Here is a 53,029-nt window from a genome sequence, read left to right as displayed (position 1 = left end):
CGCCCCGTTGCACGCGCCTTCGCAGGTGCAGCCTTCTTTGCCCCCGCAGCCGCTTTCTTGCTCGGCTCCGGGGGCATCGGGTTTCCCGTGTCACCGACGCCTTGGTGCCAGGCGATCTGCGCGATGGTGGCCCCCATGCCGAAGTGCATGAGCGCGGTGCGCCCGACGTGCCAGATCTCGGCCCAGCTCACGCCGTCAGCGCGCATCTCGCCGTACACACCTCCCGACCACAACCCGGTCTTGTCGTCGCGCGTTGCGCCGAGCAGACCGAAGACCAGCGAGAGTTCCTGTGCGTCGTCGATCATCGCGTTCTTGTCGGCGAACACCTGATGAATCCGCAGACCCTCGTCGGCGCTCGGCGAGGCAATCCGGTACGTCTTGTCTCCGACGGGTAGCAGAAGGTCCGGGTCGAAGAACTCCCGAAGGTTGTCGTAGGCCATTGGTTATGCGGCCTGCCCGTTGATCAGGGTGGTGACCTCGCCGCCCTGGCCGGTGCCGGTGAGCGCCGTCGTGTCGAGACCGATCAGCGGCACGTCGAGGCCAGCGAGCGTGCCCTGGAACGCGACGTCCCACGCGTTGAGCCCTGCGACTGCGGTGACGGCAACGTTGTTCGCACCGATGGTCGACAGACCGGTGAGCGCGGTCTGCACCTGCGCAGCCGTGGCGGTCGGCGCGAGACCTGCCGTGGACTGGCCGAGGAACTTCGCGATGAACGTGCCACCGAGGCCGGTGCCGATGAGGCGGATCCGCTGCACCTCGTTGACCGGGGTCGTCTGCGGGCGAGCGATCCGAGTGGGCTTGCCGCGGCCGGACAGCGTGGCCTGGTAGTTCTGCAGATCCTCGTTGCCACCACCGACGTCGGTGTACTCGACCGCGAAGTAGCTGCGGTACCCCTCGTCGATGTCGTCGGTTCGCCAGTACCGGATGTCGGCGACGTTGTCGTAGCCGACCTGGGTGCCGAGTGCTCGCAGGAACGTGGTGCCCGGATCGGGGACGACCGACGACAGCGACCGCTCGCCCTTGACCTTGCCCTCGATCGCGATGTCGAGCTTCTGCTTGGTCACGAGCTCGGAGCCGTAGCCGTCCGAGTCGTTGTCGGAGTCGTCCTGCTTGGTGGCCGTGGTCTTCGGCTCGATCTTCGACGTACCACGCAGCCACGCCCACACGGGCGATGCGTAGGTGCCGGTGTTGATCTGCATGGCCCACGCCGCAGCGCGGAAGGTGAACAGCAGACCGGAATTCGGGGGCTTGAGTACAGGCATAGTCAATCTCCTGGGTTGAGGGTGATGCGATAGGTGTCAGCCCGCATGTAGCGGCCCGTGGTGTCCGGGGTGGACTCCGTGCTCACCGTTCGGAAACAGGTGAGGACGTTCACGCCTCCGGGCCATCGCTGGCGATCGGCGGTGGGCTCGAAGGTGTGAAGGTGGTTGAACACCGCGTCCGCCGGGTCGTCGACGGCACGGACGGATCGGCCGGCACCGCGGAATCGGAGCCGGACGTAGAGGTCGGGATTGTGGGCGTCCCGATCGCGCCTGTCATCGATGACGGAGATGGTCACCGCGGTGTCCGGGGTGTCCGGCATGACCGCGCGGAGAAACACCGCAGGCTTGGCCGGATCGTTGGTGGTGCCGTATTGCTCGGACTCGTCGTAGCGAGCCAGTCCGGCCGCGGCGAGGTGAAGCGCCAGGGCTGTTCGGAGCTGGCTCCGGGTGGTTTGGCTCATCCGCCGAGCACCCGCGACATTGCCTCGGCGACATGCTGTTCGAGTTGCGGGCCGAACTTGCTCGTCGGCTCCGAGAGGAACTTCGCCTGACCACGTCTGTGCTCGAAGTCCTCGCGCTCGTGCTGCTTCTTTCCGTAGACCTTGGTGAATCCGACGGAGGCCTGCAGACCCTTCGCCTTGGCCATTCCGCTCGCTGACAGTGCGCCGGACTTCACCGGGATGTACACCGAGCGGACCTCGTCGAGCAGTGCTTCGGCCGCAGCCGCTACGCCCGCCTCGGCTGCCTGCTCGGCCTGTTGAGCCTTGGACCAATCGATGGGCACGAATCGACCTCCTAGACGATTTCGAGCGCCTGGTACGCGACGGTGACGTTGTCGCGCTTGTAGACCAGGCGGGACGTCTCGACGATGCAGACGCGGTTCTGCTCGCCCTCGGGCAGAGTCAGCCGAGATCCGGCCGGAATGACCGCCTCTTTCGCCGGAAACAGCACGAGGGTGTCCGAAACGACCTCCGAGCTGTCGGAGGTCGTTTCGGTGCGGGAGCGGCCCGTACGCCGCCCGCGCAGAGTCACCTTCGGCGCGAACTCGCTCTCTTGCGCGTTCTCGCCGATGAACCGCTCGACGCCGATGGGCGTCCGAAACGCGCTGTCGCGCATCAGCCCGACAGGGATACGACGTACGCGCCGGCCGACCCGGCGACCGGAGCGTTGGGAGTGGCCACCGGGTGGAGCTTGGCGACCTGCCCCGCGGTGAGGTAGATGAACTCCTCCGCCGCGGCCGCGAACCGAGTCGTCACGTCCGGGAACGTCTCCTCGGTGACGCGCCAGCCGATGCGCATGTCCTCGATCGCCCGGGTGACGACGTCGACGCCGACACCGCACACCAGCACGGGATCGACCGAATTGGCGGTGAGGTGCGCGTTGAGCGCAGGTGCGACTCGGAGCATCTCCGAGCGAGCACGAGCAACGAACACCTCCACCTGAGTCCGGACAGGCTCGACGAATTCCTCGCCGAGCTGAGCCTGTACGGCGTCGACCGTGACGAGCGCTTCGAGTGGCGTGTCAGCCATCGAGTCGCTGGCCTCCGATTGCTCCGGCCTCGGTTCCCAGGACCACCGATTCACCGGTCTCGAGGTTGCGGCGAACCCAGACCTTGGTGCCGTTCGGCGCGAACGTCTGGTACTGCTCGAACCGGTCCTTCGACTCGTCGCGCGGCGGCTTGAGCGGACGCTGCGACGGCACGACGGCATTGACGGTTCCGGTCGCCAGCGCTTCGGCACCGGGGATCGGCGTCACGCTCTGGGCATGCTCGAGCGGATCGGTCGTGTCGGCCGGACCGTCGCCCGGGGCGGTCACCGAGGGCTTGGTGAAGTCCGTGTCGAGGGTGGTGCTCGCGGTGGACGTCGACGGAGCAATACCGAGGTCCGCGGCGACTTCCTCGACGACGGGCGGTGCCTCGGTGACGGTCTCGGAGGTTGCTTCCGGAGCGGCCTCGGTGATCGACGACTCGTTGTCGGCGTCGAACTTGGAAACGGCGGCGCGCTTGTCGTCGGCGTTGCCTTCACTGGGGAGCCCGCGCGCGGCGAGTGCCTCTTCCAGCGCGAATCCGGTGAGCTTTTCGGCCATGGTGCTTCCTTTCGATCGAAAATCAGGGGTCGTGCTCGGTCGAGCACTTATGACGGAACTCAGGCGGCGAGGACGCCGGTCATGCGAGCTGCGGCCTTGCCGCCGAACGTCGCGAGGCCGGTGTAGAACTCGATGCGCGTGCGGTAGGCGGGGTTCGACTGGAGCAGGCCGAGGTCGTCCACCATGACTCCACCGTTGGTCAGGCCGGTCACGGCCTGGTCGCCCTCGTCCTGGCCGAATCGCACTGCGTAGATCGAGGACGTGATGCCCGATGCCGTGCCCTGCGTTTCGGTCTGCGGGAGAACGGCGGTACCCGTGAGCCCGTCGCCGGGATCGAGGATCGGGATCCCGTTGTAGGTCAGGACGCGCTTGCCGGTCAGGTCTTCCTTGACCATCTCGGTGCCGCCGATGCGACGGCCTGCCGAGCGGAACTTCGCCTGGATCGACGAGTTCATGTAGATCGCGCCGTTCGCACCGTTGATCTTCGGCACCTTGCCGAGCAGGGTGTCGAGTGCGTCGAAGAAACTGTGCGTATCGCTGCCACCGTTGCCGAGCACCGGAAGTCCGTTGGTGCCGGCCGCGAAGACCTGGTTTCCGGTCAGTCGCTTCTTGAGTCCGTCGAAGCCCTTGGGGTCGACCGCGACGTCGCCGTTGAAGAAATGATCCTGGAACTTGTACGACGCGGCCTTGACCTTCATCCCGGTCTGAATGGCGCGCTGGTCGTTGACGTTGCCGCGAGTCTGGACGATGAAGCGGTCCACGTCGGCGTCACCACCGAGGATCACGAGCGACTCGGTCGCCTGCACGATGGTGCCGGTCGACTCGGTGTAACCCTCGTTGACCGCACGGAATGCGACGCCCGGGAGAGTCGCTTCCTTGTTGTAGGCGTACGCATTTCCCTCGATGGTCATGAAGGGGATGCGGTCGAGCACCGAGCTCTCGATGACGAACGTCTCGAGTACGCCCTTCTGGAGATCGTTCTGCGAGGCGACTGCTGCCTGCGCAAGTGTTACGGCCATAGCTGACCTGCCTTTCTGGTGTCGTCCCGTCGGCTATGGCCGCGCGGGTCTAGCTACTTTTTGTCGTTGGCGGCGTAGGCATTTCGCATGCGGTCGACGCCGGGAGCGGAGTCGTTCTTGACGTCCGAGCCACGTGCGCCCGCGCCGGGGGTGTAGTCGCCCTCTCCGGAACCGCGCAGACTCGCCTTGATCTTCTTGGCGTCGGCCAGCATTTCCTCGTCCGTTTCCCCGCGGACGCGGTCTGCCCAGTCGACGGGAAGTCCTTCGGTGAGAGCTGCACGCAGACGGCCGTTTTCGAGCGTGAGCTTGCCGTTGTCGGCTTCGAGCTGGCCCACCTTGGTCTTCGACTCCTCGGCATCGCGCTGGAGCTTCTGATCGGCGGTGAGCTTCCCGTCCTCGAATTCCTTGAGCTTCGCTTTCAGATCGGCGTTCTCGGTCTCGGCCGACTTGCGAGCGGTGCGTTCGGATTCGAGAGCCTTCTTGCCGCCCTCGCCGAGCTTGTCGTCGTCACCGTCCGGATCGCCCGAACCGGCACCGGCACCGCTGTTGTTGTCGCCGCCTGCCCCGCCCTCGGGTTCGTTGAAGAACCGAAGTCGGGGGTACCGCTCCTCGAATGCCGTTGCCGCCGTGCATCGCACACGAGCGGGACCGGTGAATTGAGGGAGCTTGTTGACCTGCATTTTTCCTCCATCGCGGAGTCGCCCGCCTCGGATCGCCCTCGGCGGTGGAACATCCCAGCCGTCGCGGCGGGGAAGAATGGGCGCACGAAAAAGGCCCCGGAGCGAATTGCTCACGGGGCCTTGCTGTCGTGCGGGTTGGTCTAGCTGGTGGATACCTCGGTCGAGTGGACCGGCGTCATCTGGCGGACCTGGTTGCGGCATTCGAGGAACTGCTCGAATGTGACGACTCCGCTCGACTTCTCGACCAGGATCACCGGCACGTCCATCGCGGGCATGCCGGCCGGATCGAGGGCCGGCGTCTCACTGAGTACTCGGTACGACCGAGCATCCTCGCTGCCCTCGGTGGCTGCGACGAACGGCTCGATCGATGGGAAGAACCCGGCATATTCGCTGCGCGGGTACTCCAGCTCGGCGCGGTGTCGCGCGTCGTCGAATGTGATCATCGCGGCACCTCCTCGAATGGTTTGATGAACCCGGCTGATGTGACGAGTGTACGCGTGCTGTCCACAGGCAGGGTCTTGTCGACTCGGAACATCAGTGCACCTCTCCGAGGTCCGTGGAAGTCGATATCCGTGAGGTATCCGGAGGCGTCCGTCTTACCCGGCTGTGCGTCGTAGAACCGCACTCGACCGTTCTTCATGACCTCGAAGTTGAAGATGTGCGCACCGCCGCCCTTCCACTCGTTGACGATCCACCCGCGAGTGCCCGGTCCCCAAGCTTGGGCAACTGACATGATCTGAGCTGTCGATGTCGTTCTGATGAAGTCGTTTCCCGACGACGGAGCGGTACCGGTGTCGGTCCATCTGCCGAAAATTTCCTGCTCGGGCATTGCTTTGTCGACGCCCTTGATGTTCGGGTTGGCCGTCACGTCGTACCCACGGGTGCGGAGCTCGTATGCCTGTGCGACTCGCTGGCAGTTGACTCGATATTCGGGACCGTCGAAGTACTTCGGGTTCGTCGCTGGCACGTCTCGTTCGATCGAGGTGCGGTGTCGATCGAGTGCACCCTTGCGCTTGAGGCCCGGTATCGGCCAGTCGGCAGTCGGTGCGACCTTGATTTCGCCGGCCAGGTGTAACGCGTCCTGTAGGTTGCGTCGCCATTCGGCGCGGTACTCGGTCGCCCACGTCGGCCCGATCTCTCTGCTCAGGTGCGGGAGGTCGAAGTCCGGATCGTTGAGCTCGTCTTCGACCTTGAGCAGCTTGCGTGCGACCTTCTCGACGTCGTCGATCTTGGCGCGCTTGCCGTCCCGGAGGTCTCTCAGGTTCGCTCGATCGACGATCGCCCGGGCATGCAACGGCATGACGTCGATCGCGGTCTTGTCGGCCACGGCATCGAGCGCGGCCGCGGACTTGGTGACCTTGTTCTGCGCGGTCTTGATCTTCGCCGCCGCCCGCGCTGCCTTCTTTTCCTCGGCCGTGAGCTCGGGCTTTTTCGGCGCCGGTTTCGCATCGAGGTCGATCGACGGTTTCGGCTGTGGGCGGGGCTTCGGCGGTGGTGGAGTCTTGCCGGTGAGCGAGCCACGGTTGCCAGACTTGCTGCGGTCGAAGGCGTAGCCGTTGAGTTCGAGTAGTCGCAGGTATTCCTCGCGTGACTCGGCGATCTCGGCGATCGCTTCGGGCATGAGCCTCGGCGACGTCGCGGGTGTTTGCCCGCGTGAGCGAATCAGCTTGCCTGCGAATCCGCGCTTGGTGGTGCCCTCGGTCGAGATGAACAGGTCCTGGCCGTAGACGTTCGTGCGCGTGATCCGTCCGGCACCGGTGGAAAGGCCGGCGTTTCCGCGTCGGACGTTGACGACCTGGCCGATGTCGGCCCCGGCGCGGATCGCGTCGGCACCGTTGCGGGTGTAGATCTTGTTCTGCTGCTCCTCGGACAGCGCGTCGAAGGCCTCGCGCGGATCCGTGATCAGCTCGGGCGAGGCCGTCTCGGTCGTCGGTATGTGGCGGCACATGCAGCGTGGGTGCCGCAGGAATCCGTCGGACCATCGGTAGAACCGGCCTGCGAGGACCGAGCAGCGCGAGCAGCCTCCGACGCGGACGAGCCGGGTGTATCCGATGCCCGGACGGACCGTGAGCTCCAGCATGGTCGACGAGCGGCCCGCGTCGGCCACCTGCGTGAGTACTCGTTCCTCGAGCGCGGTCCGGCCCTTCTTCCAGGCCTCGCGCACGACGGCGTCGTTGACCTCGTCGGCCTGTGCGATCGCCGACTTCGCGGTGATCACCGCGCCGTAGAGCAGCGAGTCCAGTGGCCGGCCATCGGAGGCGACACCGACCAGCCTCGACGGGTCGATCGAGGCCTCCGGAGCGCGGTTCACACCGATCTCGCTCAGTGCGCTCTCGACGTAGTCGCCGCCGCCACTGACTGCTCGCGTCTGTGCAGCAGCGAGGACTCCGACGAGTAGGTCGGCATTCGCCTCGAACCATCCGTCGAAGTCGTCGGGCGGAGTGCTGCCCCAGAGGTCGCCCGACGCGAGAATCGCTGCGGCGGTGACCTTCTGCTGGTCTCGGTAGTGGTCAGCCGCCGTCGTTGGCTGCGTTGCCATCGTCCGTCGGCCCCGGAGCGGGTGTCAGTGCCGCCATGGCTGCCATGGCGACCTCGTTCTGCTGCTCGCGCTCCTGATCCACGAGCTCCATCCAGCCGTCGACCTTCGGTGGTGTGGCATCGGGCAGCATCTCGAACGCTGCGCGCTTCGGGAATCCCTGTCCGATGAGCTTCACGACGCCGTCGATGATCTGGGCGAAGCTCTTGGCCTCGGTATCACCCCAGATGACCTCGATCGAGTAGTCGTCCTTACCCACCTTGCCGCGGGCGACGTTCGCGAGGCGGACGACCGATTCGAGCGCCTCGCCTGCGGAGCGCTTCATCTCTGCGACAAGCGATTTCAGCGTGGATTCGGCACCGGTGAGAGCGTCTCCGGACAGGTTCGCCATGCGAGTGAGCAGGTACTGCGGCGGCACCTGGCCGGTGGCGAACAGGCTGGACAGGAAGTCGTCGTAGACGCTGATGTAGTTCTGCAGGTTCGATTCGTCCAGGTCGTAGACCTTGGTGTCGACGCCAGGAAAGACCAGTGCTCGATCGACGCCGATCTTGCCGGGTGAGCGCAGCATCGGCTGCTCGAACCCGTTGCCGTCGAGAATCGGTACACCGTTGCTGTCGCGCTTGATCATCGCGTTGCCTTGCGAGTCGCGGACAACGGGGTCGTAGCCGGAGAACACTCGCTGTCGGAATGCCGAGAACTGCATCGCCAGAAGGGTGTTGAAGCGGATCGTGTTCACCGCGTCCTGCTGCGGCATCAGTGGCTCGATCGCCGAGTGCGGAATGCCGTCGGCGTCGACGTTCATGTCCGATGCGATGAACGGCAGCTCACCGAGGCCGTGATCGCCCCCGCGGACGATCGTCCAGTCGCCGGTCACGCCGCGGCGCTCGAACCGCCGCCAGTTCGTGTCGTCGTAGACATACGCGACCCACAGTGTGCCGGCCGTCTCCGAGACCGACGCCGGGAGGATCAGCGAGCTCGTCGTCGTCGGGTTGAGCTCCTCCGAGAACGTCTTGACTGCGAACAGGCCGGTGAACGGGTCGGCAGGGTCGGGTTCGATCCAGACGCGCTTGCTGTTCTCGACGGCGATCTTCGGCCGGTCCCGGTTGGCCGGATTCTTCGACACCGACCAGATGCCGCGGCCGTGGATCTGGCCCTGCAGGAACACGATCTGCTGTCGAGCATCGATGTGGTTCGGCTGGATGACGTTGCGCCACACCTCGAGGTCGACCTTGCCGTCACCGCCCATGATGCCGTCGGCGCGCATGCGCTGAACCGGAGCCTTCATCGCGATACCGAGCCAGTTCGCGATGGACTGCTTCTGCAGCGAGGCGTACTCGGCGTTCACGCCTTCCGGAGCGAACGGATCGTCCTGAATACCCTCGTAGTATCGCTGGCGGCGTTCCCACTGCGGGAGCTGCTTTTTCAGCCGCTCCAATCCGATATCGAGGTATCGGCGCGCTGTGCGGTCGTCCACGCCACCTCCTGGTGCTCTCAGTTGAATCCGTACATGACGTCGGAGGTCTTGTTGGCGTTCGGGTTCGGCCATCCGGCCGCGCGGGCGTCCGACGCGGCCTCGTGGGCAACGACAGTCGCTTGAGCGCAGTCGATCTTCTGATGGTTGGTCGGCTTACCGAGCACGAACCTGTCGCCGGGTTTGGCGACCTTGCGGGCGTTGGCGAAGTGAATCTTGGTGTGCGGGCAGCCGTCGTGGGTGATTCGGCCGGCCTTCAAGTCGGTCTGGAAGCGCACCAGCGCGGCGTGCATGCGGGTGATCTTGTCGTTCGGCCACTCCGAGACGACGTCCTCGCCGTACTTGAGTGCCCACGCGCCGATCTCGGTGTACCAGCCCGACGGGTCGGGGTAGAACCGCGAGACGCGCCACGTTCGGAAGATCTCGTCGACCGCGGCTTCGACCTCACCACGCGGGATCTCCCCGCCCCATTCGGCCGGATTCCAGATCGCCGGCCGCCGGTCGGGACCGTACCGCGGGGTGAACAGGAACCCGCTGCGGGTCTCCATCCGGATCGCAGTCCAGTCGTCGTTCTCCGAACCGTCGAACGCGCCCGCGACCTGTGTGCCCTTGGGCGGGTTAGGAAGCCAGGGTTGCGGTTTGGGCATAATGCTCGTCCCACAATCCATCTCGGAGCCACACGCCCGACCCGTACGTGTTCCGGTTGCCGAAGAACCGCTCCGCCTGATCCGGATCGGTCTCGTTCAACTCCGCCGCCTCCGCCTCGATCGAGTCGAGATTCACCCAGTCCGAGCCCTGGTAGACGAATTGGAGGATCTTGCGGCGTTCGAGCTTGTTCTTCCAGGACAACTGCGTCGGCGGCTTGCGGTAGAACTTGAACACGTCCTCGGCCACCGACTCGAACGTGCGCTGCGCCGTCGAGTTCTGCGAGGTGTCGAAGCAGTTTGTCCACTCCGACGAACGGCCACCCATGCCAGCGGCGTTGCGTCGCTGCGTCTCCGCGATGCCGACCATCTTGTTCTGCTTCGTGTACAGCCCCGCTTCGTCCTGGCCAGCGAACGAAATCGGGTTACCGACTCGACCCGACGCCGACGACGTCACGGCGTCGATCCGGTCGAAGTCCTCGCCGCCGACATCGCCCGCGATGCGGATGAAGTTGTCGCGGATGAACAGCAGATCCGAGAGCGGACCCAACCGAATCATCGCCGTCAGCGGCTTCCAGACGTTGCCGACCTGATCCTGGTTGACCGCGGTGAGCTGAATGACCGGCGACGGGTGGCGCATGCCCATCGGCTCGCCCGGGAGATACGGATACTCCCAACCGCAGCCGCAACCCCAGTCCGAGCAGGCCCACCCGTCGTCCTTACCCGCCCAACCGAGGAACTCGCTCGGTCCGCAACCCTGAACGCACGTCATCGCCGCCAGCTTCGGACCCTTGCCGGTCTTCTGCGGCGCGATCACCTGCATACGGCGGTACCGGAAGGCCTGATTGAGCAGGAGCTCACCGTCCGGAAGCGGTTCGACGTCGGGCCGGATCTCGTAGAACTTCGCATCGAGCCAGAACTGCCAATCCGACTGCACCAGCGGCTCGCCGCGATGGATCTTGTCCGGAATGCGGCAGTGCTGCGTCGTCCACGCGTCGACGAGGTGTCCGAGCGTGGGGAAGTCGTCAGGCTCCGCCATCGATCATCGTCAGCGGACGTCGTGGCTGCACCTGAGCCGGTTCCTTCGCCGTCTCGTCGACGACCACCGACGGGACCGACGACACCGCGGCGATCTTCCACCCGTTGAACGCGAGGCCGGCCGGAGTGAGGCCGAGCTGATCGGCGAGACGGTTCACCTGAGTCAGGATCGACGCCGAGCAATCACCGGACTCGGCACGTACCGACCATCGGACGAACAAGGCGATCGGGCGTAGCCGCCACAGCTTCTCTTTCGACCACTGCTCGGCCTGCGGGGTCTTCCACACCTCGCGCCAGACCACCCTTTCGCGTTCGCTCGGACCGTCCAGCGGCCACTTCGGCGCGCGGCCTTTGTGGCCGGCGGGCGGCAGATTGATGAACTTGATTCCCTGAGATTCGGACTTCGCCGAGTTCGGATCTTTCGTTGGGCCGCTTCGGTTTCGATGGCCACCGTGAGATGACATTGGAGCTCCTTCAACGGCATCGCGCCGCCTCGGATTCAGTGAGCATCGCGCTCACCGACGTTTCTTGAACCCTCTGCGCGGTCTAGCGCCCTCCCCCGCGGTTCGTCCCCCCAGGCTCGAAGGGGGTACCCCCCCACCCCCTGAGCGCGTCAGAGAGAGCGGATCAACACGACCCAGCCCTGCCATAGCAGGCGGGCGAACTCGGTGCGGGAGTATCGAACTCGGAAGGTCTGTTCGTAGGCCGTTGCGAAGAACAGATCGACACGACCGTCGGCCGCGTCGATGATCAGCTCCGCATCGTCACTCGTCTGCTCGTGCTTGGTCATGGTTGATACCAACCTGATTGCTGCGCAGGCAGTGAAGCGAGCGTGTAATCCGACGGGTTGGCAGTGCCGAACATGATCTCGATCCTCGCTCGCTCGACGGCCGCGTGCTGTTCAGCGAGATCCTGTGAACCGAAGATCGGGTTGGGCCACGTCATCACCTTGGCAAGGAAGTCGACTACGTCTGTCATCGTCGTCCCGTCGTTGCTCGATTGCAGGCCTCATGCTCGGGCCCATTCCACTTGGTTCGGTCGTGGTCGTCGTGTCCGAGATCCCATGGCTCGCTCGCTGCGATGAGCTTCGAGCAGCGAGAGCAGCGCACGTTGCCGGTTGCGACTCGTGGCTTCCACTGCGCGCGCAGGCGGTCGTGCTCGACTCCGTATCCGCGTTGCTGCCTGGTACCCCTGCCCCGCTCACGAGCTTGCCGGTGAGCGGGGCAGAGACTCTCGGGCTGCATCCGTGGGCAGCCGGGGATGGAGCAGACGCGGTTACGTGCGCGAGGCATCGATAGCCGTAGCGAGAGCGGGTGCGTGTGACGAGCAGGGTCGATCGCTGGTGCAGGTGTCGCATCCCAGAACGTAGAACGTGCGCCACCCTGGATCGTGGAGCTCGTCGCCGGGGACTGGCCACGAGTAGCGGTACGCATCGGCGTCCACTTCGGTGGTGCAGTCTCGGTTACAGGCGCGAGGCGTCGGAGCAGGCAATGGGTTCGCCACCGTCGGTCGGATACGCCCACACGAGCGCCTCGTACTTGTGCGCCTGGGCCTTTGCGTCGGCTGCTGCCTGATCGACAAAGACGCCCAGGATCTCGCTCTCACGTGTGGCGGAGTTGTACTCGGTCACGATGTAGACCACGTCGATTTCGTCCATGCTGGATGCTCTCACTTCGGTGGTGCGAACACGACGGCGGGATCGTGGCCACGCTCGCGCAGGCCTTGCTCCACTAGGGTGAGTGCGGACTCGGGGCTCACCGCGAGCTCACCGCGGGGCTTCCACTCTGCGCCCATGATCTCGCGGAGGACGGTCTTCGCTCCGTCGATCGACTTGGTAGCGCGCATGGCCACGAGCTGCGGCACGAGCTTGCGCTGCATCTCTTCGAGCTGCTCGGGCGTGGCTTCCTGCCGTGCGGCCGCGACGGTGGCCACGAATGCCACGATCTCGCCTATCTGGCCGGTGGCGCTCATCGGGGCTGCTCGTACGTGCTGGTGAGTACGGGGCCGATCTGGGTGCGCCGGCCGTTGACCCGGTCGGGTCGCCAGTCGTCGACGTCGCCGGAGCTGGCCTGCGATCCCACGATGAGCAGCAGTGCGTCGAAGGCCTCGTCCGCGGTCTTGCCCGCGGCGTAGAAGGTCTCGATCAGCTCGACCATGGGTGCGGGGTCGATGCCGTTCTGCGGGATGAAGCCCAACGCACCGGCATCGGTCACCCACAGCATGCCGACTGCGGGGCGTAGAACAGGCGTCCAGCGACCGTGGCCGGCGCGCTCGCTCGGGTAGGTCATGCTCGTGTAGGCCAAGCCCAGGTGTGAGGCCCTTCGCCTTCGTACACGCTGGTGGCCCAGTAGGTGTCGGTTCCGTCGAGCTGCACCTGAAGATTCACGCACGTCGGCCAGACGCGGACGACCGTCGCCGGGAAGACGTCACCGGCGTGCACCGTGTTGCCTTGGTGTCCGGATGTGGCGCGACGCTTGTTGATCGCGTCGGCGGAACCCTCGGACGCGGTGTAGTGAACGACGCGGCCGATCGTAGGTGTAGCGGACATGGTGAATCTCCTCTGTTGAGTTGAGCCCTCGATTGGAGCGCGGCGCAGCGGACGCTTCGTGGTGCGCGTGCTTGCCCGGAGGTACGTCATGACGGCGGAGCGCAGGTTTGACGCCGAATCGAGGGGGTTCGAGTGGCTGAAAAACGGGGCTCGACCGGAAAATGGGTGCCCTCGTCAGTGCCGGATTTGAGTCCCACTGTACACATGCCCTGGTCACGAGCGCACACGTTCCGTGCGGGTCGCCAGATCGAGGACGTCGCCGAGGCGGTACACGGCCGGGTCGTTCCGATGAATCCACCGTTGGATGATCCGGCCGTCTCGCATCCACCCGCGCGGTGTCAGCTTCCGTTCGTTGATCCAGCGATACAGGGTGGACTTCGGGACGCGTTTGCCGAGCTCGCGAAGCAAGGACTGTAGTTCGACTGCGGTGTAGTTCATTTCGCGCATCTGGGCGAGGATGTCTCGATCGAGCTTGGCGACGGCATAGCTGGCTCGGCAGCGTGGGCACTGGACCCACTCCTCGCCCTTCTCGGCGTAGAGGTCTGTGTTGCAGCGTCTTTCGCGGCCCTGGTCGTAGTCGACGTAGCTGCAGACGCCCTTGTAGCGCAGCTCGGGCAGTTGGTCGATCGCCTTGTTCACGATCGCGACGACGTCGGTCAGGCTGTCGAACAGCTCGTCGATGGCAGGGTGAGTCCGGAGCTCGTGTGGGTGGCAGGCGAGCCAGACCGCGGCCTGTTCGGTGGAGCCGACTGGGCGCATCGACAGCGCAGCGGCGTCACGGCGGCGTCCGACCATGCAGTTGAGCGTGAGCTCGCGCAGACCTGGCGTACCGAGGGCGACGAGAATGCCTTCCGTGTTGACTGCGCCGGTGTGCCAGACGTGGCCGAGGTGATCCGACAGTGCGCGGCTCCACGTCGAGATCTCGTTCTGCAGCAGGTCGTACGGGCGCTGCATCGGCAATTCGCCCTTCTTGTTGATCGAGATGGGTAGCGGCGTCTCGGCGCTCTTTCCACCGACGCGGCCGCGGCTCATGCGATCGAGCCGAGCCTGAGTGATCGTCATGTCCGCGACGAGCCCGGGCACCGATTGCAGCGTCCGGACGAGAATCTCGGTGCACTTGATGCAGATCGGCAGTCGGTCTCCGGATGGCCGGCCGCAGTGGAAGCAGGCGATCGCAGTGCTCACCCATTGACTCCTGTCCAGTCGATCTTCGGTGCGTAGTGGCAGGGCAGCTCGGGTTCGTACCAACCGAGCTTCTGTGCTCCGATGGTGGCGATGGCGAGCGCGTCGGACTCGTTGTCGTTGTGGATGTTCGCGTTCGGCCACAGCTCGCCCATGGCCTTCATGACGTCGGGCTTGTCGGCCGCGCCGTCACCGGTGGCGAAGTACTTGATGGTGGTGACCGAGACCTCGATGACCGGGATTCCGCGGCGGGCAAGGAATCTGGTGACGTCGAGCAGTAGGGCGCAGCGCTCTTGGTACAGGCCGCTGTGCTTCGGCTGTCGGAACGGCATGCCCTCGACGAGCACGAGCCGTATTCGTTCGGGCAATGCCTCTACGATTCGGTCGCCCTGGACGCCGATCCGGAGTGCTCGTTGGCTGATGGTGCCGCCGGTGTTCCGGCTGCTGATGGTCTTGAGCTCGGGACGGTTGCGGCCCTCGACGACGCGCGGGTTACGCAGGATCGCCATGCCAGCCGCGCCCATCGACGGGTCGAGACCGACGATCGCGCCGCTCACAGGAACTCTCCGCAGTCTTCGCCATTACGCACGTGCCAACCTGAATCGAACGAGTACTTTCCGCAGCCTTGGCAGGTGTAGATCTCGCGTTCGTCGTCGGGCAGGTCACGGTCACGTGTGTCGCTCATATCGGGTCCACCATCGTCGAGCGCATCACGCCGTAGCCGTCGACGATGCAGGTGACGTCCGGCTTCGGAGCGTCCTGCATGCGCTTGAGGCGCTCGGCGCGGTTGAGGCGAGCATGGTGTGCCGGAAAGTGCTCCAGCTCATGCCATTCGCCGTCACGGCCCTTGACGCGGCACGGCTGGCCGATGGGTGCCTTGCAGCCTCGGCACGGGATCGTCAGGGCGAGGTCGCGCTGTTCGAGCCACTCGAAACTCCGCTGCTCCATGACGATCACGCCTCCTGCTGGGGTTCGGGCTTCTTGGCGATTGCCGCTCGCGCAGCTTCGATTCCGCGTCGAGCCCGGTCGGCCGAGTTCGGGTCGTGGGCGCAGACCGCGGTGCCGTCGTAGCCGTCGTCGTCGCAGATGTCGCAGTTGACGATCGCGATGGCTCGGGCCTCGGCTGCCGCTCGGCGATCGCTGGAGATGACTTCGGCTCGCGCCAGCTTGTCGACCTGGATCAGAGACTCGCGGTAAGCCCTGGCGTCGCCGCAGGCGCGGCATGGGCGGTCGGTGCCGTTGGGGTGCTGGGAGCAATTCGGGGAGGGCAGTGGAGCGGACTTCGCGCGCAGGTGACCTTCCGTACTTACGTAACCACCCTCAGTTGATGTTGCTAGTTGTATGTTGCTAGTTGCTAGGGGATTCGGACCGTTTTCGATCGGTGTTTCGGACCGGTTTTCGGTGTGGTCCGGATTGCTGTTCCGAACCGGATCGGGATAGGTGTTCTGCACCGGTTTCGGATAGGCGTTCTTGACCATTTCGGCATTGGTGTTCGGGACCGAAATTTGTAGCGTGTACCCACTGGTTTCGAGGTTGGTGCGAGACAGCGTTTTCGACAGTGCGTCGGCGGTGTCCTTGTGCGTCCAGGACGAGTAATCGGGGTGTTCCTTGCGGGCGGTCTGGATCTCGGTCACGACGGCCGCACGGAGCGTCCTGGACGACGTCTTGCTGTATCCGGCGAGCACGGCCGCGGCCATCTTCGGATTCTTGAGCAGCTCGTCGGAGCGGATCAGCGTGCGGCACAGCGCCTCTTCGGTGTCGTTGTCGAAGTAGGCGTATGACCGTCGTTCGAGCTCGGACGCGGCCGCGAGCAGTCGGCTCATGGTCATGTCCTTCGCCTTCCGGAGCAGCCGTGCTGGCCGCCAGTCGCACACTCCGGCGTAGTTCATCGTCGGATCGGGAATGAGTACTCGGAAGTAGAGCCACTGGGCGTCAGCGCTCAATTCCTCGAGGTCTTCGTCGTCCGCGATGGAGATGCGGATTCGGCCGTATTCACGCGCCATGGTCTGTGTCCTCCTGGTGATCGAAAAGCGTTGCCGGCGAGATGGGGCGGTTCGACCAGACGACTTCGGTCCGTTCCTGATCTCCAACCTTCGAGTGGCCGCTGGATGCCGTGATCGTGATGCGGTCCCAGTCGCGCAATCTGTTGTCGTACAGCGGGCTCCGGTACCCCGACAGCACTACCGCCGATGTGCACTTAGTGAGTGCGTCGAGCAGCTCCACATGCTCGGCCTCTCCCATCTCGTCCTCGTAGTTCCGACCGCCGCGGCGTTCCGGTCCCATGTACGGCGGATCTGCATAGATCAGGACGTCCTCGTGCTTGCCGTAGTCCACGACCAGTTCGAGCGCTGGTCGGCATTCAAGGCTCACGTCGTGGATCCGCTCGGCGGCAGGCATCATTCGCTCGACGTACGCGGTGAGGTACCCGGGGATCCCGAATCGATCCCCGGATGGGTCGACGTAATGCCGCCACCCGGTTTTACGCAGAGTTCCTGTGCGGGACTGGGTGAGCTGAACCCAGATGCGACGAGCAATCTCGATGTCGTCGAGGCCGTCCGCCACCGCGTTCTGGTAACCGTCGCGGGCTGCCAGGTACTCGGCCCGTGAGTGTGGCGTCAGGGCGCAGACCTGAGCGAGCTCACGGGGTCGCTCGCGCAGTACTCGCCAGAACGTCATCAGGTGGCCGTTGACATCAGAGACCGTTTCCTTCGGCGCTACCGGCTTACTCAGCAGAACGGACAACGAGCCAGCGAATGGCTCGACGTAGTGGCTGTGTTTCGGCAGTACCGCGACGATCTGGCTCGCGATGCGGGTCTTGCCGCCGAAGTAGGTGAACGGAGGTGGTGGCATCACGCCACCTCGAATAGTTCGAGCTGCTCGGCGGGAGCACTGAGGTCGATTCCCTCGTGCACGATTGCCTCGAGGTCGTTCAGGTTGCGCGTGTTAACGGGATAGGTGGCCCAAGCGACTTGGGCTCGCTCACGCAGCTCAGCAGGCAGGCCACTCGCCCACTGCTGCAATCGCTTCATGGTGATCGAGACGCACAAGTGCGGCTCGCTGAACCGTAGGGTGCGACCACCTCCTGACGTCGACTCGACCACCTCGAAACGTCGCCAGTTTCCGGTCAGAGCGCCGCCACCGACCTGATATTGGAAGCCTCCGCCAGCCCCACCGGCCTGCGACTGGGCGAGATGGGAAACACCAGCTTTCGGGCTGGCGACGGCATATCCGATGTGCGAGTGGCACTTGTGGAGAAGCTTTCGCTCGTCGTCGGTGAGCATGATCATGCAGGCACCTCGAACTTCGGTGGCGTCCATAGGCCGAGGGCACCGCTGCACGGGTAAGGCTCGGCCAACGGACGCGGGTTCTCCAGGACCAGGTGCACAATCTGTTTGCGCTCGCGGCCGCCGTGCTCGACGTATGAGGACTCGCCCCATGGCTTGCAGCATCCGGCCTCGGGGTGGACGTCGACGAGATCGACGACGCCGAGGATCGCGCCGTAAACGAAAGCGTCTCGGTCGCCGGGGGTGTACTTGTACGAGCCGTGCGAGTGCCAGGCATTGTGGACGAGGTCCGAGTCTGCACCGCGCTTCGAGAATCGATTGCCCGCGTGGATCGCGAGCGGGCCGCGGTAGTTCCAGTTCTGCGTACGGTTCTCGATGGTCTTGCCGCCGTGCATGATTGCCCATGCCCACGGCTGCTGGACGGTGAGTGCCTTCATCCGCGCACCCCGATTGCAATCCCGAGCAGACCGAGCGCGATGACGGCCGAGGCTGCGAGGTAGAAGATCTCGGCGGCGCTCACCTGATGTCTCCCTTGTGAATCCCGCGCGCCTCGATCGCGGCGTCGAATGCGCCGAGGCAGGCTGCGAGGTAGTTGGCGAGGATGTAGTCCGGTGTGTTCGAGTGCTTCTCGCGCGAGTGTCGATTGATGACCTCGGCGAGCTCGGTGCGGAACTCGCGCTCGGCGCTCACCAGAGCTGTCCGATCAGAGTTCCGAGACGCTCGACGTACGTGTAGGACTGCCCGGGCATCCGCTCGATGTGGTAGCTCGTGTGGCGCTTGTCGCGGGTGTAGCCAAGCGACCACTGGTAGGCACCAACCCAGTCGATCGAGTGGTCCCACCACTTGAGTCGGCCCATCAGCGCCTTGCGTGTGAGATCCCGAATCCACGCGTCCGGATCGACGAGCGACCAGAATTCGGCGACCGTTGCGAGCTCGGCGAGGCCGTTGCCGAAGGGCAGATCGGAAATCGGATCACCGGGTGCGGAGAGCTGCCACAGCTGGAAGTTGCCCGCGATGTAGCGACCGCCCATGATTCCCTGCGTCTTGCGGGCCTGGCCGATGAGCTGGCTGGTGTGCCGTGACGGGTCCGAGAGCAGTCCGACGGCGCGAATCCACACGCCCCGGTGTCGGCCTGCGCCGATCGCGGCTGCCAGGTTGCCGGCCACCTGAGCGCCGCCGCTGTAGCCGACGAGCACCGCGCCGGGGTACGCACGGATGAGCTCGAGCAACGCGGTCTCGGCCGAGTGGACGCTGGCACCGAAGCTCTGACCGTTCCACACCGGGACCGCGCCGAACTGCGCGGACCATTCGAGCTCGACGACCAGGAACCTCTTCGGATCGAGGTTCCTGGTCGCCAGCCACAGGGTGTTCTTGCCGTACGGCTCACCGATACCCCGGCACAGGATGACGACGATTCTGCCGTCGGCCTTGGGGTAGTTCATGGCAGCCGCTTCCACTGCCTGAGGAATGCGTACCCGATGACGACGGCCACAACGGTGAGGGCGAGGCGTAGCCACCAGAGTCCGCTAGGAAACTCGGCGGGGAGCTTCTGCTGGAATCCGAAACCGGCACCGATGAAACCGATTCCAAGGGCGAAGTAGAAGGTACCGAGTGTCTTGAGGTCTTCCTTCACTCGTCGTCACCACCGGAGAACTGCGGGCCCGCGGCCTTGGTCTTGATCGGGGTGACGTTCTCCGGCTCGACGCCGCCGGACGACTCGTCGGGCTCGCCCTTCTCGTCCGGATCGACCTCGGGCACCTTGCCGTCGTCGTCGAGCATCGAGCCCTGGCCGTCGTCTTCCTCTTTCACCTTCTCGCTGATGCCCTCGACGACCTTGAGCACCTTGCAGGCTGCGGATCGGCGCACGCCGGATTTGGCCATATCGACTGCACCGAAGCCCTTTACGCGGACCTTGACGGTGAAGTATCGGATGTCGCCGATGTTCTGCTCGCCGAGATCCTCGAACGACTCCTCGGACATACCGCTGAAATTCACACGGGCGGTATCGATCAGCGGGCGGGGGTTGCTGGCTACGTTCTTGTTCACCATCGGTTCTTCTCCATCCAATCGAGTGCGGCTTCGGCCAGGATCGGCCAGTGAGGGGTAACGGTGATCCGCATGTACGTCGCCTCCAGGTGGTCGGCGAGCTGCTCGATCAGGTGGGCTCGGGCGGCAGCCGGATCCGGCACCGGTGTGAACGGCACGGGCCCGTTGTCGAATGTCGTATCCGTCGACAGACTGGCCTCGACGTCGCGGCCGTCGAGCAGGACGCCGACGGCGTGCGTGGCGATCTCCACGAGCGCGTCCAGCCGTCCGTCGATGGCGCGCAGAGCTTGAACGGATGCGGCCTGGCCGTGGGCGAGCGACGAGCTGATGTCGGTGTTGTTCAGCGCCTCGAGCGAGGCCTCGAGGTGATCGGTCACGGCTCGACCACCGATCCGCCTGCAGGCTCGATCACGTTCTCGACGAACCACTGATCCGACACGAGCTCGCGTCGGAGCTCAGAGATCCACGGCCGTGAGACGAAACGAACGATGTACTCGACCGGGTCGCCGACGTGCCGCGTGTTGATCAAGCGCCACTGCAGCTCCTCGGTCGCGAGGATCGTGAAGAACGAGATGGCAGCCTCGTTCTGCTCGACGAGCTTGACCAACGGATGGTCGCCGGAGAGCTCGAAGGCTCCGGCTTCGGTCTCGAACTCGGTTACCGCGTACCCGACCGGGTTGTGCCGGGAATCCCACGCCCGGATGACGGCGGTCACTGCTGCGCTTCCTTGGCCTGCTCGCCCGCGAGGTAGTCGATCGCTTCTTTCGCCTGCTTGCTCGTCATCTGCTTCGGGTTGATGTACGCAGTCGTGAACGTCGAGTTGATCCATTCGAGCTTCTCGGCCGAGGTGCCTAGCTTCTCGATGTCGAGCAGCTCGCCGAGCCTTTTCAGTTGCGCATCCGTTGCGGCATCCTTCGGCACGGTGTACGACGGCTTCGCCTGCGGTTGTTCCGGTTCTGCGCTCTGATCCGAGGCGGGTTCGGCCGGCTGATCGTCCATTTTCTCGGCAGGCTTGGCCTGGGATTTCGCGCTAGTTGCCCGCTTTTTCGGCGCTTCCTTCGGCGGCTCGGGTGTCTCGGTTTCCGGCGCCGATTTCGCCACCTCGGCTTTTTGGTCGGTAACCGGCTCGGGCTCAATAGACTTCTCCGGAGCGGGAGCGGAGACGCCGAGGCGGTCCTGCCAGCCGACGTTCTTCGGCTCGGGTCGATCGACTGTCGACGTCGCCTGGATCGGTTCGGGCTCGGATTGCAGATCTTCGGCCGAGTGCGCCAGACCGAGCAGCACCTCGGGTGCGATCCTTCGGCACACCTCGGATGCGGCCTTCGCATAGAGCATCGCCTGGGGGTCGGTGACGTACTTCATGTTGCCGACGATCGACACAGTCGACTTGCCGTTGTAGGTCTTCGTGACGGTCACCCAGTCGTCCTTGACGTCGGGGCGACGTTGCGAATCCTCGGTGGAGGGGGTCGGCACGTAGCCGGCCTTCTTCGCCCGCTCGATCGTCCACGTCGACGTCGTCTCGTGCGCGTCACCCCGAGCGCGGCCCGATACTGTCACCGACTCGTCCGTCGACTCGACAGTCCACACCGAGTAGCCGCGCGCCTTCACGAGCGCAACCATGGTGCGCGCGTAGATCGCCGGGGTGCCGTGCACGACGAATATGTTCTGCAGCGCCTGGATCGGATTGAGCCCGATCTCCATTCCGTAGAGGATTGCGGCAGTGCCGTTCTCGGCATTGTTCTTGTACATCCTCGGGACGAGATCGGTGTTGCACATCTTCCTCGCGAGGTCGAGTGCGAGGCTCATGGCGTCGGCGTGCTGCTGGAGCTGCTCCATGACGCGGTTCGGTGCCGACTGCTGGTCGAAGATCTGAACGCCGCCGGGTGCCTCGTAGGGTGCGATGTCGTTGGTGGTCACAGAACGCCTTCCGTTGCGTATTTGCTTGCGGCCCAACGCGGCAAGCTGATCTGGTGAATGTCGATCGGGTAGGCCGGCCACTCGCCGGAGGCGGTGCACTCGGCGTAGGTGCGCACACCGCGGCGTGCCAGCTCGCGGCCGACGGTGCGTGCTTCGTGGTCGAGCTCGAAGACGTTGACCGGGTAGGGCGCGGTCTTCGACTGGACGACGAACAGGAATCCGGGATCGTCCGAAATCTCCAGCGCGCGAACGGCGTCGGTGTACCAGGCGTCTTGTACGTGGTAGCCGTAGTCGTCGACCGACTTCGCGAAGTGGTGATCCGACGCGGACACCGCGGTCTTGTAGTCGACGATGTGGGTGCGCCTGCCGAGCTCGGTCATCCAGTCCGGCCGAGTCCGCAGGCTCACCCCCGTCTCGGGGTCGACGTGGTACAGCGAGAGCTCCGGACGACCGTCCTCGAACAGGGTGCGGGCGATCGGGTGCCGAAGGATCGCCTCGGCCATCGCGCGGACCGTGTCGTACTCGGAGGGCTTGAGCGGGATCTTGCCCTCGTCGCGCACCGCCTGCACTTCGGCCTTGATCGCGTTGGTGCGCCACTCGTCGGCATCGATGCGAACGAACTCCGCGCCGTTGCCGAGAGCGATGGTGTGCGCCGCGTGCCCGACGTCGAAGTGTTTCTTCGGCGGCTCCGGGTGATGGCGGTCGTAATGGAACTGCGCGGGCGTCGACGGCGGGAGCAGCTTGCGCGCTCCGGACGACGAGAGCGTGCGCGTGTCGGAGTGGTAAGCGACATCGGTGATGTCCTCGTAAACCCCGGGCGCGGTGACGATGTCGGAAACGAACTCGGTCATCAGAGCCTCCCTGCTGCGCGGAGGACTTTCGCGGCCGACTCGACTTGATCCCACGCGGCCCGCTCGCCGTTGTTCCGGTCCGGATGCGCGTCGCCCCTGGCTCGGCGATAGACCTGCGCCAGGGTTCCGAGCTCCATGTTTGCGACGGTGGCTCCAGCGAGACGGCGGAGTGTCGCTTCCGCAGCTTCGACGGTCTGACTCGCGCCTCCCGCGCCTGTACCGATTGCCTTCCATCCGACGTACTGCTCGGCGTTCTGAGTGACGCCGTGTCGATCGATCGCTCGCAGGTCTTCGAGTGAGAGTGCGATCGCGCGGAGATTGTCCTGCCATCGGTCGTACTTGTCGCACGGGAACGACAGCGGGCCCTTGATCGAGTCGGTGACCGAGAGGATGACGCCCGGGTGCTCGGGTCGTGAGTTCGCCCGGGGCATTCCGTCCTGCCGAAAGTCCTGCTCGCGCATGGCAATCTGCAGAACTGCGACCGCACTACGGTTGCCCTTGCCGAGCTCGAACAGCTCACGGTCGAGCAGACGCAGCGTGGCGTTCCACGGTGCCGAGAACCTCGATCGCTCACGAACGGCAGTCGGCTTCCCGGGCCACGTGACGATCGGGCGCAGAGTGAGGCTGGCGGGATACTCGGTCATGACGCCACCGACTCCCGTCCGGCGCGCCAGCGGATCAGCGCCCGATCGCGCTCGATCTGGCGTTTGCTGACCTTGAGTTCTTCGGCCATCTCGGGTGTAGTCCAACCCCAGGAGATCATGCGCTCGATCTGCGCAAGCCTCAGATCGCGCTCGGCGTCGCCTTTCCGGCGCGGAGTGGTCGAACTGTCGGCCACAGCGGCCAAGCGTTCGTGCGCTGTGTCGCGCCCCTGTGTCGTGGTGCCGAAGTACTGCCCCGCCCACACTCCGTGCACGCCGCTTCGGGCCATGTCGAGCACCTCACGCGCGCACTCGACAATCACAGGGCAGGTTCGGCAGATGGCCTGGGCTTTCTGTATCGCCGTCGAGGACTCACCCGGAGGGAAGAACAATTCGGGGTCGACGGTCCGGCACACCGCGCTCACCCGCCAGTCGGCCGTCATGACGCCGCCCACAGAACGAAACCCATCATCGCGACGGTGATGATCAGGATGATTGCGCACCAGACGTCGAGCGTGCTCCTCGGGTTCGGTGCGTCGACGATGCGGCCGCGGTCGACCTGGATGTAGTCGCTCACCACGGCTCCGCCCCTCCGGACGCGACGAGCTTGTCGAGCTCGTCGGCGATGGCCGCGTACTGATCGGCCTTCTGGCGTGCGTACGTTGCCGAATCTTCGAGTCCGCGCAGCGTGACGTTGATCCACGACCCGGAACCGAGTGCGGCGTCGGTGTCGGCAAGGTCCGCGCGGATGGTTGCGTTGCCTGCCTGCAGGCGCTTGGTCAGGACGATCTTCTGTGCGCTCACGGCGTCACCTCGCGGCAGGCCGAGCAGATGAGGGCGCACGGAGGGGCCGGAGGATGCACGTGCGCGACGAGAGCGCCACAGACCGAGCAGAACAGGGGGATCTTCGCGGCGGCCGTCTCGAAGGCCTCCACGAACATTTCGACCAGCGCGCTCACTCGTTGCACACCTTCTCGGCGTGCACACCCATGAGCGTGTTGGCGAGGTCCATCAGAATGCGAGCTGCCTTGGCGTAGCAGACCGGCGTCGTACCCGGCGCGGTCATGAGCTGGGACCTGAGCTTCGTCGGGTCGTCCGGATCCTGGCCGATCATGACGTGAATGTGGTCGTACTTGATGTGATCGAGGGTCTGTGCCTGAAGTTCGGGCGTGAGCTCGAAATCGGTCGTCACTTCGACGCGGTCGGGTTCCATCACAACCACCCCGCGCTCTGCGAGGCGGCGAAGAGCATGCCGAGCAGAAGGCCGGCGAACAGCAGTCGCCGTCTCATGTATCGGAAGGCCGTAGAATCTGGGTCTGACATCTTTTCTCCTTTGGGTAGGTGTCATCGGCCCGCCGAGCTGGTACCTCGGCGGGCTTTTCTGTGGGTCAGGCGGAGAGCAATGCGTCGATGTCGGTGCGCCTGAAGCGGCGGTGACCGGTCGGCGTGCGGGCGGCTACAACCCGTCCGTCGGACTCCCAGCGACGCAGGGTGGCGACAGAAACGTGAAGAAGCTTCGCCGCCTCTCCCACTGTCAGCAGCCCGCCCATGTCGGTATCACTGGTTTCGGTAGGCATACCTAGACACTAGGCATACCTACTCAAAGTAGTCAAGAACACTCATTGCAGGCGTTGCGCTTTTGCGTAGGTCTGTATATGTTTGCGCTATGTCCATAGCACCGGAGGGGGACGTAAACCCCGAATTCGATTTCGCTGATCGTTTGCGGAAAATTCGCCGATCAGTGGCTGGCCTTACTCAGGCCGAGATGGCAGACGAACTGGGCGTCTCACAGAAGGCTTACTCCGCATGGGAGGCGGGCCGGAACACTCCGACCAATCTGGTTGCGATCGCCAAGCGTGCCGAGATGCGTTGGCGCGGTCGCGTTACTGCTGCATGGATTCTGGGGGTAGACGAAAAGAACCCCCGCCCGGACGGTGGTCCAGACGGGGGTTCGGTTGTGCGCCCGAAGGGATTCGAACCCCTAACCTCTTGATCCGTAGTCAAGTGCTCTATCCGTTGAGCTACGGGCGCATGTTCAGTTATCCAACTGGTCTAGCAGAACGGTAACGATCTACCGTTCGTGGCGGAGGCGAGAGGATTTGAACCTCCGGTCCCGGTGAAAGGACAAGTCATTAGCAGTGACTCCCATTCGGCCGCTCTGGCACGCCTCCTAGGCTGCCGGCCCTCTCGGACCGCCGAGGAAAGAGATTACACACGGCAAAGGCCAGAAGGCAAAACGGCTGGTCGACGCCTCCGGTTCGCGCTGCGTTCGCGTAGAAGTTGCTTGTTGCTCGTCAGCGCATGAAGCTGTCGAACCAATCGAAGATTCGGGTCTGGGCGTCGACGAGCGCGGCCGCTGCGGGGTCGCTGTGATCGGAACTGCCGGGTTGTTCGCGGGGATGATCGGCTCGGTGCTTCAAGCCCGAATAGCTGACGACGTTCGTGGCCACGGAGGCACGCGTGGCGGCGTCGCGAAGGGCTTCGATGTGATCGGGTGGGGTGTGGGGGTCGTCCTCGCCGTAGAGACCGAGCCAGGGGGCCTGCAGCTTGGGTGCGGCCTCGACCAACGCGACCGCGTCGGAGTTGAGCGGCTCGACGATGCCGGCTGCCGCAACACTGACCGCCGCCCCGACCGGACGACTGGTGGCCACGATCAACGCTGCCGTACCTGCGTCGTCGAACCCGATCACCCCGACACAATCGGGGTAGACACCGCGCTGGACGAGCCAGTCGGAGGTGGCGTCGAAGTCCGCGAAGAGGTCGTCTCCGAAAACTTCCTTCTCGTCGCCGTGGCCTCGATGGAACAGGTTCGGCGCGACGGCGAGCCAACCTTCCAACGCCAGTGCGCGGAGGAGGTCGAGCAGGGACTCGGGCACCTCACGCGCCTCGTGTAGTACGACTATTCCGCCGCGAGGTGGTCCATCGGGTTCGACGGCGGTCAGCGGTACTTTTTCCTGCGGGGGAGATTCGTGCGCGGACGTATCCACCTCGTCGTCCGCGCCGATGGTCGGCGCGGTGGCGGAACGAAGGACTGCGGCGTCGCTGAAGATTCCCGACATACTTACCGAAGATAGGACGATCTGCCCCGCCGCGCACAGCAATATCACGGACGCGCAGAAGTCAACCCCGAACCTGGGCGCATAATGGCAGCCGTGACCGCGCGCATCCGCCCCGACCTCGACGCCATCCCCGCCTACGTTCCCGGCCGCACCTTTCCTGGTGCGATCAAACTGGCGAGCAACGAAACGACGCAGGGACCGCTGCCGAGCGTGCGCGACGCGATCGCGGAGGCCGTCGGCGGCGTCAACCGCTACCCCGACAACCGAGCGACCGCCCTCGTCGAGTCACTGGCGAAGAAACTCGGCGTTGCGACGGAGAACGTCGCTGTCGGAAGTGGTTCCGTCTCGCTGTGCCAGGAGGTCGTTCAGATCACCTGCGGCCCCGGCGACGAAGTGCTGTTCGCATGGCGCTCGTTCGAGGCGTACCCCATCGTCACCAGCGTCGCAGGCGCGACACCCGTCTTGGTTCCGTTGACCGCCGACCATGTGCACGATCTCGACGCGATGCTCGCCGCCATCACCGACCGCACCCGGCTGATCTTCGTCTGCAACCCGAACAACCCGACCGGAACCGTGGTCCAGCGCGAGAGGCTCGACGCGTTTCTCGACTCGGTACCGTCGAACATTCTCGTGGTCCTCGACGAGGCCTACTTCGAGTACACCCGACCCGACGCAGGCAATCACACCGACGGAGTGGAGTTGGCACGCGGACGACGCAACGTGATCGTGCTGCGGACGTTCTCGAAGGCCTACGGACTTGCCGGCTTGCGAGTGGGTTATGCGGTGGCCGATCCCGAGGTGATCACGGCGTTGTCGAAGGTGCGGATCGCATTCGCCGTCAGCACCGTGGCACAGCATGCGGCGGTGGCGTCGTTGGAGGCGTCGGCGGAGCTGCTGGCCCGGACCGATGCCCTCATCGTGGAACGGGACCGGGTACGCGATGCTCTGGTTGCGGGCGGCTACGACGTCGGCGCATCACAGTCCAATTTCGTCTGGCTGCCGCTGGCCGAACGCTCGGGTGAATTCGCCGCTGCTGCAGCCGAACAGGGCGTACTGCTGCGCGCCTACGGAAACGACGGAGTGCGGGTCACCATCGGCGACCCGCACGAGAACGACGCGTTTCTGAAGTTCGCTCTACAGCCCTAGCGCGCGCTCGAGCGTAGGCCAGGATTCGCGCAGGTCGTCCTGCCAGTACGGCCACTGATGGATGCCGTAGGGGCGGTAGACGACCGTCGCGGGTATGTCCAGCGACCGGAGTCGAGTATCGAACACGGTCGTGCAGTACAGCGCGGCGGCTTCGAGTGGTCCGCCCATCAGCGCACCCTCGACTCCGCTACCACCGGGGCCGAGCTCGTACGGACCGGGCAGGCCGGTGCCGACGGACAGATAGACGTCCTTGCCGCGGAGTGCTTCGGCGTTCCGTGACGGATCGTGCTCGACCCACTGCGGATCGGTGTTCTCGCCCCACATGTTGGTGGCATTGCCGCCGTTGGTGGCGACGGTGGCGCGCACCGCATCCTTGAAGTTGGTCTGCGAATTGTCGTAGCAACCGCTCAGTCCGGCGACGCCGGTGTACAGGCTGGGGTGACGAGTGATCAGGTCCATCGCGGCCTGGGCACCCATCGAGACACCCGAGATAGCGTTGGTGCCGTTGCCGTTGAAGCGCGCATCGATCAGCGGCGGCAGCTCCGACGTCAGGAACGTCTCCCACTTGTTCACACCGAGCACCGGATCCGGAACATTCCAGTCCGTGTAGTAGCTGCTCGATCCACCGACCGGGAGCACGACGTTGACCTGCTTGTCCGCGAAGAAGTCGACGATGTCGGTCTTCTGCGTCCAGGTGCTTTCCTTGTAATCGGACTCTTTGCCGGCACTCACACCGTCGAGCATGTACAGCGTCGGGCGGGACACGGCCTGCGCGGCCGGAAGAAGAACCTGAACCTGGATGGCGCGGCCCATGGCAGGCGACTCCACCCATACCGCTGCGCGGCGGTCGGTCAACATGTCCACACGATCGATCCGTGCCGACGCCAGAGGCAGGGACTGAGCTGTGATTCCGGGAGCCACACCGCCGCCATCGGAACTGCCGGTACCGGGGAGCGGCTGCGCCCCGGCGAGACCCGACCCCAGCAGCGACACTGCCAGAGCAGTTCCCGCTACTGCCAACACTCGGCGGTGCATCAGATTGCCCATCCTCCCCCGGCGCACCCTCACGGGGCGCAACACGAACAACATCCGTCACTCAACGTACCCACCGATATGCGCGCACGCTAAAGCTGTGGGTTCGCTCACAATAGCCGCGCACATGCAGGTCCAAAAGTCCGCGTGATCCTTTGTTACATGTACTCGAGACAGAACGGTCTACCTGGTCGGATGCACTCGTGGACACACTTCCCACGGGGTCACTCGATGTGACATTCGGTGGACTTTCGGGGGGTCGATGTCACATCGAGTGGACCTTTGGGGGTCGATTCAGCCGCGGCCGGTTTCGCCCTGCAACTTGTCGATCATCTCCGAAGCCTGCGCCTTGTTGAGACCCTCGGGAACTTCTTCGCCGGCTTCCTGCGCGAGGGTGCTCAGGTAGCTCTTCTGTGGGCCGGTCATCGGCTCGTCACCGGTGACCCAATCGTCGGGATCCTTCTCGGGGTTCTGGTTGACCTGCTCGTTTTCGCTCATACGTTCGTAGATACGCCGATTACACGGGTTCCAAACACCGCCGCCCTTTCCGAGGCGCGACGTAGATCACCCGAATGACTTGATTGACAGTTCAATAAATGGACGAGGATGCTCCACATCACACCCCCTCGATTGGAGTTCCATGAAGCCGAAGAATCTGCTGGTCAAGCTCTGTATCAGCGGCGCTATCTCTGCAGCCGTCCTGGTGTCCGCACCGGCCGTCGCCTCGGCCGATCCGATCACCGATTTCCTCTGTAACAGCGGTTCGGCTCAGTTCTGCCCGGTGCTCCCACCGCCTCCGGCCCCGCTGGCGGCACCCGCTCCTGCACCACAGCCTCAAGGTGCTCCTGCCCCGGCACCCCAACAGGGCGGCGCCTTCCAGTACGAGAACTGCGATGCGGCCCGCGACGCCGGTGCCGCTCCGGTCTATCGGGACGAGTACGGCTACGGGCCTCATCTCGATCGCGACGACGACGGCATCGGCTGCGAATAGCGAATTCGCACTCGTGCAGGCAGAAGACACCGTTTCGTCTGCTCGAGTGCGATCTCGGCAGGCGGATACGCTCACTCGGTGAGACGACGCCAGCAACCACCCCTGGCGAAGCGGCACGGTCTCGATCCCGCCCGACTCCGGATGCCGGAGGACGGAACCTGGCGCACCGTCCGCGACTTTCTCACCGCCACCGAGTCACGGATTCCTCCACAACGGATCGACGCCATGTTCGCGTCCGGTGACATCGTCGACATGACAGGCCCCATCGCACCGGATGCACCGTACGTTCCCGGTGAGGCGGTCTGGTTCCACCGCGATCTGCCGTCGGAAACCGTTGTGCCCTTCGATATCTCGATCGTGTACCGCGACGACGCGCTGCTGGTGATCGACAAGCCCCACTTTCTTCCGACCATCCCCCGCGGCGGCCACATTCTGCAGACCGCGCTCGTGCGATTGCGTCTCGAACTCGACCTGCCGCAACTGGTGCCCGCTCACCGACTCGATCGCGTCACCGCGGGCCTGGTCCTGTTCGTCGTCGATCCGACCCTGCGCGGCGCATATCAAACGCTCTTCCAGGATCGAAAGGTCCACAAGGAGTACGAGGCGATCGCTTCGTACGACCCCACACTGACCCTGCCCACCGCCGTTCGCAGCCGAATCGTCTCCGAGAGAGGACAATTCACGGCCCACGAAGTGCCCGGAGAACCCAACGCGCACACCACCGTCGAACTACTGGAGCATCGAGACGGACTCGGTCGCTATCGACTGACGCCGTTGACCGGTCGCACCCATCAACTGCGCTTGCACATGAACTCGTTGGGCGTGCCCATCCTCGGCGACGACCTGTACCCGACGGCCACCGGCCGAGCCGTCGACGATTTCACCGATCCACTCCAATTGCTCGCCAGTGCAATCGAATTCACGGACCCGATCTCGAAGGCAATCCGACGCTTCGGGACCGGACTGGGCCTCGAGCGTTGGGAGACCGGGATACGTTGACGTTCAGAGTCGATCCGATCTGTCGGGTTCGGTCGAGTGAACGCCCCGTTTGGCCTCGAGCAGTCGAGCATCCGCCCGGGCCAGAAGCGAGTCCATGGTGTCGCCGCGCGAACTCACTGCCGAACCCGAGGACCAGGCACTGGAGGTGAGCGCCTGCAGACGACCCACCAGCCCGTGCGTGCTCTCCTCGTCGACTCCGGGCAGGATGATCGCAAACTCGTCTCCGCCGATGCGCGCGACGACGTCGGACGCACGAAGGCCGCGCCGAACCTCGGTGACGAAACGGGCCAGCACCCGGTCGCCGGCATGGTGCCCGTACTTGTCGTTCACCAGCTTGAAGCGGTCCAGATCGATCATCACCAACGCCAGAGGTGCCCCGGACTTCGCCGCCCACCGCAGGTAGTGACTTCCGTTGCGCTCGAACCCGATCCGGTTCACCGCCCCGGTCAGCGAGTCCGTCTCCACCTGCCTCTGCAAGCGGCGGTAGAGATAGCTCGCAGCTTCCAGACAGAACAGCGACGCGAGCATCAGATTGAGCCAGGTGACCGTCAGCGATCCACTGGGGCTGAGCGCCACGCCTATGCCGGACGCCGCAATTGCCACTCCTGCAACCGACCTGGCGATCAGACGACGAAAGAACCACCCGAGATAGCACGCGAGCAGCGGATAGAACACGAGGTTGTTGACCGCGACGATTCCTTGGGTCGATGTGGCCATCTGGACCGATGTGACGCAGATGAACAGAACGCAACCCAGCAGAGCAATGCTTCGCGGAAACCTCTCACCCATCGCCGCCGGGATGAGAACCACGACAACGGCGACAGCTGTCCACAGCCACGTCCACCACTGACCGAGAACACCAGGAATGGACGTGACGGCGTCGAGCACGCCACTGGCAGCCACGACCGCTGAGGCGAGCGAGGTGACGTTCGCGAACGGTGGATTGGTCCACAAACGCGTCTTCAAGTGCAGCAACGGTCGACTGCGGCGCGTCCTCATGGCGACAATTGTGAGCGCATAGGAAGGAACCCGCCGACCGGGGCGGCCTCGACGCCTCGTCCCGAGCAAACAGAACCGGCCCACCCTCGCGGGTGGACCGGGATCGAACGACGAACTTGTGGCGGAAGCGGAGGGATTTGAACCCCCGGACGCTTTTACACGTCTCTCGCTTTCAAGGCGAGTGCATTGGGCCGCTCTGCCACGCTTCCGTGTGCGATCTTAAACGGCCCGGCGGGCCGAGGCCCAATCGCCCCTCGTCGTCCGCCTCTCATCGTCGCGGTGTGGAACCGGACGCGTCCATCGCGGCGTCGACCTTCTCGAAGATGTCTCCGAGCACCTCGAGTTCGTGGGGCGAGAGAATGTCGATGAGGTGCCGACGGACGCTGCGGACGTGGGTCGGTGCCGCCTCCGCCAATCGCCGACGGCCTTCCTCGGTGATCACCGCGAGCACGCCTCTGCCGTCGTTGACGCAGGTACTGCGAGTCACCATGTCCTGGAGTTCCATTCGCCTGATCTGATGCGTCAGGCGACTTCTCGAGGACAGGACGCCGTCGGCCAGCTCACTCATTCTGATGGAGCCGTCGATCGATTCCGACAACATCACCAGGATTCGGTATTCCGCCATCGACAGGTCGTGGCGATCCTGCAGATCCTTGTTCAATACCCCCATCAATCGTTGCCCGCCGTCCATATAGGCGCGCCATGCTTTCATTTCCGCAGTGTCGAGCCACTGCGGGTCCCCCCCGGGACCAATGGCTAATTCGGCCGTCACGCGTGTCATCTTAGGCAAGAAATCTACCGGCGAGTAGGTTGACGCGGTTCGAGGCCCAGTTCGGTGCAGCGCCCTATGGTCGAGGTATGACCGATCCCAACATCGACCCGCCGTACGTCGCCGCCGCCGATCGCTACGAGTCCATGCTCTTCCGGCAAGTGGGGTCCCGCGGGCCGAAGCTACCGGCGATCTCACTGGGGCTGTGGCACAACTTCGGTGACGACGTACCGCTGATGAACCAGCGCGCGATCCTGCGTCGCGCATTCGATCTCGGTATCACGCACTTCGATCTGGCCAACAATTACGGCCCGCCGTACGGCAGCGCGGAGAAGAACTTCGGCCGCATCTTCTCCGAGGACTTCGCCGGATATCGCGACGAGCTGATCATTTCGAGCAAGGCAGGCTGGGACATGTGGCCCGGCCCCTACGGCTTCGGTGGCTCTCGGAAATACCTGCTGTCCTCGCTCGAGCAGTCGTTGACGCGGATGCGACTCGATCACGTCGACATCTTCTACAGCCACCGGCCCGACCACGACACCCCGATCGAAGAGACTGCAGGCGCACTGATCAGCGCTGTCCAGCAGGGCAAAGCGCTGTACGCGGGCATCAGCTCGTACAAGCCCGAGGGCACGCAGAAGATGGCGGACCTCCTCGCCGACGCGGGCGTTCCCCTGCTGATCCATCAGCCGAGCTATTCGATGGTCAATCGGTGGATCGAACCCGAACTGCTCGACACCCTCGATGCCGTCGGCGCAGGCGTCATCGCCTTCTCGCCTCTGGCCCAGGGCATGCTCACCGACAAGTACCTCGACGGCGTCCCGTCGAATTCGCGAGCAGCGCAGGGCAAATCCCTGAATCCGGACTGGCTCACCGACGACCACATCGGACATCTCCGGGCGTTGAACGACATCGCCTCGACTCGCGGCCAATCCCTCGCACAACTCGCCCTGAGCTGGGCACTGCGCGACCCGCGCGTGACCTCGGTACTGATCGGCGCATCGAGCGTCGAACAGCTCGAGAACAACGTGGCGGCACTGCAGAACCTGGACTTCAGCGACGCAGAACTCGCCGAGATCGACACGCATGCCGAGGACTTCGGAATCAATCTCTGGGACCTGTAGGTGCCTGCGGCAGTGGTGCGGGCGAGTGCCCCCTGGGGCACCTAACCGCACCACTGCTCATCTGGGTCGTGCCGCAGGCTCCACTCCTGCCGCCGGAGGCGCAGTATGGAGACATGCGTGCCATCACACTCAAAGAATTCGGCGACCCCGACGTCATGGAATGGACCGAGGTTCCCGACCCACGTCCGAGCCGCGGGCAGGTGATCGTCGACGTCTCGGCCACCGCCGTCAACCGTGCCGATCTCATGCAGCGTCAAGGCAACTATCCGCCGCCCCCGGGTGCCAGCGACATTCTCGGACTCGAATGCTCGGGCATCATCTCCGAGCTCGGCGAGGGCGTCAGCGATTGGAACGTCGGCGACAGGGTGTGCGCCCTGTTGGCCGGCGGTGGGTACGCCGAGCAGGTCGCCGTACCCGCCACCCAGCTCTTTCCCATCCCGCAGGGCCTCGATCTGCATGTGGCAGCAGCACTTCCCGAAGTCGCATCCACAGTGTGGTCCAACCTGGTGATGGATGCACACATGCGCTCGGGCCAGGTACTTCTCGTCCACGGTGGTGGTAGCGGAATCGGAACGCACGCAATCCAATTGGCCAAGCAGATGGGCGTCACCGTCGCCGTCACCGCCGGCTCGAAGTACAAGCTGGACATGTGTGCAGACCTCGGAGCCGACATCCTGATCGACTACAAGAACCAGGACTTCGTGACCGAGATACGTTCACAGACACAGGATCACGGTGCCGACCTGATCCTGGACAACATGGGGGCGAAGTACCTCGACCGCAACATCGACGCCTTGGCCATGGACGGCACCGTCGTCACCATCGGCATGCAGGGCGGCGTGAAGGGCGAGCTGAACTTCGGAAAACTCCTCGCCAAGCGTGGCTCGGTGCACGCAGCCGGGTTGCGTGGCCGCCCCGAAACCGGGCCGTCGAGCAAGGCGAACATCGTCGCAGACATGACCGCGCACCTGTGGCCGATGATCTCCGAGGGCCGCGTCACTGCCGTCGTGCACGCCGAGATCCCGATAACCGAAGCAGCGCAGGGACATCGAATGCTCGACGAGGCCGAGACCATCGGGAAGGTGATCCTGCGCGTGCAGTGATGTGCGCCTCAGGTCGTGCATAGAAGTTCGTAGCCCACTACGAACTTCTATGCACGTGCGGCGGAGCCGCTCCCGCTAGAGCGCGAGAGCGGACAGCGCAGCCTGGAGCTGATCGATCTCGTAGCGGGTGGTGTACGGAGCCAGACCGATGGTGACGGCACCACCCTCGTCGTTGACGCCCAGTGCGTCGAGCAACCGACTGCCACCGTGAACTCCGCTGACACTGCCGATTCTGGCCTGCGCGAGTTGCTCGGACACCTTCACCGCGGGAACACCATCGACGGTGAAGCTCAAGGTGGGAATACGCGTCGGCGCATTGCCGAGCACCATGACGTGGTCCAGGGATTCGAGCGCCTTCATCAGGTAATCGAACAGGCCGTCGTGGTAATGCTGCAGGGATCCGATCGACAGCTCGAGGCGCTCGCGACGCGTCCCGGTCGCTGCGTCGTCGAGATTGGCCAGATAGTCGATGGACGAGACCACACCCGCCAACAACGCGTACTGATGCGCGCTGACCTCGAGCCGCTGAGGCCCCTTCGCCGACGGGTTCAGCGACATCGAAGGCAACTGTTCCAGGAGCGTCGGATCGCGGAAGATCAGCGCACCGACCGACGGCCCGCCCCATGCGGCGGTGTCGATCGCGACGACGTCGGCTCCGAGTTCCTTGATGTCGACGTGGGCGTAGGGGGCCGCTCCGGCCGCGTCGACCACGATCAGCCCACCGACCTCGTGCACCAGATCCGCTGCGACCCGAACATCGGGTGCGCTGCCGACGATCGGCGACGCCGCAGTGACCGCGACGAGCCGAGTAGTCGAGGTGATGAGGTCATCGAACTGCCACGTGGGCAACTCGCACGTATCGATTTCGACCTCGGCCCATCGCACGTGCGCGCCGGATCTGCTGGCGACCCGCAGCCACGGCGCGACGTTCGCTTCCTCGTCCAGTCGCGAGAGCACCAAGCCGGTTCCCAGCCCCAGCCGCGAGCTCATCGAATCCGCGAGCCAGGACAGCAGCGTCGCGCGGTCGGGACCGATGACCACACCGGACGGATAGGCACCGACGAGATCGGCGATCGCGACGCGAGCGGATTCCAGTAGAGCTGCGCTGCGCTTGGCCGCGGTGTTGCCGGCCGAATGGTTGGAGGCACTGTGCCGGAAAGCGGTGGACACGGCGGTCGACACGCGGTCCGGGATCAGCATGCCCAGCTGAGGGTCGAGATGAATCCACCCGTCGCCGAGCGAGGGGATGGACCCTCTCACTCGCGCGACGTCGTAACCCATGCCGGACACTCTAAGCGCCGACCGGTGCAGCATGTGTTCCACGTCCTGTTTCGCCAGGGAACGGTTGCCCACCTCGCACGCTCGATCCTCCCGGCCTCCACTTGTTCCCGACGACCGAACCAGGATAATCGCCCCAGACGATCGCGCAACGGCGAGCGAGGCGTAAAGATGGATATATGACTCAATCCGAGCCGAACAGTGCGCCCGACGACCACGTTGTTGTGATCGGCCCCAACGGAGAACCGCTCGCCCTGAGCCGCGAGGAAGCGACGGCCGCTGCGGCCCGCGCCGCCGGATCCTCCACGAACGATGGATCGGGCGATGGATCCGGCCTGTCGGAGATGGTGGAGCAGCCGGCGAAGGTGATGCGTATCGGCACGATGATCAAGCAGCTTCTCGAGGAAGTGCGCGCCGCACCGCTCGACGACGCGAGCCGGACGCGGCTGAAGGAAATCCACAAGTCCTCCATCCACGAACTCGAACAGGGCCTGGCACCGGAGCTCCGCGACGAGCTCGAGCGCCTGGTACTGCCCTTCGGCGACGACGTGGTCCCCACCGACGCGGAACTGCGCATCGCGCAGGCTCAACTCGTCGGCTGGCTCGAAGGCCTGTTCCACGGCATCCAGACGGCCCTGTTCGCTCAGCAGATGGCCGCACGCGCTCAACTCGAGCAGATGCGGCAGGGCGCGTTGCCTCCCGGCGTGATGGGCGCTCCTGGTGGCGCAGGTCACGGTGGTAGTGGCACCGGCCAGTACTTGTAAAGAGTCGACACCTGTGAAGAGGTAGTGTCGACCGTCGTGTCGGCACCAGCGAAGGATCCCGAGAGCGAGGCAGGAGAACAGATGCCTGCTCCGGTTTCGGACTCACAGACTTATCGGCGCGCGTTCGGCGACCTCAGAACCGGTTTCGCTCAGCGCGAGCTGTGGCTGCATCTCGGCTGGCAGGACATCAAGCAGCGGTATCGCCGATCGGTGATCGGTCCGTTCTGGATCACCATCGCCACCGGTGTCCAGGCGATCGCCATGGGCCTTCTGTATTCGGTACTCCTGGACATCGACCTGCGGTCGTTCCTGCCGCACGTCACCGTCGGTCTGATCATCTGGAACCTCATCAGTGCCGCGATCCTCGAAGGCGGAGACGTCTTCGTCGCCAACGAGGGTCTCATCAAACAGCTGCCCAGCGCGCTGAGTGTGCACGTCTATCGCCTGGTGTGGCGTCAGCTGCTGCTGCTCGGCCACAACATGCTGATCTACGTGATCATCATCGCGATCTTCTGGCCCGAGGGCGGTCTGCACTGGACCGTGGTCTTCGCGATCCCGGCGCTGGTGCTGATTCTGCTGAACGCGATATGGGTGTCGATCCTGTTCGGCATCGTCGCCACCCGCTACCGCGACATCGCCCCGATCCTCGGCAGCTTCGTCACGCTGATGTTCTTCATGACACCGATCGTCTGGACCACCTCGGGACTCGAGTCGATGGGCGGTGAGGCTGCGAATCGCGCCAAGCTCGTCGAGATCAACCCGCTCTTCCACTACCTCGACATCATCCGAGCCCCCCTGATCGGCGAGGATCAGCAGGCGTACCACTGGTACATCGTGCTCGGCTTCACCGTCGTCGGATGGGCGCTGGCCATCGTCGCACTCAAGAAGTACCGGGCCCGCGTGCCCTACTGGGTTTAGGGGTATTCGAGTTGTCCATCAGCATCAGCACCCATGACGCGTGCGTCGACTTCCCGATCTTCGACGCCAAGACGCGGTCGCTCAAGAAGGCGTTCCTCGGCAAGGCCGGTGGCGCGATCGACCGCAACTCCTCCGACGTCGTCGTCGTGGAAGCACTCAAGAACATCACGATGAACCTGAAGGACGGCGATCGCGTCGGACTGGTCGGTCACAACGGTGCGGGCAAGTCGACGCTGCTGCGTCTGCTCTCGGGCATCTACGAGCCGACGCGGGGCAGCGCCACCATTCGTGGCCGCGTCGCGCCGGTGTTCGATCTGGGCGTCGGCATGGACCCGGAGATCTCCGGCTACGAGAACATCATCATCCGCGGCCTGTTCCTGGGGCAGACCCGTAAGCAGATGCTCGCGAAGATGGACGAGATCGCCGACTTCACCGAACTCGGTGACTACCTGGACATGCCGCTGCGCACGTATTCGACGGGCATGCGGGTGCGCGTCGCGATGGGCGTGGTCACCAGCATCGACCCGGAGATCCTGCTGCTCGACGAGGGCATCGGAGCCGTCGACGCCGAGTTCATGAAGAAGGCGCGTCATCGGCTGCAGGAGTTGGTGAAGCGCTCGGGAATCCTGGTGTTCGCCAGCCACTCCAACGAGTTCCTGGCTCAGTTGTGCGACACCGCGATGTGGATCGATCACGGCCAGATTCGCCAACAGGGCGGGATCGAGGACGTGGTGCGGGCGTACGACGGTGATGACGCGGGAGACCACGTCGCCCAGATCTTGAAAGAGATCGAGCGGGAGGACGCAGGAGTGAAGCCTGCGGAACGACCAGAGGATACGGCCGGTGGCTGACAAGATCGTCGGCGTCATCGTCACGCACAAGCGGCGTGAGTTGCTGGCACTGTCGCTGGACGTGATCGGCGCGCAGACGCGTCCGCTCGACCATCTGGTCGTCGTCGACAATGCCGATGAGCCCGCTGTACGCGAACTGGTGGAGTCGATCGACCTGCCGACGACGTATCTCGGCTCGCAGCACAATCTCGGCGGTGCAGGCGGGTTCGCGCTCGGGATTCTGTATGCGCTCTCCCTCGGTGCCGATTGGGTGTTTCTCGCCGACGACGACGGCCGCCCCGAGGGCCCGCAGGTACTCGAGACTCTCTACGACTGCGCCATCACACACGGACTCGACGAGGTCTCCCCCGTCGTCTGCGACATCGCCGATCCGGACCGATTGGCTTTCCCGCTGCGACGCGGTGTCGAATGGCGTCGGCTGCGATCCGAATTGATCGACCCGGCGAACCCGGACGACGATCTTCTCGAAGGCATCGCGTCGCTGTTCAACGGCGCTCTGTTCAAGGCGTCGACGATCGATGCGGTGGGTGTGCCGGATCTGCGTCTGTTCGTCCGCGGCGACGAGGTGGAGGTGCATCGTCGGTTGCAGCGCTCGGGCCTGAAGTTCGGGACCTGCCTCACCGCCGCCTACGTCCACCCGAACGGGGCCGAGGAGTTCAAGCCGATCCTCGGCGGCCGGATGCACACGCAGTACCCGGAGGACGCGACCAAGCGCTACTTCACCTACCGCAACCGCGGCTACCTGATGTCACAGCCAGGTATGCGAAAGCTGCTGCCGCAGGAGTGGATTCGCTTCACCTGGTTCTTCCTGATCACCACCCGCAACCCGAAGGGTCTGGCCGAGTGGTTCCGTCTGCGCGGGCTGGGGCGTCGGGAACACTTTCGTCGACCGTAGAGCCGTCCACCATGGGGTGCGCGCACCCGCGTGATACCGCTACCGTGTGCCCATGACGGAACCTCGGAAGCTCGCTGATCGCATCAAGTCGTCGGCACGGGAGAAGCTTCAACGAGCGATCGGCGAGGTTCTGGCTCAGCAGACCGCCCAGCTGGCCGAGCAGACCAGCGATCAGCAGGCGAAACTGCTCGACGTCCTCGAACGCCAACGACGCGAGATCGACGATCTGCACGCGTTCATCCGCGGTCTCGAGATGCGGATGCGTCGGGACATCCCGTACGCCTCCGACGTCGAAGCCGCCGCCCAGAGCGCAGAATTCGCCGAAGAGATGATGCCGCAGGCTCCGACGTTCCTACGGCCGCACGCAACGCTGCGCTTCGCCCTCGGCGAGGTCACCATTCGCGGTATGGCGCTCGAGTTCGGCGTCGCCAGCGGGACGACGCTCGAGATCATCGCCGAGGAATTGAGCGCGCGGAAGGACATCACCGTCGTCGCCGGATTCGACGTCTTCTCCGGCCTACCCGAGACGTGGCGCACGGGCTTTCCGAAGGGCCTGTTCGAGCAGGACACCATCCCCGAAGTGCCGGGCGCGCAGATCGTCCCCGGCCTGTTCGAGGACTCGCTGCCGGGCTTTCTGAAGGGTCACCACGAGAAGTTGGCGTTCCTGCACCTCGACGCGGACCTGTACTCGTCGACGGTCACCGTGCTGGATCTGGTGGCCGATCGACTGGCCGTCGGCACCGTCATCGTGTTCGACGAGTACTTCAACTTCCCCGGCTGGCGCAACCACGAATACCGGGCGTGGACGGAATTCGTCGCACGCACCGGCACGGAGTTCGACTACCTGGGCTACACCGCCGACAACGAACAGGTCGTCGTACGGATTCGCACGGCCCCGAAGGTCCGCGCGAACTAGCTACTGCCCGTACAGGCGAGCCCAGTTCTCTCGGCTCGTGAGCTGCGGCACGGCGGCGCGGTAGGACGCGGCGACCGTCGGCGTCTCGGTGCGCAGACGCTTGAGTGCGGTGACGCCGCGCTTGAGCAGTTCGGTCGCATGCGCCTTGTTGCGCTTGCGAACTCGGACGCCTTCTTGCGAGCGATCGGTGACGATGGCGTGGGAGAACAGCGACACGTGCCACCAGTGGGCATCGTCGGCCGAGATGGCGACCGGGCCCGGATTCACGGTGCCACGCCACTGATTGAGCACGCGCTTGGCCAGGACCGCGAACTCCATGCTCTTCTTCGGATGCGGACCGGCGGGAGTGATGAACATATCCGCCGGACGCACACCCGGAACGTCGTTGGCGTTGTGCCGCTTGGTTTCTCCGTAGGCAGCGCGCTCGCGCCGGATGGAACCGGCAGCGTCCATTCCGCCGTCGAGCAGATAATCGGGGCCGGCAAGGAAGTCCTCGACGGCCTTGATCAGCGTGTACGCCATGCCGTACTGCATCGACACCAGGTAACGCAGCAGATCGGTGAACAGCTGCTTGGCGAGCGCCTTACCGTCGAGTTCGATGTGCAGGGCGGCGGTGATCATGCCGTTGCGCAGGTTGAAGTAGCGGTGCCACTCGTCCCAGTCCTTCCACGCGAAGTCGGCATGCCACACCGCTGCGCCCGGGAGCGTCACGGTGGCGAATCCGTTTGCACGCGAGCGGTATCCGTACTCGATGTCGTCCCACTGGAAGAACAGCGGCAGCGGGTAGCCGACCTGCCCGACGATCTCGGACGGGATGAGGCACGACCACCAACCGTTGTAGCCTGCGTCGACCCGGACGTCCTGCTGACGCTTGCGCTTGAACGCACTCTTGTCCGAGATCGCGTTCTTGACGTGCACTCCGGCTTCGAGCTTCTGCAGGTTCGCCACCTCGGCACCGACGTGCACGCGATCGGGGTGCAACAGGTACAGCATCTGGGCGCCGATGATCGCCGGCTCGACGGTCATGTTGGCGAACGAGTTCATGCGCACGATCGCCTCGGGTTCGCACAGCACGTCGTCGTCCATGAAGATCACATTGGCCGGGTCGCCGCCCTTACCCTGCACCTCGTAGAGCCCGCGGGTGAATCCACCTGCGCCGCCGAGGTTGGGCTGAGTGATGTAGACGAGCTTGCTGCCGAGCTCCGCCGCGACGCGCTGGAACTTCTCGCGCGTCTGCACCTGATCGGTGCCCTGATCGACGACGTAGACGTTGTCGACCCCGAGCAGGGCGATGGGATCGTCGGCCATGGCAGCGACGGTGTTGGCGCAGTCGTCGGCGCGGTTGAACGTGCAGATCACCACCGAGGTGGGACGCAGCTTCTCCGGCGCGGCGACGGTCCATTCCGCGTCCTGCACCGACAACTCGGTCGAGGTCGTGGTGAAGCGGACGTACAACGCACCGCCGTCGAGGAACTGCGTGGTGGCGACGGGAACGGCCAATTGGGTCGACGCGTTCGCGGAATCGACCGTTGTACTGGCCATCGTGCGCTCGTGGCCCTTGTAATCGGTGGCCACCAGATCGATCCGACCGGCACCGGCGACGCTCGCCCGGAACACCACCTCGGTGACGGTGGTCCACCGCTGCCAGTAGCTGGCCGGGAACCGTCCGAAGTAGCTGTTGGTGTGCACCACGGTGCGCTTGGCGATCCGAACGCCCGTACGGGTGCGCTCGGCGTTGCCCTTGCCGACCGAGCTGTACATATCGGCACTGACCAGGGGCGACGGACCGTCGAACAGCAGTCTCTGGACTGTCAGTTCGGGCTCACCGTCAGCGCCGGCAACAGCCGACGAATTCGACGCGGAGCCGAGACGATCGAGAGCAGTGCCGTCCATACCGAGAAGTACCCCATCCAGTTCGAGTAGTGGCTCTGTGCGGCCGTGGAGAGAAGAAGACCACTGACCATGGTTGCACAGCCCCCGACCGATCCGTCCGACGCTCGCCGTCTACTCCGCTTCCCGCACCCTCGCCATCAGCACGCGAGCGGCGTCGACGGGGTGCGTGTACGGCCACCAGTGGCCCGCCTCGACCTGGTCGACGCGCAGGTCGGGGATCCATCGATCCAGACCGTCGGTGAGATTGGGCGAGAGCATGCGGTCGTGTGTCGGGACGACCACGGTGGTCGGGACGGCGCAGCGCGGGACGGGTCCGCCGAGCAGACGCCTGAGCACGTTGGCGCGGTACAGGGCGATGCCGCGCTGCTGGTCGGCCGCCGTCGGGGTCGGCTCACCCTGGGCGTTCAGGCGCGCCAACAGTCCCGGAACCCGCCTGCCCAGCACGGGCACGTGGAACCCGAAGACGTACCAGGACCGCGCCAACTGCTCGACCAGTGACGGCCAGCAACGGGGTCGCACCAGCCGCGCCCGCGCCACCTGCCGCAGGTGATCCAGGCTCGGGCCCGATACCGACGTGTACGACGCGAAAGCGGTGGATGCGCGAGGCGAAGCCATCGCCTCCCACATCTGGACCGACCCCCAGTCGTGGGCGAAGACGTGGACCTTCCCGGTGAGCCCCGGTATCGACTCGACCACCGCGAAGGCGTCGCGCGCCAGTTGCTCGATGGACACGTCCGCTGCGGGCTCGAGCGCGGACGCTCCGCTGCCTCGCGTGTCGTAGGCGATCACCCGGACCCGGTCGCCGAGCTCGGCGATCAGCGGATCGAACACATGGCGGTTGTCGGGATAGCCGTGCACCAGCAGCACCGTCGAGCGCGCCTCCGGGTTCCCGTGCTCGACGACGGGAAGTTCTGCGCCGGGCGTGCGCACCGTCCAGTGGGTCATCCCGCGTCGCTCAGGGCATGCAGAGTGCCACCGCGCAACAGGTGCGCAATCATCCTCAGCCGCATGGCCTCCTGTTCGGGCTGCGGGTGCACCACGGCGGCCAACGCCTCGCCGTCGAGCAGATGCACCACGCTGAAGATCACCGTCTCGAGATGCCGTGGGTCGAGCACGCCTGCGACCGGTAGTGTGCGAGCGAGTTCGGCGATCTGTTCGTGATAGCGAACGGTGAAGGGCTGCAGCCTCTCTCGCAGCTCTTCGTCAGTGCGGGCTGCGGTCAGGAGCTCGTACCAGGCGCCGTTGATCGGGGCTCGGCACGCAGCCCTGAGCAGTTCGAGGCAGTGTTCGATCGACGCGCTACCGAAACCGGACAGGCCATGACGGAACTCGACGAACTGGCGTCTGCGAACCTCGTCGGCCGCAGCGACGATCAGGTCGAGCCTGGTGTCGAAATGCCGGAACATGGCACCGGAGGACACCCCGGCGCGGCCGACGATCTCACTGACACTGGTTGCGGCATAGCCCTTCTCGCACAACGACGCGATCGTCGCGTCGAGCAACTTTCCGATCGTCTCGGTCCGGCGCTGCTGTTGACTCGGGCTCACACACGCTCCCGGCGACGAGGAGCCGTCGGGGTACCCGCCCGCAGGAAACTGCCGGCCCGCTCCGACACACCGAACCACGGAGCGAACGTGCCGCCGGAGAACACCACTCGGCCCGCGACCAGAGTGGCGGCGACAGCGCGGTCGTTACGGTTGACCATGCGGCTCAGACCCCCGAACTCCGGCATGGTCTCCTCCCGATAGGCCAGGACCTCCTCGTCCAGCCCATTCGGATCGATCACCACGATGTCGGCTCGATCACCCACCCGCACGTGTCCGGCGTCGACACCGTAGAAGTCGGCCAATTCGCCGCTGAGCTTGTGCACGGCCTTCTCCACGGTCATGAACGGCCTGCGATCGCCCTGCGCATCGTGCACGCGGTGCAGCAACCGGATACCGAAGTTGTAGAACGCCATGTTGCGCAGATGAGCGCCTGCGTCGGAGAACCCCACGGTCACCCCGGGCTGGTTGATCAGCTTGTCCATCTGACGCTTGCGATGATTCGCCACCGTGGTGTGCCAACGCAGTTTTCGTCCGTGTTCGACCACCAGATCGAGGAACGCGTCCACCACGTGCACACCGCGCTCGGCCGCGACCTCGGCGACGTTCTTGCCGACGACCGACGCGTCGGGACACTCGGTGATCTCGGCGTCGGCGAAGTCTCGATGCCAGACGCGTGAGCTGAACTTCTTCTCGAAGTCGGCGCGGAACCAGCGGCGGTACGCCTCGTCCGAGAGCAACTCGTTGCGTCCCAACTCTTCTCGTAGATGCAGAGCTGCTCGGCCCGATCCGAACTCCTCGAACACCACCAGGTCGATGCCGTCGGAGTACACGTCGAACGTGGTGGGCAGATGCTGCCAGCGGAACTGGCCCTTGCCCGGTCCGTTGACCATGCGCGCGAGCGGGCCGAAGACGCGATGAATCCACGGCGACGCCTTGGCATCGGCCGCCGCCAGCAGCGAGATCTTGAGTGGAGTGCGGCCGATCCCGGTGGCCGAGGCGAGGAAGAACAGCATGTCGTACTTGGTGTTCAGGTTCGGAATGCTCTGCAACAACCGGCCGCGTCGACGCAGGATCTTGTGCAGCGCACGGAACTCGCTCCACCGCGCGTACGAGGACGGCAACGACCGAGACCGGTACCGATCGCCGTCCAACTTGTCCCACGGGTTCGTCATCGTCGACATCCCGAGCAGTCCGGCATCGAGTGCCTGCTCGAGCGCGTCCGACATGGCGCGCCACTCCTCGCGGGTGGGCCGCTGACTGCGATCGGTCGAGCGATCCAAGCCCATCACGTGCGCCCGCAGATCCGAATGTCCCACCAGAGCAGCGATATTGGGACCGAGAGGCAGTCGTTCGAGCGCTGCGATGTACTCGTCGGGGCTGGTCCACGTCTTGTGCGTATCGACGGCTTTGAGCACATGATCTCGCGGCAGCGCCTCGACCCGACTGAACAGATCCGCGATGTCGACCGGAGTGGAATAGAGCGTCGACAACGAACAGTTCCCCAGCAGAACCGTCGTGACCCCGTGCCGGACGGACTCTTCGAGACCCGGGCCGACGAGCACCTCCGCGTCGTAGTGGGTGTGCACGTCCACGAAGCCCGGGGTGACCCACTTGCCGGTGGCGTCGACCACCTCGGTCGCCGGACCCACCTCGAGCGGCGTGGCCGACACGGCCCGCACGACACCGTCGACGATGCCCACATCGGCTCGCACTCCGGGACCGCCGGACCCGTCGTAGACGGTGCCGCCGGTGATGACGACGTCGAAAGCAGTGTTCGAGTTCAATGTGACCTCCGTCATAGTGTCACGTCAATCTAACTTAGAGAGTGATCGCTCGCAATAGTCGGTTGTCCGCCAACACCTGCGGGTCACACGCGTCGACGTTTCGGTTCCCGGACACCTCGGGAGCTACAGTCGGGTGTCTTTGCCCGCACTCACGGAGTTGACCCTTGACCCCCACGGATACCCAGATCGCGCGCGCCGCCCTGCCCGACAGCAGGAGAGAGCGCCTCGCGTGGGGAGCAGCGGTCGCTGCAGTCGTCGTTCTCGGCTACCTCCTTGTGCTCAGCGTCGATCCCCGCTTCTTCTACATCGACGACACCGAATCGGGTGCCGTACCCAACTGGCTCCAGCTCGGACGCATCATGCGCGACGGGCACTTCCCCTCGCTGGTGCTCGATCAGTGGATGGCAGGCAACTACCCGGTCGAGGGCCAGGGCGGCCTGTGGAATCCCGTGCAGATGGCGATCAACTACATCTCGCCGTCGATCGACAACTTGGTGCTGCTGGCCACGGTCGTCAAACTCGGATTCTCGATTCTGTTGGCCTGGAGCGTCTTTCGCGTCGCTCTGGCCTACGGAGCGCGGGCGAACTGGGCCGCGGTAGCGGGCGCGAGCGCACCGTTCGTCGGCTTCACGCTGTTCTTCGAGAACACCTCGTGGGTGACCGCACTGATGGGTACCGCGTGGATCATGAACGCGTGGGCGAGCTCGGTGTCCTACGCCCGCGGCCGCACCGGCCCCATCGTGCCGTTCGTCTTCCTCTACCTCGCCATCAGCGTGGGATACGTCCACGCCGCGGTGATGGCCGGAGTCATGATCGGATCCGTCGCGATCGGCGAACGCCTGTTCCAGCGGCTGTGGCGTCCGGCAGTGAAGGTGTGCGCCGTAGGCATCGCCGCCGCGGCCTGCGGGGCCGTCACGTTCCTGCCCGGCGTGCTCACCTCGGCGGTCACCTGGCGTAGCGGCGACGAAGGCACGTTCAACGACAACTTCCTGACGGCACCGTGGTCGGAATCGCTCACCGCGAGCATCCCGACCGCTGTGACCAGCATCGAATCCTGGGCGGGCGAGACCACCGAATCGCCGGTCACCTACATCGCCTGGTTCGTGGTGCCCGCGCTGGCGTTCATCGCATGGCGTCGAGTACCCGCGGCTCTGCGCGAGCTGGCAGCCCCGCTGATCATGCTGGCGTTCGCCCTGATCTTCACCGCGGGCCCCAGCGACATCGGACCGATCCGCTGGCCCGCCCGCATCCTGCCGTTCGTCGCCCTCGTCGCGCTGATTCTCGTGGTCACCCTGATCAGCCGGTACGGCACTCTCGACAAGCTACGGCCCCGGCTGCTCGCCGCCGGCCTGTTGACGCTGGTGCTGCTGCTGCGGGCCGGTTCTTCGGGCCCGGAGTTCTTCGGCCGCCATGTCCTCGCTGCGCTGGTGATCCTGCTCGTCGGAGCACTCGCCCTGCTGTTGGCCCACCGGTTCTCCACGCGCGCGACCGCGGCACTGCTGCTGGTGACCATCGCGCCGGTCGCGATGTACCAGGTGGCCACCTACGAACCACCCTTCGACAAGTGGTGGCTGCCCGCGTCCCAATCCGAGGCCAAGGCCGAGTTCCCGCAGTGGCAGGGCGCGACTCTGCAACTCGGCAGCCGTGCGCTCACCGAGACCGAGGCCGACGGACCCGACGACCCCAAGCTGCCCTGGCACTCCCAGGTGTACGGCAACTCCGCCAAAATCATGGGCCTGGACTACGTCAACGCGTACACCCCGGTCGGATATCTCGACTTCGCCAACCTGCTGTGCTTCGAGCACGAGGGATCGACCTGCGAGGACGCCTTCCGGCGCGTGTTCGAGATCGAGCCGTACACCGGCAAGACCTACGCCGATCTGATGCAACTCGATCGAATCGTGCTGCAGAAGAACCAGTATCCGCTCGCGAATGCACGGCCCGCACCCGCAGGCTGGGAGTGGGTGACCGCTCCCACGCCCGAGTCCGCCCGCCAGATCTACGTCCTCGAACGCGTCGACGGACTGATTCCCGCCACGTCGGGACGCGTCGTCGCGACCGTGAACGCCACGGCCGAACCTCGATCGTCCGACGCCGACTCCGAGCACGTCGACGTCAGCGCTCCGAACGGCGGCAGCGTCGTGTTCTCCCGTCTGGCCTGGCCCGGCTACACCGCGACCCTGAACGGTGAAGAGCTGCAGGCCAAGGGCTTGGCCGACATCTTCCTCTACGTCGACCTGCCGCCCGGTACCGAGAACGCAGATCTGCACATCACCTTCCGGCCGCCCGGCGAACGTCTCGGACTCGCCGCGATGGCGGGCGGGGTGCTGCTGCTGGTCGGTCTGGTGGTACTCGATGTGCGACGACGCAGAAGCCCTGCCGCGCCGGAGTTCGATGGCGACAGCGGGAACGGATAGGGTAGGCCCTCGTGATGTCCGACGATTCTGTTGCTGATCCGCACCGCATTTCCATCGTGGTGCCGGTCTACCAGGGTGAACGGACCCTCAGTGCGTTGATGGACGAGATCCTTCCGTTGACGCAGGTGACTCACACCCCCGTCGGGCGGCCGATGATCGTCGAGGAAGTTCTGCTCGTCTTCGATCACGGACCCGACGATTCCGCTGCGGTGATCAGGCGGCTGACCGCTGCGCACCCGTTCGTTCGTGGAGTGTGGCTGAGTCGCAATTTCGGCCAGCACCCCGCCACCCTCGCCGGCATGGCGTCCAGCGGCGGCGAATGGATCGTCACGATGGACGAGGACGGGCAGCACGACCCGGCAGCCATCGGCGGCATGCTCGACACCGCCCTCGACCGGCAGTCCACAGTCGTCTACGCCAAGCCCACCAACGTCGCACCGCACGGACTGTGGCGCAACACCGCCTCCCGCGGCGCGAAATGGCTGATCGCCAAGGCCCTGGCCGGGGACAACACCGTCGACTATCAGAGCTATCGCCTGGTGCTCGGTGAGGTCGGCCGCTCCGTCGCGGCCTACGCCGGTTCGGAGGCGTACCTGGACATCGCACTCGGGTGGATCGCGGGCGACGTCACGACCAGCCCGGTGGCGCTGCGCGAAGAGGTGGACCGTCGATCGGGCTACCGCCTGCGCACCTTGCTCTCGCATTTCTGGCGGATGGTGCTCTCGAGCGGCACCAAGGGCCTGAGGCTGGTCAGCTTCATCGGCATCGCCTTCGCGGTACTCGGCCTGATTCTGGTGGCCTACGTACTGGTGTCGTACTTCGTCTTCGACTCCGGTGCCGAGGTGCGAGGCTGGGCATCGACGATGGTGATTCTGCTGTTCGGGTTCGGGGCGACTCTGTTCTCCCTCGGTGTGGTGGCCGAGTACGTGGGCGTCAACGTCAAGACGGCCATGGGCAAGCCGCCGTACCTGATCGTCACCGATCCGGGAAACGGCCCACTCGGACGCACCGCGCCTGCAGGATCAGGCGAAACTCCACAGTCGACCGACAACACACCGTCGGCGTGACCGCAACGCACACGTGGATCGTCGGCAGCGGCGGACTCCTGGGCGCTGCGGTGACCCGCGAGGCCGGTCGTCGCGGGCACCGAGTGCACACCAGCACCATTCCGTGGTCGGACAGGGAATCTGCCGAACAAGCTCTGCTGCAGCGCTGTTCGGAGTTCTTCGACTCTTTCTCCGACGGTACGTGGAACGTGATCTGGGCCGCCGGTGCGGGTGTGAACGGAACCAGCGCAGCGCAATTCGCCGAAGAGAACGGTCTGATCCGAGCCGTGTCGGCGCGCATCGAAAGTGCCGCCGGCGACCGCGCGGGCACCGGAACCGTGTTCCTCGCTTCGTCCGCCGGAGGCGTCTACGCCGGCGCGACCGGAGCCCCGCATCACGAAGGGACACTGCCGGTTCCGTTGGGCGACTACGGCTTCGCGAAACTGCAATCCGAGGCCATCGCAACCGAGTTCGGTGAACGCACCGGGATCAACGTGACCATCGGGCGGTTCGCGAACCTCTACGGGCCCGGCCAGAACCTCGCGAAACCGCAGGGCCTGATCTCACACCTGTGCCGGGGCTACCTCATGGCCTCACCCGTCTCCATCTACGTACCGATGGACACGTTGCGTGACTATCTCTACGTGTCCGACGCGGCAGAGATGGTCGCCGACACCCTCGGTATGTCTGCCACGCAACGACACTCGCCGACGATCAAGATCTTCGCCTCCGGTGAGGCCGTCACCATCGGCTCGATCCTCGGAGCCTGCCGGACGGTGTTCCGCCGTCGACCGAACGTGGTGCTGGCGGCGTCGCCGCTCGCGGTGTTCCAAGGTCGCGATCTCCGACTGCGCTCGACGGTCTGGCCGCAGATCGATCGTCGAACGCACCGCACGTTGCCCGCAGGAATCGCCTCCACACTGTTCGCGACCCGTGAGGCATTGGGGGTCGGTCGATGACCGAACCACAGACCCCCGCTCCCCCGGCCGGGATGAACGGCGCACCGGGGCCGCTGATGCGCATCGTCAAGAATCAGAAGATCGCGTTCCTGCTCGTCGGTGGCGTCAACACTGCACTGGGTACCGCGTGGTTCATCTTGTGGCAGTTGCTGATCGGTGAGCGATACGGATATCACGCCGCGATCGTGCTCGGCTACCTCTGCAACGTGCTGTGCGCGTTCGCGATGTACCGATACCTGGTGTTCCGCGTGCGTGGGCACTTCCTACGCGATCTGCTGCGCTTCTTCGTCGTGAACTTCGGCGCGTTCGTCGCCAACATCTCTCTGATGACGATCGCCGTATCCGTCTTCCACTTCCCGCCCATCCCTTCACAATTGGTCGTCACAGCAGTGATGGCAGTCGTCAGCTTCTTCGGCTACCGCGACTTCTCGTTCCGCAGAAAGAGCCAGGCCCCCACACCATGACACCCCGTGTATCCGTCGTCGTCCCGGCGTACAACAACGCCGAGTACCTGGCCGAGACCATCGATTCGATTCTCGCCCAGACCTTCACGGACTTCGAGCTGGTCATCGCCGATCATTCGTCGTCCGACGACACCCTCGCCGTCGCGCAGAAATTCGACGACCCGCGTATTCGTGTGCTGACGACCCCGGCCGGTGGCGGCGCGCAGGCCAACTGGAATCGGGTCACCGAAGAGGCCACCGGCGAATTGATCAAACTCGTCTGCGGCGACGACACCATCGCGCCCACCGCGTTGGCGACTCAGGTCCAGGCATTCGACGACAACCCGACCGCCGTTCTGGTCGCCTCTCAGCGGACGTTGATCGACGCCTACGGCAAGACGGTGATCGCCGCCCGCGGGCTCGGCGGCCTGCACGGAACGGTCTCGGGTCGAGTTGCCGCGCGAACCGCAGTCCGAGCCGGCGCCAACATCTTCGGCGAACCCGGCGGCGTCATGATGAAGCTCGCGGAGCTCCGCGAAATCGGGCTGTGGGACAACAGCCATCCCTACCTGATCGATCAGGCCACGTTCATCGCTGTCGCGCTCCGCGGCGACATCGTGGCAATTCCCCGACCACTGGCATCGTTCCGCATCAACTCGGGGCAGTGGAGTGTGGAGCTTGCGACGCAGCAGGCACGTCAGGCCGCCGACTTCCACCGCTCACTACAGGCCAGCGACCCGAGCCTGTTGTCCGACAACGACGTTCGCATCGGAAACGCCAAGGCACTGATGACGTCGTTCATGCGTCGCGCGGTGTACCTGCTGCTGCGCCACCGGATGTCGCGCAGCAGCTAGGCCCTGCTTCAGGGCAGGACCGACTCCTTCGCCGCATAGACGGCCTCGGTGGCGTCCTTCTGCGGTCGCCACCACTGCTCGTTCTCGCGGTACCAGTCGATGGTCGCCTTCAGGCCGGCACGGAAGTCGACATACGTTGGCGTCCAACCCAGTTCGGTGCGGAGCTTGGTCGAGTCGATGGCGTAACGCAGGTCGTGGCCGGGGCGGTCGGTGACGAAGTCGAAGGCGTCGGGTGCGTTGCCGGTCTCTTCGAGAATCGCTTCGAGGACGGTGCGGTTGTTCGCTTCGCCGTCGGCTCCGATGAGGTAGGTCTCGCCGATGCGGCCGCCGTCGATGATGGCCCAGACGGCGCTGTTGTGATCGTCGACGTGGATCCAGTCGCGCACGTTCTGCCCTGCCCCGTAGAGCTTGGGCCGGGAGCCGCTGAGGATGTTGGTGATCTGACGCGGAATGAACTTCTCCACGTGCTGGTACGGACCGTAGTTGTTGGAGCAGTTGGAGATGGTGGAGCGGACGCCGAACGAACGCGTCCAGGCCCGCACCAGCAGATCACTCGACGCCTTGGTGGACGAGTACGGGCTCGACGGGTTGTACGGAGTGGACTCGGTGAACCGCGCCGGGTCGTCGAGTTCGAGGTCGCCGTAGACCTCGTCGGTGGAGATGTGGTGGTAGCGGACGTCGTGTTCGCGGACCGCATTGAGCAAGGTGGTGGTACCGATGACGTTGGTGTGCACGAACGGCCACGGATCGGTCAACGAGTTGTCGTTGTGGGATTCGGCGGCGAAGTGCACGACCAGGTCCGTCTCGCGCACGAGGCGGTCGACGAGATCGGCGTCGGCGATGTCGCCGTGCACGAACTCGATTCGATCGGCCACCGGATCGAGGGAAGCCTTGTTACCGGCGTAGGTGAGCTTGTCGAGCACGGTGACCTGGGAATCGGGACGCTGCGCGAGGGTCTGATGTACGAAGTTCGCGCCGATGAACCCGGCCCCACCCGTGACGAGAATTCTCATGAACAGGCACTTTACCGGGGGATGCTCGTGCGGGCCGATCTTGTCTGCCACGCGTGCTAGCTTCTGCTCGACTTCGGGGGAGTAGTAATCGGATGGGTCTGGGGAAGATTCTTGTTCGTCTCGCGACATCGATAGCGCTGTTGTTCGGCCTCATGTGGGCAATCCCGCAGCTGGCACCGGAAGTGCCCGAACCGTACGAGGGAGTGCCGTGTCGGCCCTACCGAATCACGTAGGCCGATGTCGCCAACTCGGTTGAGTGATCGGCCGTCGGAACTGTCAGGAGCCTCGGACAGTGCGGCCGGCGAAAGCCGCCAAACGCTCGTACGCGTTCGCGTCGTCGGGTGCCGGTTGCTCTGGATCGAAGGCACCACCGCGCCGTTCGTCGGTCATGTTCGCCGACATGAACACCATCCCCTCCTCGGGCACGGTCTGGTCGAGATCATCGGTGCCGCGACCGAGTGCGGTCGCGAGATCCCACGCGTGCACCGAGAGTTCCGCGGCAACCATGCCGAGCGGCAGCGGCGAACCTGCGTCGATCTCGGCCAGCAGTTCGCGAGTCCGCTCGGTCCACAGCGGAATCGGATCCGAGGACGACTCGGGTGACGCTGACCAGTCGATATCTCCACCCCGAGCCATGGTCACCAGGTTGGCAGCGGTGTTCACCAGGTGATCGGTCAGGTCAGCGACGGTCCACTCGGTGCAGGGCGTCGCCGATGCGCGTTCGGCTTCGGTCACTGTGGAGAGCAGAGCGGTGACCTGATCGATACCGGTGGCGATCTGGTTCGTCGTCGTCACGTGGCTTGTCCTCGGTTCTCGGTGGTCAGTCGGTCCCGTTCCCCACAGCTGCGGGGCAGGACGAAGTTTAGAGGCGGATTCCACATCGCGCGCGGAAACGGAGCGGCACAAGCGAGCGGGTGATCGGAGGGTCTGGAAGACTTCGCCGTCATGCGGGGAATCATTCTGGCGGGCGGCACGGGCTCGCGTCTTCATCCGATCACGATGGGCGTCAGCAAGCAGCTGGTCCC

Annotated in this window: 73 protein-coding genes and 3 tRNA genes (1 of these 76 cut by a window edge); 17 read left to right on the top strand and 59 right to left on the bottom strand. The window is 64.9% G+C overall.

Features of this window, described 5'->3' with window-relative positions; all coding sequences use genetic code 11:
* The 44 genes from CH296_RS11265 to CH296_RS11070 all read right to left on the bottom strand — a co-directional run.
* Positions 1-440: the 5' portion of a hypothetical protein gene (locus tag CH296_RS11265; RefSeq protein WP_094684758.1), read on the bottom strand. It extends 94 nt beyond the left edge of the window; 440 of the gene's 534 nt are visible here — the first part of the coding sequence; the start codon lies at positions 438-440; its stop codon lies beyond the left edge, outside the window.
* A gap of 3 nt (positions 441-443) precedes the next feature.
* Positions 444-1,262, bottom strand: a complete 819-nt coding sequence (locus tag CH296_RS11260; RefSeq protein WP_094684757.1) for a phage tail tube protein — start codon at positions 1,260-1,262, stop codon at positions 444-446.
* A gap of 2 nt (positions 1,263-1,264) precedes the next feature.
* Entirely contained in the window at positions 1,265-1,723 is a 459-nt protein-coding gene (locus CH296_RS11255; protein ID WP_094684756.1) for a minor capsid protein, read from the bottom strand.
* Positions 1,720-2,046: a hypothetical protein gene (locus tag CH296_RS11250; RefSeq protein WP_094684755.1), complete on the bottom strand. Its 327-nt coding sequence runs from the start codon at positions 2,044-2,046 to the stop codon at positions 1,720-1,722. Before CH296_RS11250 ends, CH296_RS11255 begins: the two co-directional genes overlap by 4 nt.
* Positions 2,047-2,057: 11 nt before the next feature.
* Positions 2,058-2,378, bottom strand: coding sequence for a hypothetical protein (locus tag CH296_RS11245; protein ID WP_094684754.1), 321 nt, complete (start codon positions 2,376-2,378; stop codon positions 2,058-2,060).
* Positions 2,378-2,791 (bottom strand): hypothetical protein, encoded by a 414-nt coding sequence (locus CH296_RS11240; RefSeq protein WP_094684753.1) that lies wholly within the window; start codon positions 2,789-2,791, stop codon positions 2,378-2,380. The genes CH296_RS11245 and CH296_RS11240 overlap by 1 nt, the downstream gene beginning before the upstream one ends.
* The gene (locus CH296_RS11235; RefSeq protein ID WP_094684752.1) at positions 2,784-3,347 is read right to left on the bottom strand and encodes a hypothetical protein; all 564 of its coding nucleotides are present in this window, start codon (positions 3,345-3,347) and stop codon (positions 2,784-2,786) included. Before CH296_RS11235 ends, CH296_RS11240 begins: the two co-directional genes overlap by 8 nt.
* Before the next feature lie 59 nt (positions 3,348-3,406).
* The gene (locus CH296_RS11230) at positions 3,407-4,366 is read right to left on the bottom strand and encodes a major capsid protein (RefSeq protein WP_094684751.1); all 960 of its coding nucleotides are present in this window, start codon (positions 4,364-4,366) and stop codon (positions 3,407-3,409) included.
* Positions 4,367-4,419: 53 nt separating this feature from the next.
* Positions 4,420-5,046 carry a hypothetical protein gene (locus CH296_RS11225; protein WP_094684750.1) on the bottom strand — a complete coding sequence of 209 codons (627 nt, stop codon included), beginning with the start codon at positions 5,044-5,046 and terminating at the stop codon, positions 4,420-4,422.
* Positions 5,047-5,186: 140 nt separating this feature from the next.
* Positions 5,187-5,489, bottom strand: coding sequence for a hypothetical protein (locus CH296_RS11220; protein ID WP_094684749.1), 303 nt, complete (start codon positions 5,487-5,489; stop codon positions 5,187-5,189).
* Entirely contained in the window at positions 5,486-7,585 is a 2,100-nt protein-coding gene (locus tag CH296_RS28930; protein WP_179277701.1) for a toxin glutamine deamidase domain-containing protein, read from the bottom strand. The genes CH296_RS11220 and CH296_RS28930 overlap by 4 nt, the downstream gene beginning before the upstream one ends.
* Positions 7,557-9,056 carry a phage portal protein gene (locus CH296_RS11210; RefSeq protein ID WP_179277700.1) on the bottom strand — a complete coding sequence of 500 codons (1,500 nt, stop codon included), beginning with the start codon at positions 9,054-9,056 and terminating at the stop codon, positions 7,557-7,559. Before CH296_RS11210 ends, CH296_RS28930 begins: the two co-directional genes overlap by 29 nt.
* Positions 9,057-9,073: 17 nt before the next feature.
* Entirely contained in the window at positions 9,074-9,700 is a 627-nt protein-coding gene (locus CH296_RS11205; protein WP_094684747.1) for a terminase, read from the bottom strand.
* Positions 9,672-10,736, bottom strand: coding sequence for a terminase (locus CH296_RS11200; RefSeq protein ID WP_094684746.1), 1,065 nt, complete (start codon positions 10,734-10,736; stop codon positions 9,672-9,674). The genes CH296_RS11205 and CH296_RS11200 overlap by 29 nt, the downstream gene beginning before the upstream one ends.
* Positions 10,723-11,199 carry a hypothetical protein gene (locus tag CH296_RS11195; RefSeq protein ID WP_094684745.1) on the bottom strand — a complete coding sequence of 159 codons (477 nt, stop codon included), beginning with the start codon at positions 11,197-11,199 and terminating at the stop codon, positions 10,723-10,725. The genes CH296_RS11200 and CH296_RS11195 overlap by 14 nt, the downstream gene beginning before the upstream one ends.
* Before the next feature lie 149 nt (positions 11,200-11,348).
* Positions 11,349-11,525 (bottom strand): hypothetical protein, encoded by a 177-nt coding sequence (locus tag CH296_RS28925; RefSeq protein WP_179277699.1) that lies wholly within the window; start codon positions 11,523-11,525, stop codon positions 11,349-11,351.
* Positions 11,522-11,713: a hypothetical protein gene (locus CH296_RS11190; protein ID WP_094684744.1), complete on the bottom strand. Its 192-nt coding sequence runs from the start codon at positions 11,711-11,713 to the stop codon at positions 11,522-11,524. Before CH296_RS11190 ends, CH296_RS28925 begins: the two co-directional genes overlap by 4 nt.
* 484 nt (positions 11,714-12,197) lie before the next feature.
* Positions 12,198-12,392, bottom strand: coding sequence for a hypothetical protein (locus CH296_RS11180; protein ID WP_094684742.1), 195 nt, complete (start codon positions 12,390-12,392; stop codon positions 12,198-12,200).
* A gap of 11 nt (positions 12,393-12,403) precedes the next feature.
* Positions 12,404-12,706: a hypothetical protein gene (locus tag CH296_RS11175; RefSeq protein ID WP_094684741.1), complete on the bottom strand. Its 303-nt coding sequence runs from the start codon at positions 12,704-12,706 to the stop codon at positions 12,404-12,406.
* Complete coding sequence (locus CH296_RS11170; protein ID WP_094684740.1) at positions 12,703-13,023, bottom strand: hypothetical protein; 321 nt, start codon at positions 13,021-13,023, stop codon at positions 12,703-12,705. Before CH296_RS11170 ends, CH296_RS11175 begins: the two co-directional genes overlap by 4 nt.
* Entirely contained in the window at positions 13,020-13,283 is a 264-nt protein-coding gene (locus CH296_RS11165) for a hypothetical protein (RefSeq protein WP_094684739.1), read from the bottom strand. The genes CH296_RS11170 and CH296_RS11165 overlap by 4 nt, the downstream gene beginning before the upstream one ends.
* A gap of 213 nt (positions 13,284-13,496) precedes the next feature.
* A complete protein-coding gene (locus CH296_RS11160; RefSeq protein WP_094684738.1) occupies positions 13,497-14,468 on the bottom strand; it encodes a hypothetical protein in 972 nt (323 codons plus the stop codon).
* Positions 14,465-15,022 carry a crossover junction endodeoxyribonuclease RuvC gene (locus CH296_RS11155; RefSeq protein ID WP_094684737.1) on the bottom strand — a complete coding sequence of 186 codons (558 nt, stop codon included), beginning with the start codon at positions 15,020-15,022 and terminating at the stop codon, positions 14,465-14,467. The genes CH296_RS11160 and CH296_RS11155 overlap by 4 nt, the downstream gene beginning before the upstream one ends.
* Positions 15,019-15,150, bottom strand: a complete 132-nt coding sequence (locus CH296_RS29525; RefSeq protein ID WP_256980415.1) for a hypothetical protein — start codon at positions 15,148-15,150, stop codon at positions 15,019-15,021. Before CH296_RS29525 ends, CH296_RS11155 begins: the two co-directional genes overlap by 4 nt.
* A complete protein-coding gene (locus CH296_RS11150) occupies positions 15,147-15,422 on the bottom strand; it encodes a hypothetical protein (RefSeq protein ID WP_094684736.1) in 276 nt (91 codons plus the stop codon). Before CH296_RS11150 ends, CH296_RS29525 begins: the two co-directional genes overlap by 4 nt.
* On the bottom strand, positions 15,419-16,468 hold the full coding sequence (locus tag CH296_RS11145) for a hypothetical protein (protein WP_094684735.1): 1,050 nt from the start codon (positions 16,466-16,468) through the stop codon (positions 15,419-15,421). The genes CH296_RS11150 and CH296_RS11145 overlap by 4 nt, the downstream gene beginning before the upstream one ends.
* Positions 16,458-17,315 carry a DNA adenine methylase gene (locus CH296_RS11140; protein ID WP_094684734.1) on the bottom strand — a complete coding sequence of 286 codons (858 nt, stop codon included), beginning with the start codon at positions 17,313-17,315 and terminating at the stop codon, positions 16,458-16,460. The genes CH296_RS11145 and CH296_RS11140 overlap by 11 nt, the downstream gene beginning before the upstream one ends.
* Complete coding sequence (locus CH296_RS11135; protein WP_094684733.1) at positions 17,315-17,752, bottom strand: hypothetical protein; 438 nt, start codon at positions 17,750-17,752, stop codon at positions 17,315-17,317. The genes CH296_RS11140 and CH296_RS11135 overlap by 1 nt, the downstream gene beginning before the upstream one ends.
* Positions 17,749-18,186, bottom strand: coding sequence for an ASCH domain-containing protein (locus CH296_RS11130; RefSeq protein WP_094684732.1), 438 nt, complete (start codon positions 18,184-18,186; stop codon positions 17,749-17,751). Before CH296_RS11130 ends, CH296_RS11135 begins: the two co-directional genes overlap by 4 nt.
* Before the next feature lie 79 nt (positions 18,187-18,265).
* A complete protein-coding gene (locus tag CH296_RS28920; RefSeq protein ID WP_179277698.1) occupies positions 18,266-18,439 on the bottom strand; it encodes a hypothetical protein in 174 nt (57 codons plus the stop codon).
* Positions 18,436-19,191 (bottom strand): hypothetical protein, encoded by a 756-nt coding sequence (locus CH296_RS11125; RefSeq protein WP_094684731.1) that lies wholly within the window; start codon positions 19,189-19,191, stop codon positions 18,436-18,438. The genes CH296_RS28920 and CH296_RS11125 overlap by 4 nt, the downstream gene beginning before the upstream one ends.
* Positions 19,188-19,382: a hypothetical protein gene (locus CH296_RS11120; protein WP_094684730.1), complete on the bottom strand. Its 195-nt coding sequence runs from the start codon at positions 19,380-19,382 to the stop codon at positions 19,188-19,190. Before CH296_RS11120 ends, CH296_RS11125 begins: the two co-directional genes overlap by 4 nt.
* A complete protein-coding gene (locus CH296_RS11115; RefSeq protein WP_094684729.1) occupies positions 19,379-19,798 on the bottom strand; it encodes a hypothetical protein in 420 nt (139 codons plus the stop codon). The genes CH296_RS11120 and CH296_RS11115 overlap by 4 nt, the downstream gene beginning before the upstream one ends.
* Entirely contained in the window at positions 19,792-20,172 is a 381-nt protein-coding gene (locus CH296_RS11110) for a hypothetical protein (protein ID WP_094684728.1), read from the bottom strand. Before CH296_RS11110 ends, CH296_RS11115 begins: the two co-directional genes overlap by 7 nt.
* Entirely contained in the window at positions 20,169-20,510 is a 342-nt protein-coding gene (locus tag CH296_RS11105; RefSeq protein ID WP_094684727.1) for a hypothetical protein, read from the bottom strand. Before CH296_RS11105 ends, CH296_RS11110 begins: the two co-directional genes overlap by 4 nt.
* A complete protein-coding gene (locus tag CH296_RS11100) occupies positions 20,507-21,712 on the bottom strand; it encodes a hypothetical protein (RefSeq protein WP_094684726.1) in 1,206 nt (401 codons plus the stop codon). The genes CH296_RS11105 and CH296_RS11100 overlap by 4 nt, the downstream gene beginning before the upstream one ends.
* On the bottom strand, positions 21,709-22,563 hold the full coding sequence (locus CH296_RS11095) for a PD-(D/E)XK nuclease-like domain-containing protein (protein WP_094684725.1): 855 nt from the start codon (positions 22,561-22,563) through the stop codon (positions 21,709-21,711). Before CH296_RS11095 ends, CH296_RS11100 begins: the two co-directional genes overlap by 4 nt.
* Complete coding sequence (locus CH296_RS11090) at positions 22,563-23,207, bottom strand: molecular chaperone DnaJ (RefSeq protein WP_094684724.1); 645 nt, start codon at positions 23,205-23,207, stop codon at positions 22,563-22,565. Before CH296_RS11090 ends, CH296_RS11095 begins: the two co-directional genes overlap by 1 nt.
* Complete coding sequence (locus CH296_RS11085) at positions 23,204-23,647, bottom strand: WhiB family transcriptional regulator (RefSeq protein WP_094684852.1); 444 nt, start codon at positions 23,645-23,647, stop codon at positions 23,204-23,206. Before CH296_RS11085 ends, CH296_RS11090 begins: the two co-directional genes overlap by 4 nt.
* Positions 23,644-23,781, bottom strand: coding sequence for a hypothetical protein (locus tag CH296_RS28915; RefSeq protein WP_179277697.1), 138 nt, complete (start codon positions 23,779-23,781; stop codon positions 23,644-23,646). The genes CH296_RS11085 and CH296_RS28915 overlap by 4 nt, the downstream gene beginning before the upstream one ends.
* Entirely contained in the window at positions 23,778-24,008 is a 231-nt protein-coding gene (locus CH296_RS11080; RefSeq protein ID WP_094684723.1) for a hypothetical protein, read from the bottom strand. The genes CH296_RS28915 and CH296_RS11080 overlap by 4 nt, the downstream gene beginning before the upstream one ends.
* Positions 24,005-24,163 carry a hypothetical protein gene (locus CH296_RS28910; protein ID WP_179277696.1) on the bottom strand — a complete coding sequence of 53 codons (159 nt, stop codon included), beginning with the start codon at positions 24,161-24,163 and terminating at the stop codon, positions 24,005-24,007. Before CH296_RS28910 ends, CH296_RS11080 begins: the two co-directional genes overlap by 4 nt.
* Positions 24,160-24,417, bottom strand: a complete 258-nt coding sequence (locus CH296_RS11075) for a hypothetical protein (RefSeq protein ID WP_094684722.1) — start codon at positions 24,415-24,417, stop codon at positions 24,160-24,162. The genes CH296_RS28910 and CH296_RS11075 overlap by 4 nt, the downstream gene beginning before the upstream one ends.
* Before the next feature lie 175 nt (positions 24,418-24,592).
* Positions 24,593-24,781, bottom strand: a complete 189-nt coding sequence (locus CH296_RS11070; protein WP_094684721.1) for a helix-turn-helix domain-containing protein — start codon at positions 24,779-24,781, stop codon at positions 24,593-24,595.
* Positions 24,782-24,870: 89 nt separating this feature from the next.
* On the opposite strand from CH296_RS11070, the gene CH296_RS29875 reads away from it, so the two are divergent.
* Positions 24,871-25,197, top strand: a complete 327-nt coding sequence (locus tag CH296_RS29875) for a helix-turn-helix domain-containing protein (protein ID WP_094684851.1) — start codon at positions 24,871-24,873, stop codon at positions 25,195-25,197.
* On the opposite strand, the gene CH296_RS11060 is transcribed toward CH296_RS29875, so the two are convergent.
* From CH296_RS11060 to CH296_RS11050, 3 genes are all read right to left on the bottom strand, one after another.
* Positions 25,163-25,235: transfer RNA gene (locus CH296_RS11060), tRNA-Arg, on the bottom strand. The genes CH296_RS29875 and CH296_RS11060 overlap by 35 nt on opposite strands.
* 50 nt (positions 25,236-25,285) lie before the next feature.
* A tRNA-Ser gene (locus tag CH296_RS11055) sits at positions 25,286-25,375 on the bottom strand.
* 123 nt (positions 25,376-25,498) lie between these two features.
* The gene (locus tag CH296_RS11050) at positions 25,499-26,263 is read right to left on the bottom strand and encodes a dienelactone hydrolase family protein (RefSeq protein WP_032395509.1); all 765 of its coding nucleotides are present in this window, start codon (positions 26,261-26,263) and stop codon (positions 25,499-25,501) included.
* 93 nt (positions 26,264-26,356) lie between these two features.
* Between CH296_RS11050 and hisC the strand changes: the two genes are divergently transcribed.
* Complete coding sequence (hisC, locus tag CH296_RS11045; protein ID WP_094684850.1) at positions 26,357-27,409, top strand: histidinol-phosphate transaminase; 1,053 nt, start codon at positions 26,357-26,359, stop codon at positions 27,407-27,409.
* Here hisC and CH296_RS11040 read toward each other — a convergent pair.
* Both CH296_RS11040 and CH296_RS11035 read right to left on the bottom strand, forming a co-directional pair.
* Positions 27,398-28,444 (bottom strand): alpha/beta hydrolase family protein, encoded by a 1,047-nt coding sequence (locus tag CH296_RS11040; protein ID WP_032395639.1) that lies wholly within the window; start codon positions 28,442-28,444, stop codon positions 27,398-27,400. The two genes, hisC and CH296_RS11040, sit on opposite strands and share 12 nt — an antisense overlap.
* Before the next feature lie 291 nt (positions 28,445-28,735).
* Positions 28,736-28,939, bottom strand: a complete 204-nt coding sequence (locus tag CH296_RS11035; RefSeq protein ID WP_032395510.1) for a DUF3072 domain-containing protein — start codon at positions 28,937-28,939, stop codon at positions 28,736-28,738.
* A 142-nt stretch (positions 28,940-29,081) separates the two neighbouring features.
* Between CH296_RS11035 and CH296_RS11030 the strand changes: the two genes are divergently transcribed.
* Both CH296_RS11030 and CH296_RS11025 read left to right on the top strand, forming a co-directional pair.
* Entirely contained in the window at positions 29,082-29,432 is a 351-nt protein-coding gene (locus tag CH296_RS11030) for an excalibur calcium-binding domain-containing protein (protein ID WP_094684720.1), read from the top strand.
* Between the two features lie 78 nt (positions 29,433-29,510).
* Positions 29,511-30,431 carry a pseudouridine synthase gene (locus CH296_RS11025; protein ID WP_179277695.1) on the top strand — a complete coding sequence of 307 codons (921 nt, stop codon included), beginning with the start codon at positions 29,511-29,513 and terminating at the stop codon, positions 30,429-30,431.
* Between the two features lie 3 nt (positions 30,432-30,434).
* Here the strand turns inward: CH296_RS11025 and CH296_RS11020 are convergent, their stop codons facing one another.
* From CH296_RS11020 to CH296_RS11010, 3 genes are all read right to left on the bottom strand, one after another.
* On the bottom strand, positions 30,435-31,430 hold the full coding sequence (locus CH296_RS11020) for a GGDEF domain-containing protein (RefSeq protein ID WP_094659082.1): 996 nt from the start codon (positions 31,428-31,430) through the stop codon (positions 30,435-30,437).
* A gap of 119 nt (positions 31,431-31,549) precedes the next feature.
* A tRNA-Ser gene (locus CH296_RS11015) sits at positions 31,550-31,639 on the bottom strand.
* A 59-nt stretch (positions 31,640-31,698) separates the two neighbouring features.
* Positions 31,699-32,211 carry a MarR family transcriptional regulator gene (locus tag CH296_RS11010; protein ID WP_045198045.1) on the bottom strand — a complete coding sequence of 171 codons (513 nt, stop codon included), beginning with the start codon at positions 32,209-32,211 and terminating at the stop codon, positions 31,699-31,701.
* A gap of 77 nt (positions 32,212-32,288) precedes the next feature.
* Here CH296_RS11010 and mgrA point away from each other — a divergent pair, with 77 nt between their 5' ends.
* Complete coding sequence (mgrA, locus tag CH296_RS11005) at positions 32,289-33,323, top strand: L-glyceraldehyde 3-phosphate reductase (protein ID WP_094646482.1); 1,035 nt, start codon at positions 32,289-32,291, stop codon at positions 33,321-33,323.
* Positions 33,324-33,436: 113 nt separating this feature from the next.
* On the top strand, positions 33,437-34,426 hold the full coding sequence (locus CH296_RS11000; protein WP_094631898.1) for an NAD(P)H-quinone oxidoreductase: 990 nt from the start codon (positions 33,437-33,439) through the stop codon (positions 34,424-34,426).
* A gap of 75 nt (positions 34,427-34,501) precedes the next feature.
* Here the strand turns inward: CH296_RS11000 and CH296_RS10995 are convergent, their stop codons facing one another.
* Positions 34,502-35,707: a cysteine desulfurase-like protein gene (locus tag CH296_RS10995; protein WP_032395644.1), complete on the bottom strand. Its 1,206-nt coding sequence runs from the start codon at positions 35,705-35,707 to the stop codon at positions 34,502-34,504.
* Between the two features lie 176 nt (positions 35,708-35,883).
* On the opposite strand from CH296_RS10995, the gene CH296_RS10990 reads away from it, so the two are divergent.
* From CH296_RS10990 to CH296_RS10970, 5 genes are all read left to right on the top strand, one after another.
* On the top strand, positions 35,884-36,468 hold the full coding sequence (locus tag CH296_RS10990) for a bacterial proteasome activator family protein (protein ID WP_094684718.1): 585 nt from the start codon (positions 35,884-35,886) through the stop codon (positions 36,466-36,468).
* Positions 36,469-36,549: 81 nt separating this feature from the next.
* The gene (locus tag CH296_RS10985) at positions 36,550-37,386 is read left to right on the top strand and encodes an ABC transporter permease (protein WP_179273032.1); all 837 of its coding nucleotides are present in this window, start codon (positions 36,550-36,552) and stop codon (positions 37,384-37,386) included.
* Between the two features lie 11 nt (positions 37,387-37,397).
* A complete protein-coding gene (locus CH296_RS10980; RefSeq protein ID WP_045198036.1) occupies positions 37,398-38,237 on the top strand; it encodes an ABC transporter ATP-binding protein in 840 nt (279 codons plus the stop codon).
* Positions 38,230-39,132, top strand: a complete 903-nt coding sequence (locus CH296_RS10975) for a glycosyltransferase (RefSeq protein WP_094631897.1) — start codon at positions 38,230-38,232, stop codon at positions 39,130-39,132. Before CH296_RS10980 ends, CH296_RS10975 begins: the two co-directional genes overlap by 8 nt.
* Positions 39,133-39,184: 52 nt before the next feature.
* Entirely contained in the window at positions 39,185-40,048 is an 864-nt protein-coding gene (locus CH296_RS10970) for a TylF/MycF/NovP-related O-methyltransferase (protein ID WP_094684717.1), read from the top strand.
* On the opposite strand, the gene CH296_RS10965 is transcribed toward CH296_RS10970, so the two are convergent.
* The 4 genes from CH296_RS10965 to CH296_RS10950 all read right to left on the bottom strand — a co-directional run bounded on the left by CH296_RS10965 (position 40,049) and on the right by CH296_RS10950 (position 45,287).
* Positions 40,049-41,941, bottom strand: a complete 1,893-nt coding sequence (locus tag CH296_RS10965) for a glycosyltransferase (RefSeq protein ID WP_094684716.1) — start codon at positions 41,939-41,941, stop codon at positions 40,049-40,051.
* Positions 41,942-42,052: 111 nt separating this feature from the next.
* Positions 42,053-42,886 (bottom strand): alpha/beta fold hydrolase, encoded by an 834-nt coding sequence (locus CH296_RS10960; RefSeq protein WP_094684715.1) that lies wholly within the window; start codon positions 42,884-42,886, stop codon positions 42,053-42,055.
* Positions 42,883-43,488 carry a TetR/AcrR family transcriptional regulator gene (locus tag CH296_RS10955; RefSeq protein ID WP_094684714.1) on the bottom strand — a complete coding sequence of 202 codons (606 nt, stop codon included), beginning with the start codon at positions 43,486-43,488 and terminating at the stop codon, positions 42,883-42,885. Before CH296_RS10955 ends, CH296_RS10960 begins: the two co-directional genes overlap by 4 nt.
* Complete coding sequence (locus CH296_RS10950; RefSeq protein ID WP_094646477.1) at positions 43,485-45,287, bottom strand: amidohydrolase family protein; 1,803 nt, start codon at positions 45,285-45,287, stop codon at positions 43,485-43,487. The genes CH296_RS10955 and CH296_RS10950 overlap by 4 nt, the downstream gene beginning before the upstream one ends.
* 149 nt (positions 45,288-45,436) lie before the next feature.
* Here CH296_RS10950 and CH296_RS10945 point away from each other — a divergent pair, with 149 nt between their 5' ends.
* The 5 genes from CH296_RS10945 to CH296_RS10925 are packed head-to-tail and all read left to right on the top strand — an operon-like array spanning position 45,437 to position 50,991.
* The gene (locus CH296_RS10945) at positions 45,437-47,689 is read left to right on the top strand and encodes a hypothetical protein (protein WP_094684713.1); all 2,253 of its coding nucleotides are present in this window, start codon (positions 45,437-45,439) and stop codon (positions 47,687-47,689) included.
* A 14-nt stretch (positions 47,690-47,703) separates the two neighbouring features.
* Positions 47,704-48,756, top strand: coding sequence for a glycosyltransferase (locus CH296_RS10940; protein ID WP_179273022.1), 1,053 nt, complete (start codon positions 47,704-47,706; stop codon positions 48,754-48,756).
* Positions 48,753-49,694 (top strand): NAD(P)-dependent oxidoreductase, encoded by a 942-nt coding sequence (locus tag CH296_RS10935; protein ID WP_094684712.1) that lies wholly within the window; start codon positions 48,753-48,755, stop codon positions 49,692-49,694. The genes CH296_RS10940 and CH296_RS10935 overlap by 4 nt, the downstream gene beginning before the upstream one ends.
* On the top strand, positions 49,691-50,158 hold the full coding sequence (locus CH296_RS10930) for a GtrA family protein (RefSeq protein ID WP_032395526.1): 468 nt from the start codon (positions 49,691-49,693) through the stop codon (positions 50,156-50,158). The genes CH296_RS10935 and CH296_RS10930 overlap by 4 nt, the downstream gene beginning before the upstream one ends.
* On the top strand, positions 50,155-50,991 hold the full coding sequence (locus tag CH296_RS10925) for a glycosyltransferase family A protein (RefSeq protein ID WP_094659090.1): 837 nt from the start codon (positions 50,155-50,157) through the stop codon (positions 50,989-50,991). Before CH296_RS10930 ends, CH296_RS10925 begins: the two co-directional genes overlap by 4 nt.
* An 8-nt stretch (positions 50,992-50,999) precedes the next feature.
* Here CH296_RS10925 and rfbB read toward each other — a convergent pair whose 3' ends face one another.
* On the bottom strand, positions 51,000-52,004 hold the full coding sequence (rfbB, locus tag CH296_RS10920) for a dTDP-glucose 4,6-dehydratase (protein ID WP_094681701.1): 1,005 nt from the start codon (positions 52,002-52,004) through the stop codon (positions 51,000-51,002).
* A 276-nt stretch (positions 52,005-52,280) separates the two neighbouring features.
* On the bottom strand, positions 52,281-52,799 hold the full coding sequence (locus CH296_RS10915) for a maleylpyruvate isomerase family mycothiol-dependent enzyme (protein ID WP_179273158.1): 519 nt from the start codon (positions 52,797-52,799) through the stop codon (positions 52,281-52,283).
* A gap of 150 nt (positions 52,800-52,949) precedes the next feature.
* On the opposite strand from CH296_RS10915, the gene CH296_RS28590 reads away from it, so the two are divergent.
* The coding region (locus tag CH296_RS28590) for a sugar phosphate nucleotidyltransferase (protein WP_143546339.1) at positions 52,950-53,029 on the top strand (80 nt) is incomplete at its 3' end.

Source organism: Rhodococcus sp. 14-2496-1d (assembly GCF_002259365.1).
In the GTDB taxonomy this organism is placed as follows: Bacteria; Actinomycetota; Actinomycetes; order Mycobacteriales; family Mycobacteriaceae; genus Rhodococcoides.
Note: the sequence above shows the minus strand (reverse complement) of the source record. Positions and strands in the feature narration are given on the sequence as shown.

Excerpts from the sequence above, each read along its gene's own strand:
- CH296_RS11085 (WP_094684852.1), bottom strand. The coding sequence starts at position 23,647 with ATGACGGCCGACTGGCGGGTGAGCGCGGTGTGCCGGACCGTCGACCCC.
- CH296_RS11175 (WP_094684741.1), bottom strand. The coding sequence starts at position 12,706 with ATGAGCGCCACCGGCCAGATAGGCGAGATCGTGGCATTCGTGGCCACC.
- CH296_RS11235 (WP_094684752.1), bottom strand. The coding sequence starts at position 3,347 with ATGGCCGAAAAGCTCACCGGATTCGCGCTGGAAGAGGCACTCGCCGCG.
- CH296_RS11205 (WP_094684747.1), bottom strand. The coding sequence starts at position 9,700 with ATGCCCAAACCGCAACCCTGGCTTCCTAACCCGCCCAAGGGCACACAG.
- CH296_RS11165 (WP_094684739.1), bottom strand. The coding sequence starts at position 13,283 with ATGTCCGCTACACCTACGATCGGCCGCGTCGTTCACTACACCGCGTCC.
- rfbB (WP_094681701.1), bottom strand. The coding sequence starts at position 52,004 with ATGAGAATTCTCGTCACGGGTGGGGCCGGGTTCATCGGCGCGAACTTC.
- CH296_RS11035 (WP_032395510.1), bottom strand. The coding sequence starts at position 28,939 with ATGAGCGAAAACGAGCAGGTCAACCAGAACCCCGAGAAGGATCCCGAC.
- CH296_RS11135 (WP_094684733.1), bottom strand. The coding sequence starts at position 17,752 with ATGATCATGCTCACCGACGACGAGCGAAAGCTTCTCCACAAGTGCCAC.
- CH296_RS11090 (WP_094684724.1), bottom strand. The coding sequence starts at position 23,207 with ATGACCGAGTATCCCGCCAGCCTCACTCTGCGCCCGATCGTCACGTGG.
- CH296_RS10940 (WP_179273022.1), top strand. The coding sequence starts at position 47,704 with ATGTCCGACGATTCTGTTGCTGATCCGCACCGCATTTCCATCGTGGTG.
- CH296_RS11030 (WP_094684720.1), top strand. The coding sequence starts at position 29,082 with ATGAAGCCGAAGAATCTGCTGGTCAAGCTCTGTATCAGCGGCGCTATC.
- CH296_RS11140 (WP_094684734.1), bottom strand. The coding sequence starts at position 17,315 with ATGCCACCACCTCCGTTCACCTACTTCGGCGGCAAGACCCGCATCGCG.
- CH296_RS11095 (WP_094684725.1), bottom strand. The coding sequence starts at position 22,563 with ATGACCGAGTTCGTTTCCGACATCGTCACCGCGCCCGGGGTTTACGAG.
- CH296_RS11195 (WP_094684745.1), bottom strand. The coding sequence starts at position 11,199 with ATGTCATCTCACGGTGGCCATCGAAACCGAAGCGGCCCAACGAAAGAT.
- CH296_RS11190 (WP_094684744.1), bottom strand. The coding sequence starts at position 11,713 with ATGACAGACGTAGTCGACTTCCTTGCCAAGGTGATGACGTGGCCCAAC.
- CH296_RS11260 (WP_094684757.1), bottom strand. The coding sequence starts at position 1,262 with ATGCCTGTACTCAAGCCCCCGAATTCCGGTCTGCTGTTCACCTTCCGC.
- CH296_RS11230 (WP_094684751.1), bottom strand. The coding sequence starts at position 4,366 with ATGGCCGTAACACTTGCGCAGGCAGCAGTCGCCTCGCAGAACGATCTC.
- CH296_RS11010 (WP_045198045.1), bottom strand. The coding sequence starts at position 32,211 with ATGACACGCGTGACGGCCGAATTAGCCATTGGTCCCGGGGGGGACCCG.
- CH296_RS11000 (WP_094631898.1), top strand. The coding sequence starts at position 33,437 with ATGCGTGCCATCACACTCAAAGAATTCGGCGACCCCGACGTCATGGAA.
- CH296_RS11200 (WP_094684746.1), bottom strand. The coding sequence starts at position 10,736 with ATGGCGGAGCCTGACGACTTCCCCACGCTCGGACACCTCGTCGACGCG.
- CH296_RS11145 (WP_094684735.1), bottom strand. The coding sequence starts at position 16,468 with ATGGCGCGTGAATACGGCCGAATCCGCATCTCCATCGCGGACGACGAA.
- CH296_RS10990 (WP_094684718.1), top strand. The coding sequence starts at position 35,884 with ATGACTCAATCCGAGCCGAACAGTGCGCCCGACGACCACGTTGTTGTG.
- CH296_RS10930 (WP_032395526.1), top strand. The coding sequence starts at position 49,691 with ATGACCGAACCACAGACCCCCGCTCCCCCGGCCGGGATGAACGGCGCA.
- CH296_RS29875 (WP_094684851.1), top strand. The coding sequence starts at position 24,871 with ATGTCCATAGCACCGGAGGGGGACGTAAACCCCGAATTCGATTTCGCT.
- CH296_RS11075 (WP_094684722.1), bottom strand. The coding sequence starts at position 24,417 with ATGGAACCCGACCGCGTCGAAGTGACGACCGATTTCGAGCTCACGCCC.
- CH296_RS10985 (WP_179273032.1), top strand. The coding sequence starts at position 36,550 with ATGCCTGCTCCGGTTTCGGACTCACAGACTTATCGGCGCGCGTTCGGC.
- CH296_RS10965 (WP_094684716.1), bottom strand. The coding sequence starts at position 41,941 with ATGGACGGCACTGCTCTCGATCGTCTCGGCTCCGCGTCGAATTCGTCG.
- CH296_RS11180 (WP_094684742.1), bottom strand. The coding sequence starts at position 12,392 with ATGGACGAAATCGACGTGGTCTACATCGTGACCGAGTACAACTCCGCC.
- CH296_RS28930 (WP_179277701.1), bottom strand. The coding sequence starts at position 7,585 with ATGGCAACGCAGCCAACGACGGCGGCTGACCACTACCGAGACCAGCAG.
- CH296_RS10995 (WP_032395644.1), bottom strand. The coding sequence starts at position 35,707 with ATGGGTTACGACGTCGCGCGAGTGAGAGGGTCCATCCCCTCGCTCGGC.
- CH296_RS11070 (WP_094684721.1), bottom strand. The coding sequence starts at position 24,781 with ATGCCTACCGAAACCAGTGATACCGACATGGGCGGGCTGCTGACAGTG.
- CH296_RS11255 (WP_094684756.1), bottom strand. The coding sequence starts at position 1,723 with ATGAGCCAAACCACCCGGAGCCAGCTCCGAACAGCCCTGGCGCTTCAC.
- CH296_RS28925 (WP_179277699.1), bottom strand. The coding sequence starts at position 11,525 with ATGACCAAGCACGAGCAGACGAGTGACGATGCGGAGCTGATCATCGAC.
- CH296_RS10950 (WP_094646477.1), bottom strand. The coding sequence starts at position 45,287 with ATGACGGAGGTCACATTGAACTCGAACACTGCTTTCGACGTCGTCATC.
- CH296_RS10970 (WP_094684717.1), top strand. The coding sequence starts at position 39,185 with ATGACGGAACCTCGGAAGCTCGCTGATCGCATCAAGTCGTCGGCACGG.
- CH296_RS10925 (WP_094659090.1), top strand. The coding sequence starts at position 50,155 with ATGACACCCCGTGTATCCGTCGTCGTCCCGGCGTACAACAACGCCGAG.
- CH296_RS29525 (WP_256980415.1), bottom strand. The coding sequence starts at position 15,150 with ATGAGCGACACACGTGACCGTGACCTGCCCGACGACGAACGCGAGATC.
- CH296_RS11020 (WP_094659082.1), bottom strand. The coding sequence starts at position 31,430 with ATGAGGACGCGCCGCAGTCGACCGTTGCTGCACTTGAAGACGCGTTTG.
- CH296_RS11240 (WP_094684753.1), bottom strand. The coding sequence starts at position 2,791 with ATGGCTGACACGCCACTCGAAGCGCTCGTCACGGTCGACGCCGTACAG.
- CH296_RS11245 (WP_094684754.1), bottom strand. The coding sequence starts at position 2,378 with ATGCGCGACAGCGCGTTTCGGACGCCCATCGGCGTCGAGCGGTTCATC.
- CH296_RS11115 (WP_094684729.1), bottom strand. The coding sequence starts at position 19,798 with ATGGTGAACAAGAACGTAGCCAGCAACCCCCGCCCGCTGATCGATACC.
- CH296_RS10960 (WP_094684715.1), bottom strand. The coding sequence starts at position 42,886 with ATGACCCACTGGACGGTGCGCACGCCCGGCGCAGAACTTCCCGTCGTC.
- CH296_RS11040 (WP_032395639.1), bottom strand. The coding sequence starts at position 28,444 with ATGCACCGCCGAGTGTTGGCAGTAGCGGGAACTGCTCTGGCAGTGTCG.
- CH296_RS11050 (WP_032395509.1), bottom strand. The coding sequence starts at position 26,263 with ATGTCGGGAATCTTCAGCGACGCCGCAGTCCTTCGTTCCGCCACCGCG.
- CH296_RS11170 (WP_094684740.1), bottom strand. The coding sequence starts at position 13,023 with ATGACCTACCCGAGCGAGCGCGCCGGCCACGGTCGCTGGACGCCTGTT.
- CH296_RS11225 (WP_094684750.1), bottom strand. The coding sequence starts at position 5,046 with ATGCAGGTCAACAAGCTCCCTCAATTCACCGGTCCCGCTCGTGTGCGA.
- CH296_RS11220 (WP_094684749.1), bottom strand. The coding sequence starts at position 5,489 with ATGATCACATTCGACGACGCGCGACACCGCGCCGAGCTGGAGTACCCG.
- CH296_RS11125 (WP_094684731.1), bottom strand. The coding sequence starts at position 19,191 with ATGAACTACCCCAAGGCCGACGGCAGAATCGTCGTCATCCTGTGCCGG.
- CH296_RS11130 (WP_094684732.1), bottom strand. The coding sequence starts at position 18,186 with ATGAAGGCACTCACCGTCCAGCAGCCGTGGGCATGGGCAATCATGCAC.
- mgrA (WP_094646482.1), top strand. The coding sequence starts at position 32,289 with ATGACCGATCCCAACATCGACCCGCCGTACGTCGCCGCCGCCGATCGC.